Raw genomic sequence first — 56,413 nt, 5'->3', positions numbered from 1 at the left:
CAGCCGCGTGCGATCGACCATGTGGAACATGGTCAACCAGCACACTTCCGCCGAACTCGGCATCACCAGCACGCAGGCGAGCATGGTGTTCATGCTCGCCGCCGGAAAAAGCCTGACGGCCGCCGATCTCGCCCGCGAATACGGCATCGATGCGAGCGCCGTCACGCGGCTCATCGACCGGCTGGAAAAGCGCGACCTCCTGTCGCGCGTGCGCAGCGACGAGGACCGCCGCGTCGTCCGGCTCGCGCTCACGCCCGAAGGCTACGCGCTCGCCGAGAAGATTCCCGCAATCTTCACGCGCGTGCTCGACAAGCTTTTGATGGGCTTCTCGCCCGAAGAAGTCGGCTTCCTGAAGAGCCTGCTGCGACGCATTCTCGCCAATTCCTGCGATCCGAGCTGCACCGCGCTCGCGAGCGCCGCGGCCGACAAAACCGCCGGCTCACCATTGCGCTGACAACAAACTTTCGTCATGAATCTGAAAGAAATTGATTGCAATGTCCACCATCCGTCAAACCGTATGAGCCGAGCGATGAAACGCATCTCCTCGTCCGCGCCCTGCGCTTCGCGTGGCGCGCTTGCCGTGGCGGTCGCGGCGCTCGCGCTCGCCGGCTGTGCAAATTACTCCGGTATCAGCAGCGACAAGCAGCTCACCGCGCCTGAATCGCTCGAAAGCACGCAAAGCCTGCCCGCGCAAGGCGGCCAGTGGCCGTCGTTCGACTGGGCGACGCAGTTCGGCGATCCGCAATTGCCGCAACTGATCGACGAGGCGCTCGCCGGCAGCCCCTCGATTGCCCAGGCGCAGGCGCGGATTGGAAAGGCGTCGTCGTATATCGAGAGTTCGCGTTCGAGTCTCTATCCGAAGGTGACCGGCCAGTATTCGTGGACCCGCGAGCTCTATTCGGCCAACGCCCTCTTCCCGCCGCCCTACGGCGGCACGTGGTACAGCGAGAACAACGCGCTCGTCAGCGCGACCTGGGAGCTCGACCTTTGGGGCAAGAACCGCGCGCGCCTGAACATGGCGGTGTCGCAGGAAAAATCCGCCGAGGCCGACATGCAGCAGGCGCGCGTGACGCTCGCCGCGTCGGTGGCGCGCACCTATAACCAGCTCGCGCTGCTCTACGCGCTGCGCGACGTCGCCCAGCGCGAGATCGCCAACCGCGACAACGTCGGACGCATCACGAACGGGCGCGTCACGGCGGGCCTCGACACCAACGTCGAACGCCGCACGGCCGAGGGCAATATCGCGACGAGCCAGTCGAACCTGACCGAACTCGACGGCCAGATCACGACCGTGCGCTACCAGCTGGGCGCGCTGCTCGGCAAGGGGCCGGATCGCGGACTGCAGATTGCCAAGCCGGTCGTGAATCCGCAGATCGTCATCTCGTTGCCGGACAACGTGCCCGCCGACCTCGTGTCGCGCCGCCCGGACATCGTCGCCGCGCGCTGGCAGGTCGAAGCCGCGACGCAAAACGTGAAGGAAGCGAAGGCCGAGTTCTTCCCGGACATCAATCTCGCGGCCGCGTTCGGCTTCGATGCGTTCGGCTGGAGCAAATTCCTGACCGCCAGCAGCCGTCAGATCCAGGCGGGCCCGGCCATCCACCTGCCGATTTTCGACGCCGGCTATCTGCGCTCGCAACTGAAGGGCCGCTACGCCGATTTCGACCTCGACATCGCGAACTACAACCAGACGCTCATCAACGCGCTGAACGACGTCGCGACGCAGGTGGCCGCGATCCGCTCGCTCGATCGCCAGATGGGCGACGCCGAACGCGCGCTCGATGCCGCGACGCATGCCTACGACCTCGCCGTGATCCGCTACAAGGCAGGCCTGTCGCCGCAGTTGCAGGTGCTCTCCGCCGACGAAAACCGTCTCGCGAACGAGCAGACCGTGACGAACCTGAAGATGAGGCGCCGCGACCTGCAAATCGGCCTCATCAAGGCGCTCGGCGGCGGCTTCGATGCGACGGGCACGAATTTCGCCATCGACGGCAGCGGCCAGACGCAGGCGGCGAACGCCGCGCCTGCCAAGTAAACCCGCGGCAGACCAAAGAACATCGCATCACCGAACAGCATAAAGAACGGAGCCATCCATGAGCGACCCTCAACAAACCGCCGCCGCACCGGCGCCGAAGACGAACAACACGAAGCGCCGCACGCTGATGACGCTGATCGTGCTCGTCATCATCATCGCGGCCGTCGCGTACGGGCTGTACTACTTCCTCGTCGCGCGCTTCCATGAAGCGACCGACGACGCCTACGTGAACGGCAACGTCGTGCAGATCACGCCGCAAGTGGTCGGCACGGTCGTCTCGGTGAACGCCGACGACACACAGACGGTCAAGATCGGCGACCCGCTCGTCGCACTCGATCCGGCCGACTCCAAGGTCGCGCTCGATCAGGCCGAGGCAAATCTCGCGCAGACGGTGCGCCAGGTCCGCACGCTGTTCGTCAACGACAACCAGTACGAAGCGCAAGTCGCGCTGCGCAAGTCGGACCTGTCGCGCGCGCAGGACGACCTGCGCCGCCGCATGACGGTCGCGCAGACGGGCGCCGTGTCGCAGGAAGAAATCTCGCACGCCCGCGACGCCGTGCGCGGCGCCCAGGCCGCGCTCGACTCCGCCCAGCAGGAACTGGCGTCGAACCGTTCGCTCACGTCGAACACGACGATCGCGAGCCACCCGAACGTGCTCGCCGCTGCCGCGAAAGTCCGCGATTCGTATATCAACTACGCGCGCAACACGCTGCCGGCGCCGGTCACGGGCTATGTCGCGAAGCGCTCGGTGCAGGTCGGCCAGCGCGTGTCGCCGGGCAATCCGCTGATGGCGATCGTGCCGCTCAACGCCGTCTGGGTCGATGCCAACTTCAAGGAAGTGCAGCTGAAGCACATGCGCATCGGCCAGCCGGTCGAACTGACCGCCGACCTCTACGGCTCGAGCGTCGTCTATCACGGCAAGGTGATCGGCTTCTCGGCCGGCACCGGCTCCGCGTTCTCGCTGCTGCCCGCGCAAAACGCCACCGGCAACTGGATCAAGGTCGTTCAACGCCTGCCGGTGCGGATCGCGCTCGATCCGAAGGAACTGGAACAGCATCCGCTGCGCATCGGCCTCTCGATGAATGCCGACGTGACCATCAAGAACGAGGGCGGCGGCCAGCTCGGCACCGCGCCGAACACCGTCTACCAGACGAATGTCTTCGACAAATACGGCGATCAGGCGGACGCGGAAATCGCCCGCATCATCCAGGAGAACGCCGGCTCGGGACACGGCGCGCCAGGCGCGGCGGCTTCGGCTGCTCGCCCGTCGAAGTCGGCTCAGGCTTCGAAGCTGATGTAAGCAACCCGCACAAGGCTCCGTTACATGTCTCAGCAAAACGTCGTTCATCCGCCGCTCGAAGGCGCGAAGCTCGTGATCGGCACGATCGCGGTTTCGCTCGCGGTGTTCATGAACGTCCTCGACACGTCGATTGCGAACGTCTCGATTCCGTCGATCTCGGGCGACCTCGGTGTGGCGTCCGACCAGGGAACGTGGGTCATCACGTCCTTCGCGGTCGCCAACGCCATCTCGGTACCGCTCACCGGCTGGCTCACGCAGCGCTTCGGACAAGTCCGGCTGTTCCTTTCGTCGATCGTGCTGTTCGTGATCGCGTCGTGGCTCTGCGGGCTCGCGCCGACGCTGCCGTTCCTGCTGGCCGCACGCGTGTTCCAGGGCGCCGTCGCGGGCCCGATGATCCCGCTTTCGCAAACCCTGCTGCTCGCGAGCTATCCACGCTCGAAGGCGCCGATCGCCTTGTCGATGTGGTCGATGACCACGCTGATCGCGCCTGTCGCCGGCCCGATTCTCGGCGGCTGGATCTCGGACAACATTTCCTGGCCGTGGATCTTCTACGTCAACATTCCGGTCGGCATCGCGGCCGCACTCGCGACGTTCGCGATCTTCCGCGACCGCGATTCGGCGATCCGCAAGGCGCCGATCGACACCGTGGGCCTCGCGCTGCTGGTGATCTGGGTCGGCTCGCTGCAGGTCATGCTCGACAAGGGCAAGGACCTCGACTGGTTCAATTCCACCACGATCGTCGTGCTGACGCTGATCGCCGTGATCGCGCTCGCTTTCTTCATCGTATGGGAGTTGACGGCGGAGCATCCGGTGGTCGATCTGTCGCTCTTCAAGCTGCGCAACTTCACCGGCGGGACGATCGCGCTGTCGATCGGCTATGGGCTCTACTTCGGCAACCTGGTGCTGTTGCCTCTGTGGCTGCAAACCGATATCGGCTATACGGCGACCGACGCCGGGCTCGTGATGGCGCCGGTCGGCGTGTTCGCGATTCTCCTGTCGCCGGTGACGGGCAAATTCCTGCCACGCACCGATCCGCGCAAGATCGCGACGGCCGCGTTCCTCGTGTTTGCGCTCTGCTTCTGGATGCGCTCGCGCTACACGACGGGCGTCGACACGTTCTCGCTGATGATGCCGACGCTGATTCAGGGCATCGGCATGGCCGGGTTCTTCATCCCGCTCGTGTCGATCACGCTGTCCGGGCTGCCGGGGCACCGGATTCCGGCAGCGTCGGGTCTGTCGAACTTCGTGCGGATCATGTGCGGCGGCATCGGCACGTCGATTTTTTCGACGGCGTGGGAGCATCGGTCGATCGTGCATCACGCGCAGCTCGTCGAGCAAGCGAACGCGTACAACCCGACGTTCGCCAGTTCGGTCGGGCAGATGATGGGCGCGGCCGGGCTCGACCAGTCGCAGGCCTATGGGCTCTACAACAGCATGGCGACGCAACAGGCCGCGCAACTCGGCGTCAACGACCTGTTCTATCTGTCGGCGGGGATTTTCGTCGCGCTGATCGCGCTGATCTGGATCACCAAGCCCGAGCGGGCCGGCGGCGGAGATTCGGCTGCGGCGGCTTCGGCGGCACATTGACCCGCTTCGCCTCGCGCGGATGTGAAAAAGCCCGGATTCGCTCCGGGCTTTTGCTTTACTGCGCTCGACTCAGTCCGACGTCGCGCTGACCACCAGCCGCTCGGGCGCCAGCACGCCCTCGCCCGCCTTCGCGACGCCGAGCAGCCTCGCGCCCTCGACCGTGTAGACACGCACGCGGCCGTCTTCGAGCGGTTCCGCCGACACCTCTGACAGCCTCAACCGCTGGCCGTGCAGGAAGCGGCGCGCCGCATCGGCATCGAGATGGACAGACGGAAACGTCGAGAGCAGCGCATCGACCGGCTGCAACCAGCGATCGCGCTCCGCCTGCTCCGCATCCGACAACGCGTCGAGCGTCGCCGCGTGTTCGAGCGTCAGCGCGCCGACGCCGGTGCGCCGCAACGCCACGAGATGCGCGCCGCAACCGAGCGTCTCGCCGATATCCTCCGCGAGCGTGCGCACATACGTACCTTTGCTGCACGTCACGCGAAACGTCACCATCGGCAGCGCACAGGAGATCAGTTCCAGCGCGTGAATCGTCACCTGACGGCCCTCGCGTTCCACCGTCTGCCCGGCACGTGCGTATTCGTAAAGCGGCTTGCCGTCGCGTTTGAGCGCCGAATACATCGGCGGGACTTGCGTGATCTCACCGCGAAACTTTTCCATCGCCGCCAGGACCGCCGGTTCGTCGCACGTCACCTCGCGCGTTTCGAGCGCTTCGCCTTCCGCATCGCCCGTCGTCGTGCGGATGCCGAGGCGCATCGTCGCCTCGTACGTCTTGTCGGCTTCGAGCAGATCCTGCGAAAACTTCGTCGCCTCGCCGAAACAAAGCGGCAGAAGACCGGTCGCGAGCGGATCGAGCGTGCCTGTATGCCCCGCCTTCTTCGCCAGATAGAGACGCTTCGCGCGGATCAGCGCATCGTTGCTCGACAGGCCGAGCGGCTTGTCGAGCAGCAACACGCCGTCGAGCGCACGGCGCGGAATCTTCGGACGCGCCGGACCATTCGAACCCTTCATCGGTCAGGCACCTTCCTCGTCGTCCTTCGCGCGCGTGGCGTTGGCCTCGTCGATCAGCTTCGACATTTCGACCGCGCGCTCGATCGTCTGGTCATAGTGGAAATGCAGCGTCGGGACCGTGTGGATATGCAGGCGCTTGAAAAGAAGGTTGTGCAGGTGCCCGGCCGCGTGATTCAGGCCGTCCTGCGTCTGCTGCGGATCGCCCGTCAGCGTCGTGAAATAGACCTTCGCGTGCGCATAATCCGGCGTCAGTTCGACGCTCTGGATCGTCACCATTCCGACGCGCGGGTCCTTCACCTCGCGCATCAACTCGGACAGATCGCGCTGGATCTGATCCGCGATCTGCACGTTGCGATTCGGTGAGGTACGTTTCTTGGCCATGATGTTTCCCTTATTGTCGTGCCGTGTTGCCGTGCCGCGCCCATAAAAAAAACGGAGCGGACCTAGAGGCCCGCTCCGCCTTGATTTACGGCGGGCAATCTTACAGCGTACGAGCCACTTCGGTGACTTCGAACACTTCGAACTGGTCGCCTTCGACGATGTCGTTGAAGTTCTTGATCGACATGCCGCACTCGAAGCCCTGACGGACTTCCTTCACGTCATCCTTGAAGCGCTTGAGCGAATCGAGTTCGCCGGTATGGATCACGACGTTGTTGCGGATCACGCGCACCGACGAGCTGCGCTTGACGACGCCGTCCGTGACCATACAACCCGCGATCAGGCCGACCTTCGGCACGCGGATCACCTGGCGCACTTCGACCATGCCGGTCACGACTTCGCGCTTCTCCGGCGACAGCATGCCGGACATCGCTGCCTTCACCTCATCCACAGCGTCATAGATGATGTTGTAGTAGCGAATATCGATGCCGTTCGACTCGGCCACCTTGCGCGCCTGTGCATCCGCACGGGTGTTGAAGCCGATGATGACCGCCTTCGACGCCGTCGCGAGGTTGACGTCCGATTCGCTGATCGCGCCGACCGCGCTGTGCACGATCTGCACGCGCACTTCGTTGGTCGACAGCTTTTGCAGCGATTGCACCAGCGCTTCCTGCGAACCCTGCACGTCGGCCTTGACGATGAGCGGCAGATTCTGCACTTCGCCTTCGCCCATCTGCTCGAGCATGTTTTCGAGCTTCGCGGCCTGCTGCTTCGCGAGCTTGACGTCGCGGAACTTGCCTTGACGGAACAGCGCGATTTCGCGCGCCTTGCGCTCGTCCGGCAGCACGATGACTTCCTCGCCCGCACCCGGCACTTCCGACAGACCCTGGATCTCGACCGGAATCGACGGACCCGCCGACTTCGTCGGCTTGCCGGTTTCGTCGAGCATCGCGCGCACGCGACCGTAGGCGCTGCCTGCCAGCACGACGTCGCCGCGATTGAGCGTGCCCGACTGGACCAGGATCGTTGCAACCGGACCCTTGCCCTTGTCGAGCTTCGCTTCGATCACGAGGCCCTTCGCCGGCGCTTCGATCGGCGCCGTCAGTTCCAGCACTTCGGCCTGCAGCGAGACGTTTTCCAGCAGGTCGTCGATGCCCTGACCTGTCTTCGCCGACACTTCGACGAACGGCGAATCGCCACCGTACTCTTCCGGCACGACGCCTTCCGCGACGAGTTCCTGCTTCACGCGCTCGGAATGCGCATCCGGCTTGTCGATCTTGTTGATCGCGACGACGATCGGCACGCCGCCCGCTTTCGCGTGGGCGATCGCTTCCTTCGTCTGCGGCATCACGCCGTCGTCGGCTGCTACTACGAGAATCACGATGTCAGTTGCCTTCGCACCGCGCGCACGCATGGCCGTGAAGGCCTCGTGACCCGGCGTGTCGAGGAACGTGATGACTCCGCGCGGCGTTTCGACGTGGTATGCGCCGATATGCTGCGTGATCCCGCCCGCTTCGCCCGCCGCCACTTTCGCGCGACGGATGTAATCGAGCAGCGACGTCTTGCCGTGGTCGACGTGACCCATGACCGTGACGACCGGCGGGCGCGGCAGGCGTTCGCCTGCTTCTTCCGTCGTTTCGCCTTCGGTGAGCAGCGCTTCCGGATCGTCCAGCTTTGCCGCGACCGCACGGTGACCCAGTTCCTCGACGACGATCATCGCCGTTTCCTGGTCGAGCACCTGGTTGATCGTGACCATCTGGCCGAGCTTCATCATCACCTTGATGACTTCCGAAGCCTTCACCGACATCTTGTGCGCCAGATCGGCAACCGAAATGGTTTCCGGCACGTGCACTTCGCGCACGATCGGTTCGGTCGGCGCCTGGAACGTCGTCTGATCCTGATGCTTGCCGCGTCCCTTCGGACCGCCGCGCCAGCCGCGATCGACGCCGCCGCTGGTGTCGCCGCGGGTCTTGATGCCACGGCGCTTGGCTGCGTCGTCCTGCCAGCCGCCCTTGCCGCCGGCCTTCTTCTTGTCCGGCGACGACGGTGCGGTCGTGGCCGGCGCGCCTGCCGCCGGCTTCTTGGCCGCGGCCGGACGTGCAGACACTGAGCCTTCCGGCTTCGCCGGCTTGTGCAGCGTGCCCTTCGCCTCGACGGCCTTCGCCGCTTCGGCCGGCTTGGCGACAGGCGCCGGCTCGGCCGGCTTCGCCTGCTGCGCCTTGCGCGGCGTGTTCATCATTTCGCGGATCGCGCGCGCTTCGGCTTCGGCCGCGGCACGGCGCTTTGCGATTTGTTCCTGCTCGGCGCGCGCCTTTTCGGTCGCGGCGCGTGCGGCGTCCTCCGCCTTCTTGGCGGCTTCGCGCTGAGCGGCACGCTCGGCGGCGGCCTTCTCTTCGTTCTGCTGCGCGGCTGCGTCCGGCTTGGCGGGTTCCTCGGCTTGCTTCTCAGCCTGCTTGTCGGCCTTGGCTTCCGCGCGCACTTCCTGACGCGCGGCGGCCGCCGCCTTCGAGACTTCGGCCGCTTCCTTCATCGCGGCAGCGCGCTTCGCCGCTTCTTCCTCGGCACGGCGACGCTCGGCTTCGGCCGCTTCCTCATGCGCACGGCGCTCCGCCTCTTCGCGCTCGAGGCGCTCCTGGCGTTCTTTCAGCTCCTGCGCTTCCTTCTCGAGCAGCTCCGCCGCATGCCGCGCTTCTTCCTCGCGACGCTGCAATTCAGCTTCGTCGACTTCGTCCTCGACGTGATTCTGTGCCTCGACGACTTGCTCGGCGCCTTGTTCGTCGCGCTTCACGAAGACACGCTTCTTGCGCACCTCGACCTGAATGGTGCGAGCTTTACCCGTAGAGTCGGATTGCTTGATCTCCGACGTATGCCGGCGGGTCAGAGTGATCTTGCGCTTGTCGGCGTCGGCGGAACCGTGCGACTTGCGCAAATGATCGAGCAGACGCGCCTTGTCCATTTCGGACAGGTCGTCGTCAGCGCTCGCTTTCTGAACGCCAGCCGCCTGCAGTTGCTCCAGCAACACGCCTGCAGGCATTTTGAGTTCCGCGGCAAATTGGGCTACGTTGTTACTCGCCATTCATTCCTCTTGATGCAAGGACAGATTCCTTGCTGTTAGATCGGGGTCATGCGGCCGAACTGGCCGCGATATGTCAGTGCGCCATGGTCATTTCTCACTGGAACCAGTGTTCACGTGCTTTCATGATCAACGCCTTAGCGGCATCCTCTTCCATGCCGGTCATTTCGACCAGCTCATCCACAGCCAGCTCGGCGAGTTCGTCGCGCGTCTGGACCTGGTGTTCTGCAAGCTTCGAGAGCAGTTCATTGTCCATGCCCTCGAGGCTCTTCAAATCGAGTGCGGCACCTTCGACTTTCTCTTCGTTGGCGATCGCCATCGTGAGCAGCGCGTCACGCGAGCGGTTGCGCAGTTCATGCACCGTGTCTTCATCGAAGGCTTCGATTTCGAGCATTTCGTTGAGCGGCACATACGCGATCTCTTCGAGGCTCGTGAAGCCCTCGTCGATCAGGATGTCCGCCACTTCCTCGTCGACGTCGAGACGCGCCATGAACAGGTCGCGCAGCGTGCCGCGTTCCTCGTTCTGCTTCAGCGCGGATTCATCCGGCGTCATGATGTTGATCTGCCAGCCGGTGAGTTCGCTGGCGAGCCGGACGTTCTGGCCACTGCGGCCGATCGCGACCGCGAGTTCGTTCTCGTCGACGACGACGTCCATCGAATGCTTTTCTTCATCGACGACGATCGACTGTACGGCAGCCGGCGCAAGGGCGCCGATCACGAACTGGGCGGGGTCTTCCGACCATAGCACGATGTCGACGTTCTCGCCACCGAGCTCGTTTCGCACCGCCTGGACGCGCGAACCGCGAATGCCGACGCAGGTGCCGATCGGGTCGATGCGCTTGTCGTACGCGATCACCCCGATTTTCGCACGCACGCCAGGATCGCGCGCGGCCGCCTTGATTTCGAGCAGACCCTGCTCGATTTCCGGCACTTCCATTTCGAACAGCTTCATCAGGAACTCGGGCGCCGTGCGCGAGAGTTCGATCTGCGGGCCGCGCGCGGTGCGGTCGACCTTCGCGATATAGGCGCGGACGCGGTCGCCGACGCGCAGGTTTTCCTTCGGAATCAGCTGGTCGCGGCGCAGCAGCGCTTCGACACGGCCCGACTCGACGATGAAATTACCCTTGTCCAGACGCTTGACCGAGCCGGTCATGATCTTTTCGCCGCGCTCGAGGAAGTCGTTCAGGATCTGCTCGCGCTCCGCGTCCCGAACCTTCTGAAGAATGACCTGCTTTGCAGCCTGCGCACCGATACGGCCGAATTCGATCGACGGGATCGGCTGCTCGATATAGTCGTCCACTTCGGCGTCGGGCTTGTCTTCCTTCGCTTCGAACAGCAGGATTTCCTGGTCCGGCTCCTGCAGGCCCGCCTCGTCCGGCACGACGCGCCAGCGGCGGAAAGTTTCATGCTCGCCGCTCTCACGATCGATCGCGACGCGAATATCGACATCTTCCTCGAACAGCTTTTTCGTTGCCGAAGCCAGCGCGGCTTCCAGCGCTGCGTACACCACGTCCTTGTTGACGTTTTTTTCGCGCGCCAGCGCATCCGCCAGCATCAAAACTTCGCGACTCATTGTTTGCGGCTCCTAAAGTCAACCTTGGGGACGAGACGTGCTTTATCGAGGTCTGCGAGCGTGAAATCGAGCATCGCGGCGCCGTCCTTCCCTTCAAATTCCAAACCAATCGTTTCGCCGTTCGGCGCATGCACGATGCCCCGGTACGACTTGCGCCCGTCCAGCGGCTTTTTCAATGTGATGACCACCTCGCTGCCCGCGAAGCGTTCGAAGTCCGCCAGCTTCTTGAGCGGCCGATCGAGACCCGGCGAAGAGACTTCGAGCCGGTCGTAATCGATGTTTTCGACTTCGAGCAGATACTGAAGCTGACGCGTGACTTTCTCGCAGTCTTCGATGGCGATTCCGGCGGGCTGGTCGATGTACACGCGCAACATGCCGCCTCCCGAGCGCTCGAGATCGACAAGCTCGTAGCCCAGGCCCGAGACTGTGGTTTCAATCAATTCCGTCAGTTGCACAATGACTCCAAGGTGTTCACGCGCGCTCCACGCTGAGAACACCTGCGGGCCGCGCCTTAAGCCGGCGCGCACCCTCGTTGCCCCAAGATGCCGAACCGAATGGCCAAAAAAAAATGGGCGCAACGCCCAATTTCTTTTTAAACCGAGGTCGCATCCGGGCGGCTATTACTAGCTCCACGAAACTGCATGCCCAGCGACTTTGTGATTTTAGCCATTTTTCGGGATAAAGGCAACCAAACCCGGCGCGTTTGCGACGCATTCGCAGCCGATTCGGCGCCGTTTCAGCGCGATCTGCTGCTAAAACGCGCAAGGTTTCCCGATGTCCTTCCGGACGGCAGCTAATGCAAAGGGGCACGCTGGCGTGCCCCTTCGTGATTACGCCGATCGACAAAAACCTGAGCGTTCCAGATGCGGCCGGACGCGCCCCGCTTCCAGGTCGATCGAGCGCGCGTTGCTCAGCGACCGCGCGTGCGGTTGCGCGGCGTGGCCGGACGCGGACCGCGTCCCGCACCGCCCGAATTGCCCGGCTTGCCCTGTCCGCCGCCTTGCGGCCCCTGACGCCCGCCGGCACGCGGACCCGCCGATCCGGCGCGCTTGCCCGCGCCGCCGGCCGCCGGCCCTTGCGGACCGCCCTGCGTACGATTGCCTCGCGGACCGGCGCCGCTACGGCCGCCCGGCGTGCGATTGCCATTCGGCTCGCCGCCAGCGCGATTGCCGTTCGCTTCGCGACCGCCTCGGCCGCCGCCGACGCCACCGAACCCGCCAGTACCGCCGGTGCCGCCGAAACCGCCCGTCGAATTACCGAAGCCACCCGGCGCGCCGCGCCGACCGCCGCCGCCAGCGCCACCGCGCGTCGGCGTCTGTGCCATGCGCGAGTGCGAGCTGAGTACCGGCTCGCGTGTGATGAATCCCATCGACGTCTGCATCGGGTCCGGCTGCACGCGCGGTGCCGCGTTGCGTCCGCCCTTTTCCTCCAGCGGCGCCTTGAGCCCGACCGACTCCATGAGGCTGCGCACCTGGTTGTCTTCGAGTTCTTCCCAGCGGCCGCGCTTCAGTCCCTTCGGCAGCGCGATCGGGCCGTGACGCGTGCGGATCAGCCGGCTCACCATCAGGCCGGCCGCCTCGAACATGCGACGCACCTCGCGGTTGCGTCCTTCCGCCAGCGCGACGTGATACCAGTGATTCGTGCCTTCGCCGCCACCGTCGCGGATACGCAGGAAGTTGGCCGGACCGTCGTCGAGCTCAACGCCCTTCAGGAGCTTCTGGCGCATTCCCTCTGACAGCTCGCCGACCACCCGCACCGCATACTCGCGCTCGACGCTGTAGCGCGGATGCATGAAGCGGTTCGCCAGATCGCCCGAAGTCGTGAGAAGCAGCAGGCCTTCGGTATTGAAGTCGAGCCGGCCGACGGCGAGCCACTTGGCCGTCTTCATCGACGGCAGCTTGTCGAACACCGACGGACGGCCTTCCGGATCGGCGTGGCTCACGATCTCGCCGGTCGGCTTGTGATACAGCAGGATGCGCGGCGGCTTGTTCGCGAGCTTGCGCTTCACCGGCTTGCCGTTGATGCGGACCTGGTCAGTCGGCATGATTCGCTGGCCGATGTGCGCCGGCTCGCCGTTCACCGACACGCGGCCCGCAATGATCAGCTCTTCCATGTCGCGACGCGAACCCATGCCCGCTTCGGCGAGCACCTTGTGGAGCTTCGGCGCGTCGTCGTCGGGTTCCAGCACGCGCTTTTGCGGTGCATTGCGGCCGCGGCGCAGCATCGGCGCGCGCACGCCGCCCGCGCCGTTGTCGGCGTCGAACGCAGGCGACGTGACGTAGGCGAACACGTCGTCGACGGCTGCCGCCGCCGGGCTCTGCACCGGTGCGTCCGCGTCGTCGCGCTTGACGCGCTTCTTCTGCGCGCCCGGCTGCCTACGGCCCCCTTCGCGCTGCCCTTCTCTCGGTTCCTTACCCGCCGCTTCACGACCCGCGCCGCCTTCGCGCTTGGCCGCGTCCTTGCGCGGCGCGCGCGCGCCTGCATCCTTGCGCGGCATGCGAACCTGCGCGACGACGACGCCATCCGGCGGCGCTTCAGCCACCACGCCGGTCGCCGGGACGCCTTCCTCGGCGCCCTTCGTCTTCGCGACGGCGCGGCGCCGGGCGATCAGGCTGCGCGGTCCGCGACGCAAGCCACGACGCGGGCGGTCGTCGCCCTCGGCGGAATCGTCGGCGCGCGCGCGGTCGTCGCGGTCGTCGTTCGAGGACGGGCCTTGTGCGTCCGTGGCACGAACGGGGCGCTCGGATTCGGGCGAATCGCTGTCGTGGGAGTGTGTCAAAACAACCTCAAATGTGTCGAGTCGCGCGCCCGTCGCGGGCGCGTCAAAAAAATCCGCTGATCGTTCGGCTGATCGTGTGAACTGATCTTTATGGACAGCCGGATCAGGGTCCGTGCAATTGCATCAGGCGCGGCGTGCTTCCCGTTCGTCGGTATCGTCGTCGGTGAGCGGGTTGTCGTCCGGCGTGGCGGCGTCGCGTTCTTCTGGTTCGCTCTCGCTTGCCTGCACCGGTTCCGCTCCGGTCGCGCTCACGATGGTGTCGTGCTGCGCCGGGTCGGTCGGGGGTACTGCGTGTTGCTGTTCGTCGGCTTGCGTGGGCGCGGCTTGCTGCGCCGGTTCGCGCGGCACGTCGGCTTCGACGGCCGTATCAGCAGCAGCGGGCGTGCCCGCTTCGGCGAGCGCTTCGTCGGCGGGCATGCCTTCCTGCGATGCCCCTTCCTCGTGGACTGCCCGCTGCGCGCCGTGTTCCCCTGCCGCGTCAAAATGGACCGCATCCTGCGGCGAAATCGGCTCTCCGGCATCGGTGGCCGCCGTGTCGACCTCTGGGAAGTCGATCGAATGCTGTGCCATCAGCGCCGCCTCGAACTGCGCGGACGGATTGTCCAGTGCGGGCAGTTCGTCGAGCGCGGTGAGTCCGAGGTCGTCGAGAAACTGTTTGGTCGTCGCATAGAGCGCCGGGCGTCCCGGCACGTCGCGATGACCGATCACCTCGATCCAGCTGCGGTCCTCGAGCTGCTTCACGACCTGCGTGTTCACGGTCACGCCGCGAATTTCCTCGATGTCGCCCCGCGTCACCGGCTGCCGATAGGCGATGATCGCGAGCGTTTCGAGAACGGCTCGCGAGTACTTGGGCGGCTTTTCCGGGTGCAGCCGATCGAGATAACCCCGCATTGCGGGCTTGCTTTGAAAGCGCCATCCGGACGCCAGCGCCACCAGTTCCACGCCGCGGCCGGACCAGTCTTCTTTCAGGCCTTCGAGCAGCGTGCGGACGGTGTCAGCCGAAATATCGTCGGCGAAGAGCTTGCGCAACTCTCCGAGTTTCAGCGGTTCCTGCGCGCAAATCAAAGCAGTCTCGAGGACGATCTTCGCCTCTTGGGTATTCATGCAGCTAGGTCAGACCCTGTGTGGTCAATGAACCGGATCAAACGGATTCGAGCGGGCCAGTGCGTCCGGGCCGATGCTGCGGACGATGAAACTGGACACGGAATTTCTAGACGCGCTCGCCCGATTTTGGTCGGTCATATTGATTGGGAGCACGCACCGGGGGGAGCCGGACCGGGCGACCGGCCAGTGCGAATCAGAAAATTCGCGGACCAACTGGCGGGTCACCGAGCCATCCCAGCCGGACGGAGTAGCGCATTGACTGGCGCCAAGCGCGTGACTGAGCGCCATATTACGCAAAAAGAACCAGTGCGTAAAGGTGAAACATTTCGCCTCGCAAACACTCACGTCGGATGTCAAATTACGCGCGAAAAGCGCCTTTCGAGCCCGACAACGGGTCAGGAACCCGTTCTGGACGCGAGAAACTCGCGCAGACGCGCGACGCCCCGATCGAGCCGCGCAGGGTCGCACGCGTAGCACCAGCGCACGAATCCCTCGCCCTCTGCGCCGAACGCGCTGCCGGGCGCAAGTCCCAGATGCGCCTCGCGCACGAGCGCCTTGCACAGTTCGAAACTGCGTCCGGCGCCGGGCAGCGAGAAAAACAGGTACATCGCGCCGAGCGGCGCACGCACGTCGACGCCCGGGATCGTCTGCAGCGCGCCGACGAGATGATCCCGGCTCGCGCGCAAGTCGGCGACGAGCGACTCGGTGAACCGTTCGCCCTCCTGCACCGCGACGACGCCCGCCTGCTGAACGAACGACGGCGCGCACGAAGTGTTGTATTCGACGAGCTTGCCGAGATCGTCCATCAGCGCAGCGGGGGCGACCAGCCAGCCGAGGCGCCAGCCGGTCATGAGCCACGCCTTCGAAAACGAATTCACCGCGATCACGCGTTCGTCGCGCGTCGCGAGATCGAGGAACGACGGCGCGACGCGCCCTTCCGCACCGTAATAGAGCCGCTCGTAGACTTCATCTGCGACGATCCAGATGCCGTGCCGCCGGCAATGGTCGAGCACCGTGCGCTGCTCGTCGCGCGTCATCGTCCAGCCGGTCGGATTGTTCGGCGAGTTGATCATCAGCATCCGCGTGCCGGGCGTGAGCGCGGCCAGCAGGCGTTCGAGATCGAGCGTCCAGCCGTCGGCCCCGTAGGTCAGCGACACCGTCTCGACGTGCGCGCCCAGAATCTTCGGAATTTCGACCAGATTCGGCCACAGGGGCGTGACCGCGACGACCCGGTCGCCCGCGCCCGCCACGAGCTGCGCGGCCAGCATCAGCGCATTTACGCCCGCGCTCGTGACGGCGACGTGGCCTAGCGTCGTCGTGCCGTGCAGCGCGCTCACGTAGCCGGCGAGCGCGTCGCGCAGCGGCGCGATGCCGAGATTGTGCGTGTAGAAGGTGGCGCCGTCTGCGAGCGCGCGGCTCGCGGCGTCGCGGATGAACTGCGGCGTCACGCGATCCGATTCGCCGAACCAGAACGGCAGCACGTCCGGCACGCCGAAACCAGCGTTTGCGACCTCGCGGATCTGCGACGGACGCAAATCGCGCACGGCATCGCGTGCGTTCGGCGCGTGGCCACCATGCTCGCCGCTCAACGCGCCCAGTTCCGCCGATACCGCTCCCGCCGATTCGCTCATCTTCCCGCCCCGTCGATTGAAAATGAAAGTCTACCGCGCCGGCGTCGGTCGATTGACGCCGGCCGCGCTCAACCGAGTTCGTCCGCACGCCCCGGCGACGCCGCGATCAGCGCCCAGACCGACTCCGCCGCCGGCGAAAGCGACCGGTCGCGCCTCCTCACGAGTTCGACGGTGCGTTCGGCACGCGGCACGAGCGGCAGCGCTACGAGTGACGACTGCGCCGGCAGCGGTAGCGCGAGCCGCGGCAGCACGCTGATGCCGACGCCCGCCTCGACGAGCCCGAACACCGTCGCCGGGTGGCCGAGCTCCTGCACCACTTCGGCGCTCACGCCGTGCTCGCGCATCGCGGCATCGATGATCGGGCGGCTGCCCGACGCGTAATCGAGCATCACAAGCCGCTCGCCCGCGAGCGCCTTCCACGCGACTTCGCGCTCGCGGCCGAGCGGATGATCGCACCGCACGACCACGCAGAACGAATCGGTCATGACCATCTGACCGCAGAGGTCGTCGGACGCGAACGGACCGATGACGACACCGAAATCCGCTTCGCCCGACTTCACCTGGCGCAGAACGTCGCTTTGTACGTCGTCGCGCAGGCTGAGCGCGATCAGCGGATAGCGCACGGAACACGCCGCGATCACTTGAGGCATCAGGCGGCACGCCACCGTCGGGCTTGCGGCGACGATCACCCGCCCGCGCCGCTGTTCGCCCAGATCGCGAATTTCGCGCAGCGCTGCGTCGAGGTCGGTCAGAAGACGCGACACGCTGCCGACCAGATTCGCGCCGACGTCGGTGAGTTGCACTTCGCGCGTGGTCCGGTCGACCAGTTTCAGGCCGATTTCGCCCTCCAGTTCGCGCACGCACCGGCTGACCGCCGACTGCGTCAGGCCGACTTCGTTGCCCGCGCGGCTGAAACTGCGCAGGCGCGCCACTGCGATGAACACGCGCAACTGTCGCAGCGTCACGTTGAGCGTCGGGCTCATTCCTATTCCTCATCAATCACGCTGATCAATGAGCATTATAGAGGGAACGATCGTTAGAAATGAGGTTCGCTGCGGTGCAACAAAACGACGCAAACGCACGCAGTAAGGGCCTGTTGCACTGGATTGGTGATTGTCCCGATTTCGCGAACACCCCGTTTCGGGTCTCATAGCGGCCATGCTGGCATCGCGCCAGCCTACTGCCATGTGGGTTTCCCGGTATTTGCTGCTCACATGGCACGGTTCTCGCATTTCATTGCGCACAGGGTCGGCGTCGTCAGCGGTCATAAGCAAATCGTCCGCCGCAGCCGGTTTCCGACCTGCCTGGGTATTCGTTCTTCGAATTCCGACCAGAGTGCGCGGCGCGGGGCAGCGCACCGGGGTTAGCTTCGCTGAGGTGAAACATGACGCTGTTCGACGATTTGAGAGATAACGAGTGGGCGCTGGTCGAGGCGCTATTCTGTTCGGAACCTGCACGCAGTGAGCGCCGCGGCCGTCCGCGCGTCGAAGCGCGCGCGGTGGTCAACGCGGTGCTATGGGTGCTTTCGACCGGTGAAGGCTGGTCGAAGCTGCCGGGGCGCTATCCGTCGCCGCCGACCTGCCGTCGCCGGTTCGACGAATGGCAGGCCGATGGCACCCTCGCCGAAATTGTGAAGCGACTCGGCAACAACGGCCGGGAAGTATCGCTGCGCGGCCGCATCGGTTCGACTGCTGCCAAGCCGCCCGCACCGCCGAGCCGCGATCGTCTGCGCGGCGCGTTCTGGACCAATCCGGAATCGTGGCGCGCGCCGGCCAAAATGGCCTGAGCGATCGACTGACTGCATCTTCGCATGAACAAAAAGCGTCAAAATCTTTTTGCGCTTTTCCCTCGCGAGGTTTCGCCTTCTTCCAGGCGAAACCTCGATCGACTCCCTTCCGCGTGAGATCGCGCTCGGCGAGCGCAGCTTTGACGCGCCCGCCTTCCGGCCATTTCCAGCGCCGAAACAACTCTTTACCATTTTTTACAGTGCCGGAGCGCGCGCTGGCATAAGTTGGTGTGCTATCGAACGGGCTTTCGTAGTGGCCTGAAGGGGGCTCACCATGAAACCAATGTCACGGCTCGCGTGCGGCATTGTAGTTTCAGTTTTATATGGAGTGGCGATCGCGCAGGCGCAGTTGCAACCCGAAGATCTCAGCGTCCAGGCAAGCGCACGAGCGGCGGTGCCGGGTCAGCAGGATGTCGCGCGTGCCAGGGACTTCAGTCCGCCCGCGCCGAGAGGCGATCTGCGCGGCGATATTGCGAGCAATGTCCGGGTGCGTCCGGACGACGAGCATGAAGAACGTCCACGTCGGCATTGACGCGACGCATCGGCAGAACGACGTTTGGGATGATGTCGAAGCGATCCGGATTCGTTCCGATGCATCGTCGGGGAACCACTGACGGCTCGATGAGTCCCATCCAATGCCATGAGCACAGCGTGGCAGCAGTAAGATCCGGTACGCCCGTATCCTCGCGATACGGGCTTTTTTTTGGCCTGCCCTTGTGGCCGGCCTCAAGCCGCCGCAGCGACTGGCGCGCCGACACTTCGCCCCGGCGCTTCCCCGCCCTGATCTCATTCGCTCGAATCGTCGCGTGTCCTGCGTCCCGCTTTCGAGCCGTGCTGTCCTAGACCCGGGCCTCGAGAACCGGTTCGTGCGTGGCGAGCGTGTAGCGCTCGGCGCGATGCAGATCCCAGTCCATCGAACGCTCGTCGCGTGCGAGGCGGTTGAATTCGAGCTTGCCCCGCTCGGTCACTACGGCGATATCGACGGGCGCGTGAAATCCGGGTGCCGGCGCCACCGTACGTTGACGCACGAGCTCCAGCAAACCGAGCGCACGCAATTGATCGAACACGGGAGGGCGTTTCGCCCACGGGACCTGGCGATACTGAGCTCGCCGGAGCGCTTCGAGTACTGCTTCGTTAGAATACGTGGTCATTTCGTTCTTTCTTCCTGTGCAGCCATGACGGCACCGCGTGCGAGCAGTCAAACGACCCCCGCGGTACCGACTAAAGGCGGCATGCCCTATCCGCTCCGTACGCCGCTTCGCGGCCCAGGACCGGAATCGCAGCCGCCGCTTGCGCTAGGTGCTGCTTGTTATTTCAAGCCCCCGTTCCAGGCGTGCTGATCGCACGCTTCACCCGCCAATCGTCGGCATATTCCGTAGAATGCGACGGCGCAGCGGATTGTCTCGAAAACCATACGTTACCCCAATCAAATTGGTTCTATTCACTTTATTGCTGCTTTTTTTTGCGCTATTTGCGCTTTGGCGACGAAAGCGCGCCGTAATTGCAATCACCTGCTGCATCGTCTTCTGGGCGTTCGGTGCGGGCTGGCTCTCGCGCCCGGCGCTCGACTACGTTCAGCGCGGCTATGAACGTGCGCTTGCACCTGAATTCGCGCCGCGCACGACAATCATCCTGCTCGGCGGCGGCACCGATCGGCACGGCGATTCCCGCCTCGTACCCAAGCGCGATTCGATCCTGCGCATCCGCGTAACGGCCGAGCTGTATCGCGAATGCAGGGACCATGGCGCCGCGTGCCGGGTCATCGTGAGCGGCGGCGATCCGCAGCGACACGGCGAGGCCGAAGCCGACAACTACGCGCCCTACCTGCTCGCGCGCGGCGTGAACGGCACCGACCTCACGCGCGAGAACCAGAGCCTCAACACATACCAGAATGCGCGCAACGTCGCCGCCATTCTGCGGCCCGAACATGACGAAACGCTGATCGTCGTCACTTCTTCGTATCACATGCAGCGCGCGATGCTCGCTTTCGAGGCTTTCGGTCTGACGCCGCAGCCTGTCGTGTCGAACGTGCGGTTCGCGCGCGCGACCTTCTTTCCGACCATCGAAGGATTCGTCACGGCCGAGATCGCATGGCACGAACTCATCGGAATCGCGCGCTTTCATGTGTATCGCGAGCTGCATCTCTACTGATCCGCTTTCGATCCGCTCCATCGCAACGCGATTGCCACATTCGACGCGCACAATCATCTCGAATTAATAAGGACTAGAAAACGCCGTGGGCCGACGGTATCATCGCCGCGCTCAGTCTTCGACTGGCTGGAGCCGGGCATCCGATATCGATACCGCCGAGTTTCCTCATTCGCTCATGATCCGACTGCCTGACTATGCGCTTTCAATTCTGTCGGGCGATTGGATGCAACATCGACTCGCATTGTTGCGCGAGCGCCCGCAGGAGCGGTTTTTGCTCAGACGTAAGGCGATGTCCAAGCATCGGACAGGCGATTCCCGGGTTCAACTACTACTAGGAGGTAACAATGAAGAAAGTGTCCCTGGCTGTTCTGTTGTCCCTTGGCGCGGTCGCATCGAGTGCGTATGCGCAGGGTGATCAAGGCGTGACGATGAGCACCGATCCCGCCAAGATTTCCGATATCGAAATGCGTGCGCAGAATTTGCAAGCGAGCCAGGATAGTATGCAAAACATGCCCGCCCAGGCGCCGGCCCACAAGGGCCACCACAAGAAATCCGGGTCGAAGAAAATGGCACCGGACGCCGGGCAGTAAGCCGGCTGCTTCCGCGGGAAACATAAAGCCGGAAACCGCGCTTCGCGCGCGGTTTCCGGCTTTATTCATTGGTCGCGAGGGATCGCGAGCCATCGATTTCCGACGGCGTGCACGGGTCAATCGCGTGGGCGGTATGCTACATTGCGCATCGACATTTTTTGCCCCTTTTCCCGTTGAACCCGCTAACGCACGCAGGTGCGGAGGACAGCATGAGCAATATCCAGCTCGATATCGAATGGACCGAAGCCGCGTCTCGCAAGATTGAAAAACTGATGCCGCGCAGCGCCAACAAGGACGCCTATCTCGCGCTTCCGCCGGTGGAATGCCTGCCGATGGAAGGCGATGTCCTGTTTCTCGGCCCGGACGGCAAGCAGCAGCCGTTCATCGTCGCCGAGCGCCAATATCATCACGACGGCGACGCCGACTGGACCATCATCCTCATCCTCGACGTCCCGCACGAAACGCATTGAACGTGCGATGCGGCGCGCTCGCGGCGAGCGTCAGAGCTTCGCCACGACGTGAATCTCGCCATGCTCGACGAGAGCCGGCGCATTGAGCCGATGTGCCTGGATATGCGGCGAGCGGCCGTGTTCCTCGAGCGCGGCTTCGCTTGTCCAGCGCTCGAAGAACACGAAGCGCCGCGGCTCCTTCAGATCGCGATGCAAGTCGTATTGCAGGGCGCCGCGCTCCTTGAGTGTCGGCTCGACGAGTCCCTGCAACGCTTCCTTCAGCTTCTCTTCCTGCCCGGGTTTCGCAACGAACGTAGCAACAACGGCAATTTCCGACATGGGCGGTTTCCTCGAATGAAAGAAGCACAAGGATAACTGCGCGGCGGATTGTTCGCCCGCTCGCCGGCGCCGGCTTTCGCGGTATGGACGAAAAAAGAAAAACCCGCGTCTCATCGAAACGCGGGTAAAAACCGTCGCCCTACGAGGATAGGCGACGGGGCCACCGGCGGCCGCGCGCACGCGCGAGGCCTGTATTCGGACAAAAGAAGCAATGCGGCGCCCGTCGTCGGACGCGTCGTCTGGCCCGCACCGCAGACGCGTAAAAATCCGCGGTTGGATCGCATGCCGTGTGTGCACTGTACCCGGCAGGCGATTGATTCTTATAAGCTTTCCCGCACATAACCTTACCGAAAGATTGCACGCTGCCGTCGACGCGAAAGCGAGCCTGATCCGGGGCGCGTCCGCCCGTGCATGCATAAAAAAACCGCCTCGATATCGAGGCGGTTTTGCGTTCGGCGAAACGGCTGGATGCCGCAATCAGCTGATCTGATCCGCGAGCAATGCCATGATCTGGCGAGCCTGCGGTGAGGAATCCACTTGGCCCTTGTCGTCGACGATCGACACGCGGGTTTGCTGTTCCGTGATCGCCCGCACGTTGACTTCGTATTGCTTCGCGACTTTCTCCTTTCTGCCGTGGAACACCTGGCTCCAGAAGCCCTGCTCCGCCGACGTCATGTCTTTCGGATCGACATAGCGAACGAAGTAGACGCCCTTCCCGCGGTCACGGTCGTCGACCGTGAAGTTGCTGCGGTCCAGCGCGATGCCGACGCGCAACCACGCACGGTCGTAGGGCTCAGGCAGCATCAGTTCCGCGGACGACGCCTCGGGCACCGTGTCGTTGCGCACCGCCGTCTGGCTGGAGAGCTGGACGTTCTGCGCCGCGGTCGCCGTCGCGGCCGAATTGCCGCCCTTCGCAGCGGCTCCGGTCGTTGCCGAGGTGCCGAGCGTCGACGCATCCGATCCGCCCGCCATGCGCGAGTCCGTCATCGCGAGCGTCGCCATCAAACGCTTCAGATATTCGTTTTCGAGCGCCGGATCGTTCGGACGAGCCTGCCACTGGCTCGAATCGTTGTTGACGCCCGTCAGCGCCTCGCGCATGCCCTTCTGGCTCACGAACACGTAGGTTCCGCCATTGGGCGCCACTTCGAGACGCGTGCGGTATTTGTTCCGCTCGGCGGTCACATAGGAATTGCCGGTCGCCTTCGACAGCGTATTGCGAATCAAACCGTCGGAAATTTGCGGATGGGTTTCGTTCCAGTCAGTTTCCATCACGCCCTTGTCGCGGGCATCGACAACGAGCAAAAAGCCCTGCTCCTGCCAGAAACGTCGAACTTGCGGCCAGACCTGGTCCGGCGATTTGTTGTCGATGACGAGCCAGCGCTCCGTGCCATCGCGCTGGATACGCATGCCCGATACGGGCGGAACCACGGTCGGAGCAGTCGGGGCGGTCTTCTGGACTTGCTGCAGGTCGGACAGCGTCGCCTGGCCGCCTTGAGGCGGCAACGAACGCTGGTCGGACGCTTCATCGAGCAAATTCGGCGGAACTGCGAGCGACGCCTGCTTCGAGCGTTGATCGCTCTTGTAGTTGATCGCGGTGGGGGACGACGTACCACATCCGGCCACGAACCCAGCCGCCATCAAGAGTGCTGCCAACCGCTTGGTCACACGAAAATCTGTCATGTTTGGGAAGTCCTTCCGCTACGCCACGGGGTTTTCCGTGGATCAACCCAGTATTTTACCGGTGCCGCGCGTCGCCGTGCAAAAACAGCATTGCTGCGGCGCCATTTTTCGGCGTGTGCTGACTTCGGGCGCTCGAAAAGTGGTGGCGGGGTATGCGGCAAATGAGCCTGAGCGTGGTGATTGTCACGGACCGTAAGTTGGCTTCGTTGACTGCCAGTCCACTAGTCCTCGCCAGCCGCGCCCTTCATCTCGAAATCATTCGCCGGCACGGATCGTTTGACAAATATTGACATTCACCCATTGGATCCGACGCACCATCGAGAATCTCAACCTTTTGATTAATAAGCATTATTAACATTTTAACTTCGCATCTTAATAACCCTTCTCAGCGGCATCCTATCGCGTCGTGTTGTTGACGTCCCATCCTAAAATTTCATCTCAAAAATGAACTCCATTGGATCGGATATCGCAATGACGACCTCTCGCTTCAGAACTCCTTATTATTCAATCGTAGCCGCGATCGCCTGTTCAACGATGACCGGTGCGCCCGCCCACGCACAACTAGGATCGACGATTGACACGAATTCCGGTTCGTCGTCCGCCAGGGTCATGCAACACGCGAAGGGCGGCCAGTTGTCCTTCAACGAAACGACCGATTCGAACGGCATCACGGTGCGCCAGTACGTCGACTCCGCCGGCGCGGTCTATGCCGTCACCTGGCGCGGCGCCGCGATGCCCGACCTCCAGACGCTGCTCGGCGGCCACTTCGCGAAATACCGGAGTGCGGCGGCGGCCGGCTCGCCGATCAACCATGGGCTGCATGCATCGCTTGTTTCGAAAGACGATCTCATGGTCGAGAGCGCCGTGCGCTTGCGTCAATTCGTCGGCCGTGCGTGGCTCGACAGCGCACGGCCGGCTGGCGTCACAGCCGCAGACATCGAATAGGAGTCGACGCAATGCCATCCAATCGATATGTACTGCTTGTGGCGACGTTCGTCGCAATCATTGCGACCGGCGCGCTTTACGGTTGCGGCGGCGGTGGCGGCGACAGTTCGTCCGCGGCAGGCGGTTCGACCCCTGCCAATCCCGCTGCCGCTCCCGCTTCCGATGCCGTGGCGCCGAATCCTGCAACGTCTACGTCCGCCAATGTCGTACCGCAGTCGACCACGCCGAACGTCCAGCCGATCAGCGTGTCGCGCGTCGACACCGGTACCCGCAACCTGCTGCAGACGAGTGTCACGATCTGCGTGCCCGGCACCGACAACTGTCAGACCATCGACAACATTCAGGTCGACACAGGCTCGCAGGGCCTGCGCATACTCGCCTCGGCGCTCTCCCCCTCGCTCGCATTGCCGGCCGTCGCGACCGGCACTGGCGCAAACGCCGCGCAATGCACCGTGTTCGGCTCCGGTTACACCTGGGGCGCAGTGCGGACCGCCGACATCCGCCTCGCTGGCCACGTTGCCGCCGCGACGTCGATTCAGGTGATCGCCGATCCATCCGTGCCCGCCGCCGCCGACGATTGCTCCAAGTCAGGCCTGCCGATGCTCACCGCCGCCCGCCTGCGCAGCAACGGCATCCTCGGTGTCGGGCCGTTCAGCGCGGATTGCGGCAGCGGTTGCGCGAACACGCCGCTGCCGCGCTGGTATTACGCGTGCACGCCGGGCTCCACCGGCACATGCACGGCAAGCACGTTCGCCGTCGCGCAGCAGGTGACGAACCCGGTCGCGCGCTTTCCGGCCGACAACAATGGCGTGATGATCGAGCTTCCGGCCGTGCCGAACGCCGGCGCGTCGTCGGTTGCGGGCACGATGACGTTCGGCATCGGCTCGCAGTCCAACAACCTGCTCGGCGATGCCACAGTCCTTCGTGGCAGCACGTTATCCGGTTTCGTCCTTACCGACTTCGGCGGCAGCACGTTCTCGACGAGCTTTATCGACAGCGGTTCGAACGGACTCTTTTCCCCCTCGAATACGCTGGCCGTATGCGGGCTCTGGTATTGCCCGCCGACGCCTCAGAGCCTCACGGCGACCGTTCGCTCGACGACCGGCGCGGCGCGCGACGTGAGCTTTTCCGTGGCGACATCGACGACGCTCTTCGCGAGCAGCAACAAGGCGTTCTCGAACCTGGCCGGTCCAGTTGGCAATTACTTCGACTGGGGCCTGCCGTTCTTCTTCGGGCGACGCGTCTTCACGGCGCTCGAAGGCCGTGCGACACCCACGGGCAATGGGCCGTACTACGCGTTCTAGCACGTCGAGCGCGACCTGCTATATCGCAGAAAATGCAGCCGGGCCGCCCCGGTCAGCTGGGGCGGCATTGTCACCGCTTTCGTATCGAACGGATTATTCGCCGAGCGAAAGCGTCTCGCCGCGACGCGCGAACCGCAACTCGACACGCCGGTCGCCGGCAAGGCAATCGACGAGCGCGCGGCGGTTGCTCATCGCGCACTGTGCACCCGGCGATGCGGGTCCATATCCATGAGCCTGAGTGGGCACCGTGACGCCCTGGCCCTGCAGATACTGCTGAACGCTCTTTGCGCGCCGTTGCGACAACGCACGGTTATAGGCCACGCTGCCGAGCCGGTCGGTATAGCCGGAAACCACGACCCCCGACACGTCGCCGGCACGCTTCACGTCGGCGATTACCGAATCGAGCTTCGACCTGCCGTTCGCCGTGATCGACTCGATGTCGCCGCGATCGAACGCGAAGAGCGCATCGGCCGATAGCGTGATTTTCGGCGGAAGCGGCGCAGCGGCAACCGGAGGCCGCGGCACCGCACAGCCGTCGAGATGTGCGCGCGCTTCCCTCATCACGCGCTCGACCGCATCGACTTTTTCCTGCGCGGCGTCGAAATTGCGCGCCCACGCGTCGTGCCCGGCGTGCATGAGCTTGACTTCCATGCACGCGACTTCCCGTTGCGCCTGCGGACAGTACGCAAAGCGGGAATCGCTGCGCATGACGCCGAGCGACGCGGCGAGGTCGAGCCGCAGCGGGGCGACGGTGCGTAGCGACGGATTGTCGAGCGAGGTGGCTCGGCCGGCCTCCAGTTCGGTCGTCAGGCGGGCAGATTCGCCCAATGCCTCCTCGACGAACCCCCAGCCGTTCTGCAACGCGATCTCTTCATTGGCGGCATCGAGCCAGCATTGATCCTTGTATCCGAAGTAGTTTTCTTTCCCTGAACCGAGCCCGTCGAGCCTCGATTGCAGCGACGCTCTCACTTCCCGCGGCGCCTTGATTTGTCCATAGACGTCGGTCCATTGGCGAACCGCGGCGCCCGCGCTTTCGCTTTGCTCGGTGGAGAAGCCCCTTTGCAGGACGGTCGGGTCCTGGATCGCGAGCTTGTCGCGAACGGCCGTCGAGCAGCCCGCAAGCCAGAGCGCGCAAGCTGGCGCAATGATGGTGTGTTTCATGTGTGTAGCCCGTGTCGGAACCACGACGCGCCTCGCGCCGTGGCTGTGATGTCGCACCGTCGAACGACGGAAATGTTGGTGATCAGCTGCCGAACACGTAGCCGATGCCCGCGCGAACGATGGTGCTGTTGCCGCCCGACGACGACACTCCCGCGTTGAAGTTCAGGTTGCCTTTCTCGTTCCAGCGCGACACACCGATGCCGAGCGCTGCCTGTCCGCGATAGGCTGCGACGCCTGCGTTGAGCGCGGTGCGGCCCGGCAGATACGGCGTCACCACGTTGAGCGCCGATGCCGCCGCGATGCCCTTGCGCGTGTTGCGGTCGAGATCGCGAATCTGCTGGTCGGCGTTGTTAAAGCGCTGGTCCGTGTAATTGTTCGCTTGGGCGAGCGAGTTGCCCGACGCGCGATTCAACTGGTCGAAGTTGACTGCATCCGTGGCCGACGTGCCCGCAGCGACATTCGTGATCTGCCGCTCCGCGCCCGCCGCCCCGACCGACACGCTGTTCTTGCGATCGGCAATAGAGTTCGCGCCGAGCGCGACCGAATTGTCGGCACTCGCGGTCGCGCCGGCGCCGGTGGACACGGCGTTCACGCCGCTCGCGAGCGCATTTGCGCCGAGTGCGAGGGAGTGCGTACCGCTCGACACCGCCGCTTCTGTCGCCCCGTTGCCATCCGCGCTGAAGAGCGCCATGGTCGTGGCCGTGAAGTTGCTGACCTTGCCGATCGCATCGTTCAACTGGCCGACGTTGACCCCGTCGGTGACGAGCGCGCCAGCCGCGACGTTGTGCAGCGTCGTACCGCCCGCCATGCTGTTGCCAAGCGTCACGTTCGCGTAGTCCGTGGCGCCGCTCGCCGTCCTGTCGTAGGTGAGCGCTGCGACGGTGTTGCCCTTGCTGTCGATCAGACCCGAGCTCTTCAGTTGCGAGACGTTCACGGCATCCGTGTCTGCGGTGCCCGCCTTGACGTTCGTGATCTGCCGCTCATGCCCGACGGCGCCGACTGAAACGGTGTCGGCGCGGTCGGCGACTGAATTCGAGCCCAGCGCGACGGCGTTCTTCCCGCTCGCCTGCGCATTGCCGCCGATCGCGAGCGCGTCCGCGCCGGAGGCCTGCGCGGCGACGAGGGACGAGTTCGTTGTGAAATATTTGAAAGAGCCGCCGTTCTGGAGGCTATCGACCATCTGCCTGGTCTGGAGCAGCTGGTCGCCGTTGACAGCGTCCGTGCTGCCGCCCACGACCCGGCCAGCCGCGACGTTGCGCAGCGCGACGGGCGCGGATGCCGACGCGCCGCCGAGCGTCACCTGGCCGCGATTGACGCTGCCATCCGGATTGGTATCGTAGACGACCGCTGCCAGCGTATTGCCGTCGGGATCGACGAGGCCCGAATGCTTCAACTGGGCGACGTTGACTGCGTCCTGATCGGCGACGCCGGCCTTCACGTTGGAGATGGTCGTACCGTCACTGCCGCCGAGCGTGATCCTGCCCTTACCGGCGTCGTCGTAGGCGACAAATGCATTCACTGCGTTACCGCTCGGATCGATGGTGAGACCCGCGTCCTTCAGTTGTTTCAGGTTGACGGCGTCGGTGTCTCCCGCGCCTTTTGCCACGTTCGACAGGACCGTGCCCGCCGTGCCGCCGAGCGTGATCCTGCCCTTGCCGGTGTCGTCGTAGGCGACGAACGCATTCACGGCGTTGCCGCTCGGATCGATGGTGAGGCCAGCGTCCTTCAGTTGTTTCACGTTGACGGCGTCAGTGTCTCCCGTGCCTTTTGCCACATTCGACAGGACCGTGCCCGCCGTGCCGCCGAGCGTGATTTTGCCCTTGCCGGTGTCGTCGTAGGCGACGAATGCGTTGACCACGTGACCGCTCTCGTCGACGGTCAGGCCCGCGTCCTTTAGCTGCTTCAGGTGACGGCGTCCATGTCGGCCGTGCCGGTCGCGACGTTCGACACGACCGTCCCGCCTTTGCCGCCGAGCGTTACCTTCGTTTTGGCAGAATCGCTATAGGCGACGAATGCGTTCGCCGCGTTGCCGTTCGAATCGATCGTGAGCCCTGCATCCTTCAACTGCTTCAGATTGACGGCGTCCGTGTCCTTGGTGCCCTTCGCCAGATTGGACACGACCGTCCCCGCTGCGCCCGCCAGCGTGACCCGGCCCTTGACCGTGTCGTCGTAGGTAACCAGCGCATTCGTGGGGCTGCCATCGGAGTCTGTCGCGAGGCCGGCTTTTTTGAGTTGCGACAAGTTCACGGCGTCCGTATCCGCCTTGCCGGCCAGCACGTTGTGAACCTGCACGCCAGCCTTGCCATCGCCGAGGCTGACTGATGTCCTGGCCGCGCTGTCATACCGGACCGCGTCCGTCGATGCACCGACACCCGCGCTCGCCGCCGCTTCGATCGCGCCGCCGACGTCCGCGTACGCCTTGCCGCCCACGGTGAACGATGGCGAACTGATCTTTCCGTCGGACCCGAGCGTCGCTCCGCCGCCAAGCGCCGCTGCCGTGCTCGACGCCACCCTGTGCAATTGCGATGCGTTGACGGCATCCGTGCTGGCCGCGCTCAGCAGGCCCGGCGCAACGTTCACGATGCGTCGTTCCGCGCCCTTCGCCCCAATCGATACGACGTTGCTTTGCGAACCGTCGCTACCACTGCCGAGAACCACGCTGTTGGTGCCCGACACGGAGACATCGTTTCCGAGCACCATCGAGTTCGTGGCGCTCACGGTCAGCTGGTTGCCGAGCGCAACGGAATTGGCACCGGAAACGACATTGTTCGACCGGACCGAGATAGACTTGTCGGTCATCGTATTGCCCGTATCGCCGACGATCGAGTTGTTGCCGATCGTGATGCTGTCGGTCGAGCCTGCCTGCGCGAAGTTGCCGATGGCGAGGGCACGTGCGCCGTTGGTGGCCTGAGCGTTGACCCCGATCGCCGTCGAGCCGACGCCGCTCGAGATCGCCGAATTGCCGATGGCGACTGCACCTTCGTTGCCCGAACTCGTGTTCGTGCCGATCGCGACCGCTTGCAGACCGTTGGCGTGCGTGTTCAGCCCGATAGCAATCGAATCCGAGCCAAGCGCTTCGATCTGCTGCTGTATGTCGGTCGGTCCGGACTTGATCAGTTGTTCCGGCGGCAGCGTCGGATCGGTCAGCAGGATCAACTCGCGCGACTGGATTGCGGCAAGCGCGGAGGGCGCTGACTGAGCGCCGATATTGCGCTGACTCGACGTCAGGGCCCCGAGCGCGCGGGTGACCTGCGTTGCATACATGACGCTTGTATCCGCTGATGCGGACGCAAGTTGTCCAGCCTCCGCGGCATGAGCCATGTGCGGCAGACCGAACAAGGTGAGCGTAGCCAGGGCGGCACGCCGCCTCGACCCGTTGGACGCAATCGCACGCGCGCGTGCAAGCGCACGCGAAAGCGCCTCAGAATCCGGATTCAAAGCCTGATTCGTCGATGCGACATCTTGATTCTTCTTCATTTTTATTCGATCACTCTCAGTATTAAAGACGCGTAGAACGCGCCCCGTAATTGTTGACTTTACACAGCTATCCTAAATATTTTGGATGCACCGATTTGAGCATGGGTCCAGGCGTTCGAGCACGCGTGCCGGTAATTAACCCGGTCCTTCTACAACACTGAATTGGATTACTTGCTTCGAATGCCTAATCAATATCGCGACACTTGGACGCAACATCGATATCCCTTACCCGCTAGAAAGCAACCAAACTCGCGCAAGATTCTGACAAACGAGTAAATTTTCAACCACACGAAAAATCCTAAAGACCCTCTAAATAGCTGAACGGACTACCTTTTCCATTGGCATCTCAGGCCGTTCGGCATAGCCCGATCAGTTGATTCGCGACAGATTGCCACCGAACGCGCGGACAAAACAAAAGGCCGCCCCGGCGCAAACCGGAACGGCCTTCTCATTCAGCTTCGGCAAACGACGCTTTACCCGCGCGCCGCTCCCGACCTGATCACCCCGGTGGCAACGCCTTGTCGTCCTCGTCGAAGATCTTCTGCGCCAGATGGAACGCCGAGTTCGCCGCGGGCACGCCGCAATAGATCGCGGTCTGCATCAGGATCTCCTTGATCTCGTCGCGCGACACGCCATTGTTCTTCGCCGCCCGCAAATGCAGCGCCAGTTCCTCGTTGCGGTTGAGCGCGACCATCATCGCGATGGTCACGAGGCTGCGCGTGTGGCGCGGCAAGCCCGGCCGCGTCCAGATCTCGCCCCATGCATAGCGCGTGATCAGGTTCTGAAACTCCGTCGTGAGATCGGTGCGATTGGCGAGCGACCGGTCCACATGCGCGTCGCCGAGCACCGCGCGGCGCACGCCGAGGCCCGCATCGTAACGTTCGTCTTCGGTCATTGTTGTTCTCCCAGGAACTCCAGCACGTGGCGGGTGTATTCCGCCGATTTTTCGATGTTCGACAGATGCGCCGCGTCGAGTTCGACGTAGCGCGCCCCTTCTATATAGCCGGCAAGTTCACGGCCCTGCTCGGCCGGCGTCGACATGTCGTGCGTGCCGGCGATCACCAGCACCGGTGCCTTGATGGTCTTCGCTTCGCCGCGCAGGTCGGCGTCGCGGATCGCTTCGCAATTCGACGCGTAGCCGTCGCCCGAGGTATGGCGGAACACGTCGCGGATCGGCGCGAGCACGAGCGGCTCGCGCTCGATGAAGCCCGCCGTGAACCAGCGCGGAATCACTGCATCGGTGAGACCGATCATGCCACCGACCTCGCGCGCCTTCGCCGCGCGCGGCGTCCAGACGGCGTCCGAACCGATCAGCGCCGCCGTATTCGACAGCACCACGCGCTCGAAGCGCTCCGGGTGGCGCGCGGCGAGGCCGACGCCGGTCAGCCCGCCCATCGACAGGCCGCAGTAGTGCGCACGCTTGATGTGCAGCGTGTCCATCAGGCCGATCACGTCGCCGATCAGCTGGTCGATCGTGTAAGGGCCCTGCGGCGCGTCCGAGTGGCCGTGGCCGCGCGTGTCGTAGCGCAGCACGCGGAACTTCTTCGCGAACGCCTCGGCCTGCGGCGCCCACATCGACATGTCGCTGCCGAGCGAATTGGACAGCACGAGCCACGGGGCGGTCTCGCCCGCGTCGGCATCGATGCGATAGTAAAGCTGGATACCGTTGACGGCGACGTGAGGCATTTTGCGTTTGGCTCCTGGGTTTCGTTCCTGACGGATCACGCGTTGGCGTGATGAAGCTCGAGCGCAGCATCGATGAATGCCTGCGCCTCGCCGGCGTAATTCGCCGGGTCGAGCAACTGTTTCAACTGATCGGTCGAGAGATGCTGCATGACGGTGGCGTCCGCGCCGAGCACGTCGAAGAGCGTGCGGCCGCTCGCGACCGCCTCCTTCGACGCGCGCTCGACCAGCTTGTGCGCATCGAGCCGGCCGATCCGGTCGCCGAGCGCGAGCATCACCGCTTCGCCGAGCACGAGGCCGCGCGTCGCGGCTAGATTCGCCGCGAGCCGCTCGGTGTTCACTTCGATGTCCGCGACGATTGTCTTCATTTGCGCGAGCGCGCCCCCCGCGAGGCGAGCAAGTTCCGGCAGCGCTTCCCACTCGGCCTGCCAGCCGCCGAGCGCGCGCTCGTGCTCCTGCACCATTCCCGCGAAAATCGTCGCGACGAGACCCGGCGAGCGCGTCGCCGCGGTCAATACGGCAGCGCAACCGACCGGATTGCGCTTGTGCGGCATCGTCGACGAACCGCCCTTGCCCGCTGCAGCCGGTTCCGCAAGTTCGCCGACCTCGGTCTGCATCGACAGCGAAATATCGCGCGCCATCTTGCCGAGCGTGCCGATCAGCATGCCGAAGCACGAAGCGGTTTCCGCGATGCGGTCGCGCTCGGTATGCCACGGCAGCGCGGGCAGCGCGAGGCCGAGTTCGTCGGCGAGCGTCTGCGCGACCGGCTGCGCCTTGTCGCGCAGGCTCGCGAGCGTGCCCGCCGCGCCGCCGAACTGCAGTGCGAGCGCGCGTGAGCGCAGCGCTGAAAAGCGCTCGCGGTGACGCGTCAGCGCGTCGAGCCATTGCGCGAACTTGAGGCCGAGCGTGATCGGGAGCGCCTGTTGCAGCCAGGTGCGGCCGATCATCGGCGTCGTGCGGTATTTCCTTGCCTGGTCGGCAAGCGCAGCGCACAGGTCGCGCAGGTCGGCATCGACGATGTCGAGCGCCGCGCGCAACTGGAGCACCGTGCCGGTGTCGATAATGTCCTGACTCGTCGCGCCCCAGTGGACGTACTTGGCGGCTTCGGCGTCGGCGTCTTTCACGACGGCCGTCAGAAGCTTCACGAGCGGAATCGCCAGATTGCCGCCCGCCGCCGCGCCGGTCATGAGCGCGCGCGCGTCGATCGCGTCCGCGCGGCACGCGGCTTCGATCGCGCCGACCGCGCTCGACGGAATCACGCCATGCGCCGCCGAAGCACGCGCGAGCGCGGCTTCGACGTCGAGCATCGCCTGGACGGTCGCGTGCGGCGACCAGACCGCGTTCATCGCATCGGTGCCGCAGATGAGGTCGGTCAGCCGTCCGGTAGCCGCGAACATGGCGTCAGACACGTTCGATCGCAATCGCGATGCCCTGACCCACGCCGATGCACATCGTGCACAGTGCGAAGCGGCCGCCGGTGCGATGCAACTGGTAGCTCGCGGTCGTGACGAGGCGCGCGCCGCTCATGCCGAGCGGGTGGCCGAGCGCGATCGCGCCGCCGTTCGGGTTGACGCGGGGATCGTCGTCGGCGATGCCGAGCATGCGCAGCACGGCGAGGCCTTGCGACGCGAACGCTTCATTCAGTTCGATCACGTCGAACTGGTCGATGGTCATGTTCAGGCGCTTGAGCAGCTTTTGCGTCGCCGGAGCCGGGCCGATGCCCATCACGCGCGGCGCGACGCCCGCGGTCGCGAGGCCGAGAATGCGCGCGCGCGGCACGAGGCCGAAACGCTTCGCGCTGTCTTCGTCGGCGATGATGAGCGCAGCCGCGCCGTCGTTCACGCCCGACGCGTTGCCCGCCGTAACGCTGCCGTCCGGGCGCACGACGCCCTTCAGCTTTGCGAGCGCCTCGATGCTCGTCTCGCGCGGATGCTCGTCCTGCGACACGACAATCGGATCGCCCTTCTTCTGCGCGATCGTCACCGGGACGATTTCCTGCGCGAGCGTGCCGTCCTTCTGCGCGCGCGCCGCCTTTTGCTGGCTGCGCACGGCGAACGCGTCCTGGTCGGCGCGGCTCACCTTGTAGTCGTCGGCGACGTTTTCCGCCGTTTCCGGCATCGAATCGACGCCGTATTGCTTCTTCATCAGCGGATTGACGAAGCGCCAGCCAATCGTCGTATCGTAGATGTCGGCCTGACGCGAGAACGCCGAGGTCGCCTTGCCCTGCACGAACGGCGCGCGGCTCATGCTCTCGACGCCGCCCGCGATCAGGAAGCTCGCCTCGCCCGACTTGATCGCGCGCGCGGCGATGCCGATCGCGTCCATGCCCGAGCCGCACAAGCGGTTCACGGTCGTGCCCGCGATGCCTTCGGGGAGACCTGCCAGCAGCGTCGACATGCGCGCGACGTTACGATTGTCCTCGCCCGCCTGGTTCGCGCAGCCGTAGATCACTTCTTCGACGGCGTTCCAGTCCACGTCCTTGTTGCGCTCCATCAGCGCGCGCAGCGGCACCGCGCCGAGGTCGTCGGCACGCACCGACGAAAGCGCGCCGGCATAGCGGCCAATCGGGGTACGAATCGCGTCACACAAAAATGCTTCTTTCATCAATGTCTCCGGATTAATCGGTACAGGCAGCGTTACAGGCAGCGGTTCAGGCGGCTTCGGTCAGCGGCGCGTATTGCAGCGGCACCTTGGCGAGTTCCTGGAGCTCTTCGAACGACAAGCCATCGACGATTTCGCGCACGACGAAGCCTTCCGGCGTCACGTCGAACACGGCGAGATCGGTGTACACGCGATCGACGCAGTCCACACCCGTCACCGGGTACGAGCACTCCGCGACCAGCTTGCTTTCGCCCTGCTTCGTCAGCAATTCCATCATCACGTAGACCTGCTTCGCGCCGATCGCGAGGTCCATCGCGCCTCCGACCGCCGGAATCGCGTCGGGCGCGCCGGTATGCCAGTTCGCGAGATCGCCCTTCGCCGACACCTGGAACGCGCCGAGCACGCAGAAATCGAGGTGGCCGCCGCGCATCATCGCGAACGAATCGGCGTGGTGGAAATACGCGCCGCCCGTGAGCAGCGTCACGTGCTGCTTGCCGGCGTTGATGAGTTCGTCGTCTTCCTCGCCCTTGGCCGGCGCCGGTCCCATGCCGAGCAGGCCGTTTTCGCTGTGCAGGAAGATTTCGCGGTCCGCCGCGAGATGGTTGGCGACGAGCGTCGGCACGCCGATGCCGAGGTTCACGTAGGCGCCTTCGGGAATGTCGGCGGCGACGCGCTTCGCCATTTCGTCACGAGTCAGTTTTTTCATGGCTGTTCCTTTCTGCTTAGGCCGCGAGTTCGGCTTGGTGGACGGCTTGCGGCACTTCCACGACGCGCTGCACGAAAATGCCCGGCGTGATGATGTTTTCCGGATCGAGCGCGCCGAGTTCGACGACCTGCGACACCTGCACGATCGCGGTCTTCGCCGCGCTCGCCATGATCGGCCCGAAGTTGCGCGCAGTTTTACGATAGACCAGATTGCCCCAGCGGTCGCCCTTATATGCCTTCACGAGCGCGAAATCGGCGTGCAGCGGCGCTTCGAGCACGTAGTGCTTGCCGTCGATCAAGCGCGTTTCCTTGCCTTTCGCGAGCTTGGTGCCGAAGCCGGTCGGCGTGAAAAAGCCGCCGATGCCCGCGCCTGCTGCGCGGATGCGCTCCGCGAGATTGCCCTGCGGCACGAGTTCGAGTTCGATTTCGCCCGCGCGGTAGAGCGCGTCGAAGACCTGCGAGTCGGTCTGGCGCGGAAACGAGCAGATGATCTTGCGCACGCGCTTCGCCTTGAGGAGCGCGGCGAGGCCCGTCTCGCCGTTGCCGGCGTTGTTGTTGACGATCGTGAGCTCGCGCGCGCCCTGCTCGATTAGTGCGTCGATCAGTTCCGACGGCATGCCCGCCGTGCCGAAACCACCGATCATGATGGTCGCTCCGTCGTGCACATCCGCCACCGCCGACGCGAGCGAATCGAAAATCTTGTTGATCATGCCGTTCTTCTCCTGCGAGTGGCCCGGCGGCTTTGCGAAGCGCTCGACGCGAACACGATATGCCGGACCGGACTCGGGGTTAACCTGCTTGTTCAAAACACTTGATCCGAATTGTTCGACATGCGAACATCGATTCGATTAGCGAACATCGCGATGTTATTCCGGCGTTCGTTGTCGTGTCAACGAACTAGGGGTTTTTACCGACGGACGGCCCCGCTCTCACTTTCGCTCCATGAATAACGATCTGCAGCAAGCTCCCGCCGCCGACGAGCCGGAAGCATCCAGGCCCGGCGATTCGTATGTCCAGTCGTTCGCGCGCGGACTGGCCGTAATCCGCTCGTTCGATTCGAGCCGCCCCGCGCAGACGCTGACCGAAGTGGCCGCCGCCTCAGGCCTCACGCGCGCGGGCGCGCGCCGCATCCTGCTGACACTGCAGGCGCTCGGCTACGTCGAGGCCGACGGGCGCCGCTTCCAGCTTACGCCGAAGATCCTGGACCTGGGTTTCGCCTATCTCACGTCGATGCCGTTCTGGAATCTCGCCGAGCCGGTGATGGAGGAACTCGTCGAGCAGGTGCACGAAAGCTGCTCGGCCGCCGTGCTGAACGGCACGGACATCGTCTACGTGCTGCGCGTGCCGACCCACAAGATCATCACGCAGAACCTCTCGATCGGCAGCCGTCTGCCGGCGTTCTGCACGTCGATGGGCCGCGTGCTCCTCGCCGCGCTCGACGACGCGCAACTCGATGCCGTGCTCGACGCGAGCGAACTCGTCGTCCGCACGCCGCGCACGCTCATCGACAAGGCCACGCTCGCAGTTGCGATCCGTGTCGTGCGCCGCCAGGGCTGGGCGATCGTCGATCAGGAACTGGAGGAAGGGCTGATTTCGATGTCCGCGCCGATCCGCGACCGGCAGGGCCGCGTGATCGCGGCGCTCAATATCAGCGGGAACGCGCAGCGAAAGAGCGCGAAGCAGATGGTGAAGGCGTTTCTCGAGCCGCTGCAGGACGCGGCACAGCGCGTCTCGGAGATGGTCGCGCGGCGCGGATAGGCACAAGCTCCACTATTCGAAAAGGCGAAAGAGAAGTTACCCTCTATCTCGCCAGCCGATAACCGCGTAGAAAACGCCGCCGCATGAACGACCTCGATCTGAACCTCATCCCGTATCTCGTCGCGATCGAGGAGACGCGCAACGTGAGCCGCGCCGCCGAGCGGCTCGGCGTGAGCCAGCCGCGCGTGAGCACGGCGCTCGGCCGGCTGCGCGAGTACTTCAACGATCCGCTGTTCGTGCGGACTTCGCGCGGGATGGAGCCGACACCGCGTGCGCTCTCGCTCGTGCCCGCCGCTCGCGAGGCGCTCGGGCGCATAGAACGAGGCCTCCTCGACACCCAGCATTTCGATCCCGCCACCACGACCGACACGTTTTCGATCGCCCTGTCCGACGTCGGCGAGATCGTATTCCTGCCGCGCCTTCTGCAAGCGCTTGCCGTCGAGGCGCCGCATGCGAACCTGCGCTCCGTGTCGCTCGCGCACGGCGAAGTCGAACGCGGGCTGGAAGCCGGCGACATCGATCTCGCGGTCGGCTATTTCCCGGACCTTGGCGGCAACAACTTCTTTCAGCAGCGGCTCTTCTCGCATCGCTTCATCTGCCTGATGCGGCGCGATCATCCGTTCGCGCGCGGGCCTTTCACGCTCGAGCAGTTCATCGAATGTGGACACGCCGTCGTGCGCGCCGAAGGACGCAGCCAGGAAATCCTTGAGAATTTTCTCGACAAACAACGTATTCGCCGGCGCGCAGTGCTCGAAACGCCGCACTTCATGAGCCTGCCGTTCATTCTTTCGCGCACGGATCTGATCGCGACCGTTCCGCACGCGATCGGCTTCGCCTATGTCGCCGAACATGCGTCGATCACGCTCACCGAGCCGCCACTGCCCCTGCCGCGCTTTGATCTCCGGCAGCATTGGCATCGCAAGTTCCACAACGACGCGCGCACGATGTGGCTGCGCGGCGTCGTCGCGTCGTTGTTCAACGATGCGCTGGATGAATGGCCGAAGTGACGGCGCCCCACGATCACCCGGCTAGAATGGGAGTTTTGTTTCCTGCCGGGAAATGATCGATGGATGCGCTGACCAGCTTGCGGGTGTTTCGGGAAGTCGTCGAAGCGGGAAGTTTCGTGAAGGCCGCCGAGCGCCTCGACATCTCGACCGCGATGACGAGCAAGCATGTCGCGAATCTCGAACGCCAGCTCGGCGTGCGCCTGCTCAACCGCACGACGCGCCATCTGAGCCTGACCGAAGCCGGCAGCGTCTATTTCGAGCAGTGCAGCGAGGCGCTCGACATCCTGGAGGCCGCCGAAGCGGCCGTCGGCGCGCAGACGGCGCATCCGCAAGGCGTGTTGAAGGTGACGGCGCCCGGCTGGTTCGCGACGCGCAAGTTCGCCGACATCCTGGTGGCCTACTGCGAACGTTATCCCGAGGTACTGATCGACCTTCGCCTGGAGAACCGTTTCGTCGATCTCGTCGAGGAAGGCTACGACCTGGCGCTCCGTGCGACGTCAGAGCCGTCGCCTTCGCTGATCGTGCGGCCGCTGTGCAAGGTGCCGTTCATCCTCACGGGCGAGCCGGCGTATCTCGAACGCAAAGGCACGCCGCGCCGCCCTGACGATCTGGACCGGCATCGCGTGATCCTGCCGACCTACACCAACATCGAGACGGTCGAACTGAGCGGGCCGGACGGCACCTTCACCGTGAAGAATCAGGCGGTGTTCAAGACCAACGACACGTCGATGTCGCTTCAGCTCGTACGCGCCGGGCTCGGACTCGCGTACTTCCCGGAGTGGATCGTGGCGCCCGAACTCGCGGCGGGCCATCTCGTGCGCGTGCTGCCGGACTATGCCGCGTTCGCGCCTTCGGTGTACGCGGTCTATACGAGTCGCAAGTACATGACGACGAAGGTGCGTACGTTCATCGATTTCCTGTCCGAGTCGCTGGGCTGACTGGGGGGCGTTGCTGGCCCGGACGCTGACCGAAGGCCTTAGTCATTTAGGATAACTCGTATTCAAGCCCACCGGCCGCTGTGTGAAGATCCCGCCCGATTTTGGTCTCTCGCCCAGTTCCCTTCGAGCCGCGTGGCGAGCGACGAACGAGCCTTCCCACTCCTACTGCGATCGGATCCGCGATGAACTTCCCGTGGTTTCAACTGTTCCTCAACTTCATGCTGCTCGGAGCGGCCGTGTTCATCTGCAACACGATCAACGCGAGCCTGCGCGTGGCACGGTGGAAAGGCGCGTTGATCTTCGTCGGCTTCTGCCTGCTCGCCATGGCGCTCGACTTCGTGCTCATTCACGTGTTCGCTTCGGCAACGTCGGCAGAGCGGACAAGCTATGTGAACCTGGCGTCGATATCGGCCTGGACGGAACGTGTCGTCGCGTATGTGATTTGTGCCGTGGGTATCGTGCTCGCGCTTCGCTTCCGGCAGCGCTCACGCAGCCGGGGCCGGAGGCCGGTCATCATCCAGACGTCGGAGTATACGCAGTCGGAGTTGGCGGGTTGAGGTTGTCGCGATTGCACGCGCGCATAGTGAGTGGATTTGCGAAGCGTCGTCGGCAAAGGCTTTCCAAGGGTTCTCAATACGAAACCCGTCTGATATACTTTTCCTCTTTCGGGGCGTAGCGCAGCCTGGTAGCGTACCTGCATGGGGTGCAGGTGGTCGGAGGTTCAAATCCTCTCGCCCCGACCAAGGAAATCAAGGACTTAGCCTTCACCGGCTAGGTCCTTTTTCTTTTCTGCTTCAATGTCCTTCACAGACACGCGACACTCGCCGTTCATACCCGAGCAGTTCTGAAGAGCATGGCCGACTGGCCATTCGATGTGGATCGCATCCCGCTCGCCGGTAATCTCAGCGGATCTTGAGCTTGCTCCATCCGCCATCTGCCGCGAAGAGTGCGGTAGACTTCCGGCGACATTTTTCAGGATCGATATGAGAACCATTGCTTCGCGCGTGATGCTCGCCGGCCTCGCGTGTGTTCTTGCTGCATGCACAACGGGCTACCAAAACGGCCAGCAGTGCAAGCAGAAGATGATCGCCACCTACCCGACTGCCGACGTGCCGTTGGCCGTCGAGGCGACGAAAATCGCGCATCGCGGATCGCGCGTCGTGGTCGAGGGCAGCTACAAGAGTGTGTCGCGCACGCTCGTGACGACGCAGATCAAGGGCGGCCAGACCAGCACCGTCAAGGTGGCGACCGTCAATGTTCCCGCGGCGGTCGAATGCACGTTCCAGGAAGAAACGATGACAAGTTTCAGATGGCTCACCCCGCTGAAATTTGCGTGGGTCTACGAACCCGTCGTCGAAGCCGAGCACGAGTAGTATCTCGAGGCCCGCGCGCGTATTGGCCGATCATTCGCCAGGCACGCGGAGCGAACCGGCTCGTTGCTTGACCATCGTCCCTGCCGATCTGCGAGGCTTCAAAACGAAAACGCCGCGACTCTCGTCGCGGCGCTTCAATTCAACTCGATTCGAAAAGCTGGCTTACCCGCCAAGCAGATCGATCACCTGCAGGATTTCCTTCCTCAACTGCTCCACATCGACCGCAACCTGAGCCGCCGATTGCGCGCCGATCTCGGCTTCGTCGCCATCGTCGCCGTTCACGCGGCCATGCGAATCGAGCCGGTTCCGCGCCCCGTTGATCGTGAAGCCTTGTTCGTAAAGCAGTTCGCGGATACGCCGGATCAGCAGCACTTCATGATGCTGATAATACCGACGATTCCCGCGCCGCTTGACCGGCCTCAACTGCGTGAACTCCTGTTCCCAGTAGCGCAGCACATGCGGTTTCACGCCGCATAGTTCGCTGACTTCACCAATCGTGAAGTAGCGCTTGGCCGGGATCGGAGGCAAGACGACTTTTTCCATCGTCGATCAACCTTCGTGGGTGGATATCGCAGAGGCGCTGGCCAATATGCAAATTCAAACGCGAGGCAGCGCGGTTTCGTCCGTCAGCGGCCGAAGCTGGTTTCCGCGCCGGTCTCGACCAGCGCCTTCAGTTTCTGGCTCGCGTGAAACGTGACTACGCGACGCGCGGCGATCGGAATCGCTTCGCCCGTCTTCGGATTGCGTCCCGGCCGCTGCGGTTTGTCGCGCAACTGGAAATTGCCGAAGCCGGACAGCTTGACGCTGTCGCCGCTTTCGAGCGCATCGCGAATGACTTCGAAGAAGGCTTCGACCATGTCTTTCGCTTCGCGCTTGTTGAGTCCGACGTGGTCGAACAGCATCTCGGCCAGTTCGGCTTTCGTGAGCGTCGGCGTCTCGTTGGACGCCGCGCCGTTCGAAGTCGGGATATCTCGGATCATGGCGCTGCGTTGCGCCGAAAGAAGGGCTTCGAAATCACTCGAGTTCATTTGGTTCATATCATAAAAATGGCGTGACGATGAAGACGGAGGGGCCAACCAAAGGCTATCCGCGCAACCGCGCGCCATGTACTCGAGCCAAGCGATCCACCAGCGTTTTGATGGCCGTTTCGACCGTTTCGTCCTGAAGCGTCCCGCCAGTATCTTGCAACGTCACACGGAAGGCAAGGCTTTTCTCGTGCGCCCCCAACCCACCGGAAGTGCTTGATTTTGGACGAAATTCGTCGAACAGGGCAACCCTCGTGACGTGCTTGCACGCGGGTTCGGAACGGGCGTTTTCGAGCTCGTCAATGAGCGCCTGAACCTCAACTTTCTGGTCGACGACGATCGCAATATCGCGCTTCACCGGCGGGAATTTCGACACTTCCGACGGCACCGGCAGCGACCGTTCCATCAGCGCTTCCGCTTCGATTTCGAAAAGAATCGGCGCCAGCGGGAGGTCATACTTTTGCAGCCAGCGCGGATGCAGTTCGCCGATCCAGCCCACCTTCCGGCCATCGATTTCGATACGCGCGCTGCGTCCCGGATGCAGCGCCGGATGCTCGGCCGTAGCGAAGCACGGCACGACGGGCGCGAACAGCGCCTCGACGTCGCCCTTCACATCGAAGAAGTCGACGGTGCGCGACGGCGCGCCCCACTGCTCGTCCAGCGCCGGCCCGTACGCGAGGCCGCCGATCATCTTCGGTTGCGCGAAACCTTCGACGGCGAGTTCGCCAGCCTTGATCGATGGATCGTGCAGGAACACGCGGCCCGCCTCGAACACGCGGATGCGCTCCGCGCGACGGTTCAGGTTGTAGCGCAGCACATTGATCAGGCTGCCAAAGAGCGTCGTGCGCATGACCGAGAGCTGGCTCGCGATCGGATTGAGCAGCTTGACCGGATTGTCGTTGCCCGCGAAGTCCTGCTCCCACTCGGCATCGACGAAGCTGAAGTTCACCGTCTCGGCGTAGTCGCGCGCGGCGACCGCGTGGCGGATCACGTGGATCGAGCGCTTCGTCTCGTTGGTCGGACGCATTTCGCTCTTGGCGACGGGCGGCCGCGCCGGAATCTTCTCAAAGCCGTAAATGCGCGCAACTTCCTCGATCAGATCCTCTTCGATCTCGATGTCGAAGCGATACGGCGGCGGCGTCACCGAGAAGGTGTCGCCATCGCGCTCGAACGCGAGACCGAGCCGCGTGAAAATCTGAGCGATCTCTTCGCCGCCGATCTCGATGCCGATGATGCGGTGTGCACGCGCGACGCGCATCGTCACCGGCGCGCGCTTCGGCAGGTTGACGACCTGATCGTCGACCGGGCCGGCCGCGCCGCCGCAAATATCCAGGATGAGTTGCGTGATGCGCTCGATGTGCTCGACGGTCGTCGAGTAGTCGACACCGCGTTCAAAGCGATGGGCCGCGTCGGTCGAGAAGTTGTACTTGCGCGCGCGGCCGCGAATAGCGTCCGGCCACCAGAAAGCGGCTTCGAGATAGATGTTCGTCGTTTCGAGCGTCACCGCCGTGCTGTCGCCACCCATGATGCCCGCGAGGCTTTCTACCTGATGGTCGTCGGCGATCACGCCGACGGTCTCATCGAGTTCGACGGTGTTGCCGTTCAGGAGCTTGAGCGACTCGCCCTTCTTCGCCCAGCGCACTTCGATACCGCCGTGGATCTTGTCGAGATCGAACACGTGCGTCGGACGGCCGAGTTCGAGCATCACGTAATTCGAGATGTCGACGAGCGCCGAAATGCTGCGCTGGCCGGAGCGCTCCAGCCGTTCGACCATCCATTGCGGCGCCTTTGCATGCGCGTTCACGCCGCGAATCACGCGGCCGGAGAAACGGCCGCACAGGTCGGGCGCGAGGACCTTGACCGGCAGCTTTTCGTCGAGCGTCGCGTTGACCGGCGGCATGTCGAGCGTCGCGAGCGGCGCGCCGGTGATCGCGGCCGTCTCGCGCGCGACGCCGAACACCGACAGACAATCCGCCTTGTTCGGCGTCAGCTTGATTTCGAACACCGTGTCGTCGAGATTGAGCGTCTCGCGGATGTCCTGGCCGATGGGCGTATCGGCGGGAAGAATCAGCAAGCCGCTGTGATCTTCCGAGAGCTTGAGTTCCCGCGCCGAACACAGCATGCCCTGGCTCTCGACGCCGCGCAGTTTCGACAGCTTGATCGCGAACGGCGCGCCGCCTGCTTCGGCCGGCGGCAGTTCGGCGCCGACCAGCGCGACCGGCACCTTGATGCCGGGCGACACGTTCGGCGCACCGCACACGATGTTGAGCGTCTCGCCCGTGCCGGCATCGACCTGGCAGACGTTCAGCTTGTCCGCGTTCGGGTGCCTCGCCACTTCCAGCACCTGCCCGACGACGATCTTCGTGGTCGGCGGCGCGACCGGCTGCAAGCCTTCGACTTCGAGACCGGCCATCGTCAGCGCGTGCGACAGTTCGTCGGTGGTCAGTTTCGGATCGACAAAGCTTCTAAGCCAGGATTCAGGGAATTGCATGTGTGTCTACGTTCGAAATGAGTGGTGTCTGCGCCCGGTCTGACGTCGTCTCAAATTCATGACGCGCCGGGCATCGTGGGCGAGCGGCGCTTTACGCGAACTGCCGCAGGAAACGCAGATCGTTTTCGAAGAAAAGGCGCAGGTCCTGCACGCCATAGCGCAGCATCGTCAGGCGCTCCAGGCCGCTGCCGAACGCAAAGCCGATATAGCGCTCCGGGTCGAGGCCCATGTTGCGGATGACGGTCGGATGGACCTGACCGGAACCCGAAATCTCGAGCCATTTGCCGGCGTTCTTGCCGTGTTCGAACATCATGTCGATCTCGGCGGACGGTTCGGTGAACGGAAAGTACGACGGGCGAAAGCGCACGAGAATGTCGTCGCGTTCGAAGAATTTTTTCAGGAAGTCGGTATAGACGCCCTTCAGGTCCGCAAAGCTGATGTTCTCTTCGATCCACAGGCCTTCGACCTGGTTGAACATCGGCGAGTGCGTGGCGTCGCTGTCCACGCGATAGGTACGGCCCGGCACGATCACCTTGATCGGCGGCTTGTTCATGCGCGCGTAGCGCACCTGCATCGGGCTCGTGTGCGTGCGAAGGAGCAGCGGCCGGCCGTCGGCATCGTTGCCGTCGACATAGAACGTATCCTGCATCGAACGCGCCGGATGATTTTCCGGGCTGTTCAGCGCCGTGAAGTTGTACCAGTCGGTCTCGATTTCGGGGCCGTCGGCCACATCGAAACCGATCGTCGCGAAGATCTGTTCGACCCGCTCCCACGTGCGCATCACCGGATGCAGCGTGCCGGCGCCGAGACCGCGCCCGGGCAGCGTCACGTCGATGGCTTCCGCCGCGAGCCGCTGATTCAGGAGCGCGTCGGCGAGCGCCTGGCGCCGCGCGGTAAGCAGAGCTTCGACCTTCGCCTTGACGACGTTGATGCGCGCGCCTTCGGTCTTGCGCGATTCCGGATCGAGCTTGCCAAGGCCCTTCAGCAGCTCGGTGAGCGCACCCGACTTGCCGAGAAAGCGCGCCTTCTCGTTTTCGAGCGTGGCGGCATCGGAGGCGTTTTCAAAGGCGCTTTGCGCGTCGGCGACAATCTGGTCCAGGTCCATTGATCCCATCATTTCAACGTCGAAGTTCAACTGCTCAACCGAACGGGCAAGCCACATGTGCAATTCCGCTCGACCAACGAAAACGGGGCTCGAAAGCCCCGTTTTCTGTCGCTGCGGCACCGAAACTACCGGATCTTCGCGGCGACGAACCACGCAGTACTAATTTCGCAATTAGGCTGCAACGGCGGCTTTCACCTGCTTGACGATCGCAGCAAAAGCAGCCTTGTCGAACACAGCCATGTCAGCCAGAACCTTGCGGTCGAGTTCGATCTGAGCCTTCTTCAGGCCGTTGATGAACACGCTGTAGGTCATGTCGTGCTGACGCACCGCTGCATTGATACGCGTGATCCACAGTGCGCGGAACACACGCTTCTTGTTGCGGCGATCGCGATAGGCGTATTGCCCGGCGCGCATGACCGCCTGCTTGGCGATGCGATAGACGTTATTGCGACGGCCGCGGTAACCCTTGGCCAGCTTGATGACTTTCTTGTGACGGGCCCGTGCGGTAACCCCACGTTTTACTCGAGGCATGTTGCGCTCCTATGAGTTTCGGTTAAGGGTTAGGCGAACGGCAGCATTGCGCGCACGGAGTTCAGATCGGAATCATGAACAGCCGTGGAGCCACGCAGATGGCGTTTGTTCTTGGTGGTTTTCTTGGTAAGAATGTGGCGCTTGAAGGCCTGACCGCGCTTGACGGTACCGCCCGGACGCACCACGAAGCGCTTTGCAGCACTCTTCTTGGTCTTCATCTTCGGCATGAAACTACTCCAGTTTATTAGATGGACATGGGTGTGCGGTTGATCCATCGATCCTTTCCCGCCCTTCGAAACCCACGTGCCACTTGTGTGCAAGCGGTTGTGACAACCGCCGCATTTTCATGAGCGTCGCCGATTGCCCGGCGTCACCCTGAAACTTCCTTCGATGCCGCGCCAAAGCGGCGCGATCCATCGATTACTTCTTTTTCTTTGGCGCCAGCACCATGATCATCTGGCGGCCTTCCATCTTCGGCATCTGTTCGACTTGCGCGTGTTCGTCGAGATCCGCCTTCAGGCGTTCCAGCATGCGCATGCCGATTTCCTGGTGGGCCATTTCACGCCCACGGAAACGCAACGTGATTTTCGTCTTGTCGCCGTCTTCGAGGAAACGCGTGAGGTTGCGCAGTTTCACGTTGTAGTCACCGTCGTCGGTGCCCGGCCGGAACTTGACTTCCTTGACCTGAACGATCTTCTGCTTGAGTTTCGCCTCGTGCTGCTTCTTCGCTTCCGAGTACTTGAACTTGCCGTAATCCATCAAACGGCAGACAGGCGGCACGGCCTGCGGCGCGATTTCGACGAGATCCACGTCCAGCTGTTCCGACTGGCGGAAAGCTTCGGCGAGTTTCACGATTCCGAGCGGCTCGTTGTCCACTCCGACCAAGCGCACCTCAGGTGCAGTAATTTCACCGTTGATGCGATGTGACGACTTGTCAGTAGCGATGTTACGTTTCCTCTAAAAATTAAAAAACAAGCCGCGCTGCGGGTGACTTACTTGAACGTCTGCACGTCCTGCTGCAGGCGTTCGAGGAATGCGTCGACCGGCATGGAACCCAGATCGACACCGCCACGAGCACGCACGGCTACGGTTTTCGCCTCACGCTCCTTGTCGCCGACGACCAGCAAATACGGGACCTTCTGCAGCGTGTGCTCCCGTATTTTATAGCTAATCTTCTCATTGCGCAAATCGCTCTCAACTCTAAGCCCTTGTTTTTGCAACGATTGGGCCAGATCGCGAGCGTATTCCGCCTGATTTTCCGCGATATTCAGGACGACCGCCTGCACTGGCGCGAGCCAGGCGGGCATCGCACCAGCGTGGTGCTCGATCAGAATGCCGAGAAATCGCTCCATCGACCCGACGATCGCACGGTGCAGCATGACCGGCCGCTTGCGGCTGTTGTCATCCGTCACGTATTCCGCACCCAGGCGCTCCGGAAGCACCATGTCGAGCTGCAGCGTGCCGCATTGCCAGGAGCGGCCGAGCGCGTCCTTGATGTGGTATTCGATCTTCGGACCGTAAAACGCGCCCTCGCCCGGCAATTCTTCCCATTGCAGGTCACAGGCGGTCAGCGCGTCGCGCAGGCCTTGCTCGGCGCGATCCCAGATTTCGTCGGTGCCCGCGCGCTGGTCGGGACGAAGCGCGAGCTTGATGCCGATGTTGTCGAAGCCGAAGTCCTTGTAGACGCTCATGGCGAGCGTGTTGAACGCGATCGATTCCGAGATGAACTGGTCTTCCGTGCAGAAGATGTGCGCATCGTCCTGCACGAAACCGCGCACGCGCATAAGCCCATGCAGCGAACCCGACGGCTCGTTGCGATGGCACGAGCCGAACTCGGCGTAGCGCAGCGGCAGATCGCGATAAGAACGCAGGCCGTGATTGAACACCTGCACGTGGCCCGGGCAGTTCATCGGCTTGATGGCGTAGTCGCGCTTCTCCGATTCGGTCGTGAACATGTTTTCACGATAATTCTGCCAGTGGCCCGAGGCTTCCCAGAGCGAGCGGTCCATGACCATCGGCGTCTTGATCTCGAGATAGCCGGCATCGTTCACGCGACGGCGCATGTACTGCTCGACCTGCTGCCACAGCGACCAGCCCTTCGGATGCCAGAACACCATGCCGGGCGCCTCGTCCTGCAGATGGAAGAAGTCGAGCTGCTTGCCGAGCTTGCGGTGATCGCGCTTCTCGGCCTCTTCCAGCATGTGCAGGTACGCTTCCTGGTCTTCCCTCCTGGTCCACGCAGTGCCGTAGATGCGCTGAAGCATCTCGTTCTTCGAGTCGCCGCGCCAGTACGCGCCCGCGACCTTCATCAGCTTGAACACTTTCAGCTTGCCGGTGGACGGAACGTGCGGCCCACGGCACAGGTCGGTGAAACCGCCGTGCGAGTAGAGCTTGATTTCGTCGCTTGCCGGAATCGACTCGATGATCTCTGCCTTGTACTTCTCGCCGATGCTCTTGAAGTAATCGACGGCTTCATCGCGCGAGACGACGCGGCGCGACACCGGCTCGTCCTTCTTCGCGAGTTCCTGCATGCGCTTTTCGATCTTCTCGAGATCTTCGGGCGTGAAGGGACGGCTGTAGGCGAAGTCGTAGTAGAAACCGTTGTCGATGACCGGGCCGATCGTGACCTGCGCTTCCGGATACAGGTCCTTCACCGCGTAGGCGAGCAAGTGCGCGGCCGAGTGGCGAACGATGTTGAGACCGTCCGCGTCCTTCTCGGTAACGATGGCGAGCGAGGCGTCATGGTCGATCAGCGCCGACGTATCGACGAGTTCGCCATCCACCCGGCCGCCGAGCGCGGCCTTGGCGAGACCCGCGCCGATCGAGGCCGCGACTTCGGCGACCGTCACGGGGTGGTCGTACTGTCGGACGGAGCCGTCAGGCAAGCGTATCGAAACCATTTCGTTCTCCAAGACGCCGGCACACGGCGATCAAGTTCAAATCAGCAAGGCCCTGTTGACTTCAAGGGCAGCAGCAGGCAATTCAAACGGGCAAAAAAAATGCGGCCCCACATTCGAGGGGCCGCATTCACTTTCTCACACACCACAAGGGCGAAAGAGGTCCTCGACTAGCGTCGCTCCGAAGATGTTTCGGTCAACGTTCGCGGTGCCATCTTTTTCTTCGCCTTTAGCGCCGGAGCGCTTCCTGCGGTTTTGAAATCCCGGCGAACCGGGATTTCGTTTTCGTTGGTAGGCTCGATTGGACTCGAACCAACGACCCCCACCATGTCAAGGTGGTGCTCTAACCAGCTGAGCTACGAGCCTGAAGAAACGAAATTATATGGACCGTTTTGAATCTTGGCAAGTGTTTTTATGCAGTGACTGTGAAAATATTCGCCGATACGTTTAACTTCCTGCCAAATACGCTTCCAATTCAATACCTTAGATCAACACTCAGACGCGGCGTGAAGCACGAATCACGCCCTGCACTTCGCCGAGCAGCGTGCAGGCGCGCTGGATCTGCGCGGCATTCGACACCTCGACCGTGAACTGCATGTACGCGATATTGCGTCGGCTCTGGCTCTTCACGCCGATTACGTTGATCTTCTCCCGCGCGAACACTTCGGAGATATCGCGCAGCAAGCCCTGCCGGTCGCTCGATTCGACGGCCAGATCGACCGGATACACCGACTGCCCGCGCCCGCCCATCACGTCAGCCGACCAGGTCGTGTGCAGCACGCGCTCGAGCGAGCGCTCCGCCATCCGCTTGAACGTCGCGCAGTCGCTGCGATGGATCGACATGCCCTTGCCGCGCGTGACGAAACCCGCGATCGGGTCCGGCGGCGCCGGGCGGCAGCAACGCGCGAGCTGTGTGAGCAACGCATCGACACCGACGACCAGCACGCCCGCCGACGCCCCCGCCGCCACGCTCTGCCCGCTGCTGCGCTTTTCGAACTGCTCGGGCGCCTCCGGTTCGGGCTCGGGCGGCGGCGTGTCGGAGAGCGCCTGCTCGATATTGCGCAGGCTGAATTCTTCCTTCGCGACGAGCGCGTAGAGTTCCTCGGGCGTCTTGAAACCGAGCTTGCCGGCAAGCTGGTCCAGATTCACCGACGTCCGGCCTTCGCGCTGCAACGTCTTTTCGACGATCGCGCGGCCCGCCGCGATGTTCTCTTCTGCCTCGACCGCGTTGAACCACGCGCGCACCTTCTGCTTCGCGCGCGAGCTGTGCAGATAGCCAAGTTGCGGATTGAGCCAGTCTCGCGACGGCCCGCCCTCCTTCACGGCGACGATCTCCACCGTCTCGCCATTTTGCAGCGGTGTATTGAGCGGAACCATTGCGCCGTCGACGCGCGCGCCGCGGCACCGGTGCCCGAGTTCGCTATGCAGGTGATAGGCGAAATCGACGGCCGTCGCGCCCTGCGGCAGCGCGATCACGCGCGCCTGCGGCGTGAGCACGTAGATATGGTCGTCGTCGAGCGTGGCGTCGCGCAACTGCTGCCAGCCGGGCCCGGGCCGTTCAGCGTCGGACACGTCGTCCTTCCACGCGAGCAGCTGCCGCAGCCACGCGATTTTCTCGTCGTATTTCTCGCTCGCCGTCACCTGGCCCGCGTAACCGCGCGTGCCGGCTTCCTTGTAGCGCCAGTGCGCGGCCACGCCGTATTCAGCGAAGCGATGCATCTCGTGCGTGCGGATCTGCACTTCGAACGCGCGGCCGTCGTCGCCGATCACGACCGTGTGCAGCGACTTGTAGCCGTTCGGCTTCGGCCGCGAGATGTAGTCGTCGAATTCCTTCGGCACCGGCTGCCACAGGTTGTGCACGATGCCGAGCACCGTGTAGCAATCCTTGATGTCGTCGACGATCACGCGAAACGCGCGCACGTCGTTCAGTTCGGCAAAGTCGAGCTCCTTGCCGCGCATCTTCTTCCAGATGCTGTAGATATGCTTCGGCCGCCCGCTCACCTCGGCCTTGATGTGCGCAGTCGCAAGCTCGGTCTGCAGCCGCGCGATGGCGCTCGTCACATACGATTCGCGCTCGACCCGCCGCTCGTCGAGCAGCTTCGCGATGCGCTTGTAGGTGACGGGGTCCTCGAAGCGGAACGCGAGGTCTTCGAGTTCCCACTTCAGTTGCCAGATTCCGAGCCGGTTCGCGAGCGGCGCGTAGATTTCGAGCGTCTCGCGCGGCACGTCCGACGGCGGTTCGCTCTTGTGCGCCGCGTGGTAGCGCAGCGACTGCACGCGCGACGCGAGCCGGATCAGCACCACGCGGATGTCCTGCGCGAACGCGAGGAACATCTTGCGCAGCGCCTCGACCTGCGCCCGGCGCGCGGCCTGCGCATCGCGCCCGCTTTCGGGCAATACCGCCTGCGTCGCGCGCGAACTGACCGAGCCTAAGCGCGCGAGCTTGCGCACGTCCGAGACGAGCGCCTCCACTTCCGGTCCGAAGCGCTCGCCGATCGCATGCGACGGATCGTCGAGATGCGGCGCCAGCGTGAAGAGCGCCGCTGCCGCGACCGCGTGCGAGTCGATGTTGAGCGACTGCACGATGCGCGCCGTTCCCAGCGCGTGCTCGACGAGCGGCTCGCCGCTCACGAGCCGCGCGTCGCCTGCGTGCTCGCGCACGAACGCGAGCGCGTCGTCGAAGGACGGCTCGGGCAACAGTTCGGGGGAGACGACGGTATCGGTCATGCAATCAAAGCTACAGCGAAAGGCTTAACTACGCTGCGCCGCCACCACGACGACTTCGACGAGGCACGCCGGATTCGCGAGCTTGGCTTCGACCGTAGCGCGCGGCGGCGTGTTGCCGGCTGCGACCCACGTGTCCCACACGGCGTTCATCGCGGGGAAATTGGCCATGTCGGAGACATAGATCTGCACCGACAGCAGGTGCGACTTGTCGCTGTTCGCTTCTTCGAGCAGACGGTCGATGTGTCCGAGCACTTCGCGGGTCTGGCCGCTGATGTCCTGTTCCGTGTCTTCGGCGATCTGGCCTGCCAGGTAGACCGTGCCGTTGTGAATCGCGATTTCGGAAAGACGCGCGCCGACGTGATGACGAGTAACTGCCATGGGTGTCCCTTTTGTGTGCGCGCGCCCGGGATGAGCGCGCCGCCGAGCCCATTATTATGCCCCGTCCGCCCTTTTTTCGAGAAAGAAGCGCCGCGCGACCTCGATCTGGTCCGGCGCGAGAAACGCGGGCGCGTGCCCCGCGCCCACAATCTCGCAACTCTCGACTGCCCGGCCTCGCGCGACCATTTGCTCGACTGTTTCGCGCGACAGCAGGTCGGACGTTTCGCCGCGCACGACGAGCACCGGCGACTTTATCGAGACAAACGAGTGCCACAGGAACGCCTCGCCGGCGGCATTGGTTTCGTCCGTCGCGGCGGCGAACGGCAACGCGATGCCCGGGTCGTAGCGAAAGCCCCAGCGACCTTCGCGCTCGCGCAGGAGCGGCGTGTTGATCGCGGCCCATTCTTCGTCCGTCAACGACCCGAACGAAGCCGCGAGCGTGGCCGCGTGGACGATGCCTTCGTCGAGCGTCGCGAAATCGGCGGGCTTGCCGAGATACTGGCCGATGCGCTGCAGCGCCACCGGCTCGATGTGCGGTCCGACGTCGTTCAGGAGCATCTTGCGGATCGGCGTGTTCGGCAGGCCCGCGAGCGCCATGCCGATCAGCCCGCCCATCGACGTGCCGAACCAGTCCACCGTCTCGACGTTCAGCCGCGCGACGAGCGTGACCATGTCGGCGACGTATTGCGCCACGCCGTAGTACTTCGGATCGGCGAGCCAGTCCGACAGACCGCGCCCGGCGACGTCCGGGCACACCACGCGATACTCGCGGCAAAGCACGCGTGCGAGCGCGTCGAAGTCGCGGCCCGAGCGCGTGAGCCCGTGCACGCAGAGCAGCACCCGCGGATTCGCCGGATCGCCCCACTCCGTGTACGCAACGCGATGCAACCCCACCGGACTCGCGCATTGCACGTAGCGCTGGCGCGGCTCGGCTTCGGTGAACTTCGTTGACGTAGCGGCTTCGACGATGGGCGTGGACATGGGCTTTCCTCGATGAGAGTCGAATCGATTGTAAACAGTTTGGCCGCGGGGTTTGCGCGCCGCAGGCAACGCTGGCCAAACGGACAACAGCGGATACGGCCAGTGTGCACAAGCAAAAAAGCTGCCCAAAAAGAAAACGGGCGAAGCCTTACGCTTCGCCCGTTCTTTTACCTGCAGACCGCGTCGTTTATTTCACGCCGCTCACGTCCAGCGGCGCGCCGGTCTTCTGCTGAATCTCTTCGGCTGTGACGCCCGATGCCAGCTCGACCAGCTTCAGCCCGTTCTCGGTGACGTCGATCACGCCCAGATCCGTGATGATCCGGTTCACGACGCCCACGCCCGTCAGCGGAAGCGTGCATTCTTCGAGGATCTTGTGCTGGTCGCCCTTCGCCACATGCTCCATCAGCACGACCACGCGCTTGACGCCCGCGACGAGGTCCATCGCGCCGCCCATGCCCTTGATCATCTTGCCCGGGATCATCCAGTTGGCCAGGTCGCCCTTCTTGCTGATCTGCATCGCGCCGAGGATGGCGAGGTTGATGTGCCCGCCGCGAATCATCGCGAACGAATCCGCTGACGAAAAGATCGACGAACCCGGCAGCGTCGTCACCGTCTGCTTGCCGGCGTTGATGAGGTCGGCGTCGACTTCTTCTTCCGTCGGCGACGGCCCGATGCCGAGCAGCCCGTTTTCCGACTGCAGCCACACCTCGACGCCCGGCGGCACGTGGTTGGCGACGAGCGTCGGCAAGCCGATGCCGAGGTTCACGTAGAAGCCGTCCTGCAGTTCCTGCGCCGCGCGCGCGGCCATTTGATCACGAGTCCATGCCATGGTCATTCTCCTTTCGCGCGGACGATGCGTTGTTCGATTCGCTTTTCGGGATTCGCGTTCAGCACGATGCGCTGCACGAAGATGCCCGGCGTATGGATCGCGTCCGGATCGAGTTCGCCGGTTTCGACGATTTCTTCCACCTCCACGACCGTGATCTTGCCGGCCATCGCGCACATCGGGTTGAAGTTGCGCGCCGTGCGGCGGTAGATCAGGTTGCCGGACTTGTCCGCTTTCCACGCCTTGACGATCGCGACATCGGCGGTCAGGGAATGTTCAAGCACGTAGTGGTTTTCACCGAACTGGCGCGTTTCCTTGCCGTCCGCGATGATCGTGCCGAAGCCCGTGTTCGTGAAGAACGCCGGGATGCCCGAGCCGCCCGCACGCAGCTTTTCGGCGAGCGTGCCCTGCGGCGTGAATTCGAGTTCGAGTTCGCCGGCGAGATATTGCCGCTCGAATTCCTTGTTTTCGCCGACGTACGACGAAATCATCTTCTTGATCTGGCGCGTCTCCAGCAAAAGACCGAGACCGAAGCCATCGACACCCGCGTTGTTGCTGATGCAGGTGATGCCCTTCACGCCCGAATCGCGCAGCGCCGCGATGAGCGCCTCCGGGATGCCGCACAGCCCGAAGCCGCCGACGGCGAATGTCTGACCGTCCTTGACGATGCCATCGAGCGCCTCTTTCGCGCCGGGATAGACCTTGTTCATCTGTTTGTCCCTTCCATGTTGTGAACCAACTGAAAATCGGCTTATTGTGCCGCTGCGAGTCGCAATTTCACTGCGCTTTACGACTCTCGGCGGCGTTTTAGCGTGACGAAAGAGTACGACGGCAAGTCGATCCGGCACAATACGCAAAAATACATAAGCAGTCGCCGCACTGTTGCGCAGCGCGGCGCGCCCGACACCACTCGACATGCCCGAACTGGATTACCAAACCGCGTTTCATCTTGCACCCATCGGACTGGTTTTGTCCCGGGAAAGAATCATCGAGGATTGCAACGAGGCGCTGTGCGCGATCTTCGGCGCGCCGCGCACGGCGCTGATCGGACAGTCGTTCGAGGTGCTGTACCCGTCGCCGGACGAATTCGCGCGAATCGGCGAGCGGATCGCAGCGCTGATGGCGGCGCAAGGGAGCTACGCCGACGACCGCATCATGAAGCGCGCGAACGGGGAACTCTTCTGGTGCCACGTGACCGGTCGTTCGCTGGATCTGTCGGCGCCGCACGCGGCGGGCATCTGGACCTTCGAGGACCTGAGCGCGACGCGGCGCGTCGCGATCGAACTGACGCCGCGCGAGCGGGAGATCGCCGCGCAGCTCGTGATGGGGAAAACCAGCAAGCAGATCGGCCGCGTGCTCGAGATCAGCCCGCGCACGGTCGACATCTATCGCGCGCGGCTGATGCGAAAGTACGATACCGGCAACGCGACCGAGCTGCTGCAGCGGCTTCTCGGGACCTAAGGCGCGACGACCGGCACCGCTGTCTCGATGGTATGGCGCAGCAGGTCGGGAACCGGCACCGACTTGCCCGCCGCATAGTCGATCCAGACGCACTTCGCGGCGCCCTTCGCATAGAGGGTCGCGGGATCGTCGGCGCGATAGAGTTCGAAACGCGTGTCGAAACTGCTGCGTCCCGGCTTGCCGACCGACATCCGGCCGATCACGTCGCCAGGATAATGAAGCTGCTTGAGAAACTCCATCGACGCATTGACGATCACCGGGCCCTGCCCCTCGCCATTGCCGCCGGCGATGCCCAGGTGCTCGAACCAGGAAATGCGCACCTGCTCCATGTAGCGGAAATAGACGGTGTTGTTGACGTGCCCGAAGGCGTCCATGTCGCCCCAGCGGATCGGCATGGACATCTCAAAAACAGGGTGGAAGTCGCTTTCGATGCTCATTACTGCGTCCAGAAACGGGATTAAAGGTTGAAGCCGTCGTCGGCGGAGATGATCGAGCCGTTGATGAACTGCGATTCGTCCGCGGCGAGCAGCAGAAGCAGACCGTCGAGGTCCTCGGGCTTGCCGACGCGCCGGCGCGGCAGTATCGACATCAGTTTCTGGCCCTGTTCGGTCTTCCAGTGATGGTGGTTGATCTCAGTGTCGATGTAGCCCGGGCAGATCGCATTCACGTTGATGCCGTGGCGGCCCCATTCCTGGGCCATCGCGCGGGTCATCTGGACGACGGCAGCCTTGCTCATCGCGTAGAGGCCGATCTGCGGAAACGTGCGCAGCCCCGCCACCGACGCGATGTTGATGATCCGGTAACCCGGCTTCGACGCGCTGTTGCCGCGCATGATCATGCGTTTCGCCACTTCCTGCGCGACGAAGAAGGCGCCGCGCGTGTTGGTGTTGAAGACGAAATCGAAGTCGTCGGGTGTGACGTCCGTCAGCTTTTGCGTCGTGGAGACGCCCGAGTTGTTGACGAGGATATCGATGGTGCCAGCTTCCGTCTCTGCGTGCGCGACCGCCGACTTGATGCTCTGCGAATCGGTGACGTCCAGCGCGACGACATGCGCCGCGCCGCCCGACGCCTCGATCTCGGCGCGCAGTTCCTTCAGACGCTCGGTGCGCCGGCTCGCGAGGACGACCTTGGCGCCCGCCTGCGACAGCACCTGCGCGAAACGCTTGCCGAGTCCGCTGGAGGCGCCCGTGATCAGCGCGACCTTGCCTTCCAGATTGATCGAACGGCCCATTGTGGTTCCTTGTTGTTCGGTTGATCCAGCCGCGCCGGCATGGTCACGGCAACACGGCGATTCCTTGGTGCGTCGGTTTCGCGCCCGCGTCTGCCGCGTGCGCTCGTATTCGGATTCGGGTCACGTCGTTACGCTATCACATAAATAGTACGATCGTGCTAATTGATGTATGGTCGGTTGCACCCCACCAGACGTTTCGCTGACAATACGCGATCCCCGAAAAAAGCATTCTAACGGTACATAGGAGCATTGGATGACCCAGGAGAGTCTCATCGAGCAGTACGGCCCCCGCGAGTCGATGGAATATGACGTCGTGGTCGTCGGCGGCGGCCCCGCCGGACT

Annotated in this window: 55 protein-coding genes and 2 tRNA genes (1 of these 57 cut by a window edge); 18 read left to right on the top strand and 39 right to left on the bottom strand. The window is 63.7% G+C overall.

Annotation, left to right across the window (positions count from 1 at the left end; all coding sequences use genetic code 11):
- The 4 genes from AWB81_RS17300 to AWB81_RS17285 form a co-directional block, all read left to right on the top strand.
- On the top strand, positions 1-454 hold the 3' portion of the coding sequence (locus tag AWB81_RS17300; RefSeq protein WP_062637499.1) for a MarR family winged helix-turn-helix transcriptional regulator. It extends 71 nt beyond the left edge of the window; the window shows 454 of its 525 coding nt (coding positions 72-525); the start codon falls outside the window, past its left edge; the stop codon is at positions 452-454.
- A gap of 75 nt (positions 455-529) precedes the next feature.
- Positions 530-2,032 carry an efflux transporter outer membrane subunit gene (locus AWB81_RS17295; protein WP_062637497.1) on the top strand — a complete coding sequence of 501 codons (1,503 nt, stop codon included), beginning with the start codon at positions 530-532 and terminating at the stop codon, positions 2,030-2,032.
- Positions 2,033-2,090: 58 nt separating this feature from the next.
- Positions 2,091-3,332, top strand: a complete 1,242-nt coding sequence (locus AWB81_RS17290) for an HlyD family secretion protein (RefSeq protein WP_062637495.1) — start codon at positions 2,091-2,093, stop codon at positions 3,330-3,332.
- Between the two features lie 24 nt (positions 3,333-3,356).
- A complete protein-coding gene (locus tag AWB81_RS17285; RefSeq protein ID WP_062637493.1) occupies positions 3,357-4,919 on the top strand; it encodes a DHA2 family efflux MFS transporter permease subunit in 1,563 nt (520 codons plus the stop codon).
- 69 nt (positions 4,920-4,988) lie between these two features.
- On the opposite strand, the gene truB is transcribed toward AWB81_RS17285, so the two are convergent.
- The 5 genes from truB to rimP form a co-directional block, all read right to left on the bottom strand.
- Positions 4,989-5,933 (bottom strand): tRNA pseudouridine(55) synthase TruB, encoded by a 945-nt coding sequence (truB, locus tag AWB81_RS17280; protein WP_062637491.1) that lies wholly within the window; start codon positions 5,931-5,933, stop codon positions 4,989-4,991.
- A 3-nt stretch (positions 5,934-5,936) separates the two neighbouring features.
- Positions 5,937-6,314, bottom strand: a complete 378-nt coding sequence (gene rbfA, locus AWB81_RS17275) for a 30S ribosome-binding factor RbfA (RefSeq protein WP_062637490.1) — start codon at positions 6,312-6,314, stop codon at positions 5,937-5,939.
- Positions 6,315-6,414: 100 nt separating this feature from the next.
- Positions 6,415-9,387, bottom strand: a complete 2,973-nt coding sequence (gene infB / locus AWB81_RS17270) for a translation initiation factor IF-2 (RefSeq protein ID WP_062637489.1) — start codon at positions 9,385-9,387, stop codon at positions 6,415-6,417.
- A gap of 94 nt (positions 9,388-9,481) precedes the next feature.
- Positions 9,482-10,957: a transcription termination factor NusA gene (gene nusA, locus AWB81_RS17265; RefSeq protein WP_062637488.1), complete on the bottom strand. Its 1,476-nt coding sequence runs from the start codon at positions 10,955-10,957 to the stop codon at positions 9,482-9,484.
- Positions 10,954-11,412 carry a ribosome maturation factor RimP gene (gene rimP / locus AWB81_RS17260; RefSeq protein WP_062637487.1) on the bottom strand — a complete coding sequence of 153 codons (459 nt, stop codon included), beginning with the start codon at positions 11,410-11,412 and terminating at the stop codon, positions 10,954-10,956. The genes nusA and rimP overlap by 4 nt, the downstream gene beginning before the upstream one ends.
- Positions 11,413-11,598: 186 nt before the next feature.
- Here rimP and AWB81_RS45735 point away from each other — a divergent pair, with 186 nt between their 5' ends.
- Complete coding sequence (locus AWB81_RS45735) at positions 11,599-11,754, top strand: hypothetical protein (protein ID WP_159938909.1); 156 nt, start codon at positions 11,599-11,601, stop codon at positions 11,752-11,754.
- A gap of 113 nt (positions 11,755-11,867) precedes the next feature.
- On the opposite strand, the gene rluB is transcribed toward AWB81_RS45735, so the two are convergent.
- The 4 genes from rluB to AWB81_RS17235 all read right to left on the bottom strand — a co-directional run bounded on the left by rluB (position 11,868) and on the right by AWB81_RS17235 (position 17,454).
- Positions 11,868-13,736, bottom strand: coding sequence for a 23S rRNA pseudouridine(2605) synthase RluB (gene rluB, locus AWB81_RS17255; RefSeq protein WP_062637485.1), 1,869 nt, complete (start codon positions 13,734-13,736; stop codon positions 11,868-11,870).
- 123 nt (positions 13,737-13,859) lie between these two features.
- Positions 13,860-14,840, bottom strand: coding sequence for an SMC-Scp complex subunit ScpB (scpB, locus tag AWB81_RS17250; RefSeq protein ID WP_062637483.1), 981 nt, complete (start codon positions 14,838-14,840; stop codon positions 13,860-13,862).
- Between the two features lie 395 nt (positions 14,841-15,235).
- Positions 15,236-16,471 (bottom strand): pyridoxal phosphate-dependent aminotransferase, encoded by a 1,236-nt coding sequence (locus AWB81_RS17240; RefSeq protein WP_087135034.1) that lies wholly within the window; start codon positions 16,469-16,471, stop codon positions 15,236-15,238.
- 68 nt (positions 16,472-16,539) lie between these two features.
- Entirely contained in the window at positions 16,540-17,454 is a 915-nt protein-coding gene (locus AWB81_RS17235) for a LysR family transcriptional regulator (RefSeq protein ID WP_062637479.1), read from the bottom strand.
- A 401-nt stretch (positions 17,455-17,855) separates the two neighbouring features.
- Here AWB81_RS17235 and AWB81_RS17230 point away from each other — a divergent pair, with 401 nt between their 5' ends.
- Positions 17,856-18,257, top strand: coding sequence for a transposase (locus AWB81_RS17230; protein WP_062637477.1), 402 nt, complete (start codon positions 17,856-17,858; stop codon positions 18,255-18,257).
- Positions 18,258-18,576: 319 nt separating this feature from the next.
- Here AWB81_RS17230 and AWB81_RS48495 read toward each other — a convergent pair whose 3' ends face one another.
- Both AWB81_RS48495 and AWB81_RS17220 read right to left on the bottom strand, forming a co-directional pair.
- Positions 18,577-18,786, bottom strand: a complete 210-nt coding sequence (locus AWB81_RS48495; RefSeq protein ID WP_159938908.1) for a hypothetical protein — start codon at positions 18,784-18,786, stop codon at positions 18,577-18,579.
- Between the two features lie 310 nt (positions 18,787-19,096).
- Positions 19,097-19,408 carry a hypothetical protein gene (locus tag AWB81_RS17220; RefSeq protein WP_062637473.1) on the bottom strand — a complete coding sequence of 104 codons (312 nt, stop codon included), beginning with the start codon at positions 19,406-19,408 and terminating at the stop codon, positions 19,097-19,099.
- A 298-nt stretch (positions 19,409-19,706) separates the two neighbouring features.
- Between AWB81_RS17220 and AWB81_RS17215 the strand changes: the two genes are divergently transcribed.
- From AWB81_RS17215 to AWB81_RS17205, 3 genes are all read left to right on the top strand, one after another.
- Positions 19,707-20,408: a YdcF family protein gene (locus AWB81_RS17215; RefSeq protein ID WP_087135040.1), complete on the top strand. Its 702-nt coding sequence runs from the start codon at positions 19,707-19,709 to the stop codon at positions 20,406-20,408.
- A gap of 344 nt (positions 20,409-20,752) precedes the next feature.
- The gene (locus AWB81_RS17210) at positions 20,753-20,998 is read left to right on the top strand and encodes a hypothetical protein (protein ID WP_062637469.1); all 246 of its coding nucleotides are present in this window, start codon (positions 20,753-20,755) and stop codon (positions 20,996-20,998) included.
- A gap of 209 nt (positions 20,999-21,207) precedes the next feature.
- Positions 21,208-21,468, top strand: a complete 261-nt coding sequence (locus AWB81_RS17205; RefSeq protein WP_062637467.1) for a hypothetical protein — start codon at positions 21,208-21,210, stop codon at positions 21,466-21,468.
- A 30-nt stretch (positions 21,469-21,498) separates the two neighbouring features.
- Here the strand turns inward: AWB81_RS17205 and AWB81_RS17200 are convergent, their stop codons facing one another.
- Both AWB81_RS17200 and bamC read right to left on the bottom strand, forming a co-directional pair.
- Positions 21,499-21,786, bottom strand: a complete 288-nt coding sequence (locus AWB81_RS17200) for a putative quinol monooxygenase (protein WP_062637465.1) — start codon at positions 21,784-21,786, stop codon at positions 21,499-21,501.
- A gap of 477 nt (positions 21,787-22,263) precedes the next feature.
- Complete coding sequence (gene bamC / locus AWB81_RS17195) at positions 22,264-23,466, bottom strand: NlpB/DapX family lipoprotein (RefSeq protein WP_062637463.1); 1,203 nt, start codon at positions 23,464-23,466, stop codon at positions 22,264-22,266.
- Positions 23,467-24,000: 534 nt separating this feature from the next.
- On the opposite strand from bamC, the gene AWB81_RS17190 reads away from it, so the two are divergent.
- A complete protein-coding gene (locus AWB81_RS17190; RefSeq protein WP_062637460.1) occupies positions 24,001-24,411 on the top strand; it encodes a DUF2844 domain-containing protein in 411 nt (136 codons plus the stop codon).
- Between the two features lie 11 nt (positions 24,412-24,422).
- Positions 24,423-25,715, top strand: a complete 1,293-nt coding sequence (locus AWB81_RS17185) for a DUF3443 domain-containing protein (RefSeq protein ID WP_062637459.1) — start codon at positions 24,423-24,425, stop codon at positions 25,713-25,715.
- 93 nt (positions 25,716-25,808) lie between these two features.
- On the opposite strand, the gene AWB81_RS17180 is transcribed toward AWB81_RS17185, so the two are convergent.
- From AWB81_RS17180 to AWB81_RS17140, 9 genes are all read right to left on the bottom strand, one after another.
- Positions 25,809-26,876, bottom strand: a complete 1,068-nt coding sequence (locus tag AWB81_RS17180; protein WP_062637458.1) for an OmpA family protein — start codon at positions 26,874-26,876, stop codon at positions 25,809-25,811.
- A gap of 82 nt (positions 26,877-26,958) precedes the next feature.
- Complete coding sequence (locus tag AWB81_RS17175; RefSeq protein WP_062637457.1) at positions 26,959-28,734, bottom strand: YadA family autotransporter adhesin; 1,776 nt, start codon at positions 28,732-28,734, stop codon at positions 26,959-26,961.
- A gap of 44 nt (positions 28,735-28,778) precedes the next feature.
- On the bottom strand, positions 28,779-30,353 hold the full coding sequence (locus AWB81_RS17170; protein ID WP_062637456.1) for a hypothetical protein: 1,575 nt from the start codon (positions 30,351-30,353) through the stop codon (positions 28,779-28,781).
- 499 nt (positions 30,354-30,852) lie between these two features.
- Complete coding sequence (gene pcaC / locus AWB81_RS17165; RefSeq protein WP_062637455.1) at positions 30,853-31,248, bottom strand: 4-carboxymuconolactone decarboxylase; 396 nt, start codon at positions 31,246-31,248, stop codon at positions 30,853-30,855.
- Positions 31,245-32,039 carry a 3-oxoadipate enol-lactonase gene (gene pcaD / locus AWB81_RS17160; protein WP_062637454.1) on the bottom strand — a complete coding sequence of 265 codons (795 nt, stop codon included), beginning with the start codon at positions 32,037-32,039 and terminating at the stop codon, positions 31,245-31,247. The genes pcaC and pcaD overlap by 4 nt, the downstream gene beginning before the upstream one ends.
- A gap of 35 nt (positions 32,040-32,074) precedes the next feature.
- Entirely contained in the window at positions 32,075-33,433 is a 1,359-nt protein-coding gene (locus tag AWB81_RS17155) for a 3-carboxy-cis,cis-muconate cycloisomerase (protein WP_062637453.1), read from the bottom strand.
- A 4-nt stretch (positions 33,434-33,437) separates the two neighbouring features.
- Positions 33,438-34,640: a 3-oxoadipyl-CoA thiolase gene (pcaF, locus tag AWB81_RS17150; protein ID WP_062637452.1), complete on the bottom strand. Its 1,203-nt coding sequence runs from the start codon at positions 34,638-34,640 to the stop codon at positions 33,438-33,440.
- Positions 34,641-34,686: 46 nt separating this feature from the next.
- The gene (locus AWB81_RS17145) at positions 34,687-35,343 is read right to left on the bottom strand and encodes a 3-oxoacid CoA-transferase subunit B (protein ID WP_062637451.1); all 657 of its coding nucleotides are present in this window, start codon (positions 35,341-35,343) and stop codon (positions 34,687-34,689) included.
- Positions 35,344-35,359: 16 nt separating this feature from the next.
- Positions 35,360-36,052 (bottom strand): 3-oxoacid CoA-transferase subunit A, encoded by a 693-nt coding sequence (locus AWB81_RS17140; protein ID WP_062637551.1) that lies wholly within the window; start codon positions 36,050-36,052, stop codon positions 35,360-35,362.
- Between the two features lie 232 nt (positions 36,053-36,284).
- Between AWB81_RS17140 and AWB81_RS17135 the strand changes: the two genes are divergently transcribed.
- The 5 genes from AWB81_RS17135 (at position 36,285) to AWB81_RS17115 (ending at position 39,788) form a co-directional block, all read left to right on the top strand.
- The gene (locus AWB81_RS17135) at positions 36,285-37,100 is read left to right on the top strand and encodes an IclR family transcriptional regulator (protein ID WP_062637450.1); all 816 of its coding nucleotides are present in this window, start codon (positions 36,285-36,287) and stop codon (positions 37,098-37,100) included.
- A gap of 83 nt (positions 37,101-37,183) precedes the next feature.
- Positions 37,184-38,107, top strand: a complete 924-nt coding sequence (locus AWB81_RS17130) for a LysR family transcriptional regulator (protein WP_062637449.1) — start codon at positions 37,184-37,186, stop codon at positions 38,105-38,107.
- Between the two features lie 59 nt (positions 38,108-38,166).
- Entirely contained in the window at positions 38,167-39,045 is an 879-nt protein-coding gene (locus AWB81_RS17125) for a LysR family transcriptional regulator (protein WP_062637447.1), read from the top strand.
- A 182-nt stretch (positions 39,046-39,227) separates the two neighbouring features.
- On the top strand, positions 39,228-39,602 hold the full coding sequence (locus AWB81_RS17120) for a hypothetical protein (RefSeq protein WP_062637445.1): 375 nt from the start codon (positions 39,228-39,230) through the stop codon (positions 39,600-39,602).
- 109 nt (positions 39,603-39,711) lie between these two features.
- Positions 39,712-39,788, top strand: a tRNA-Pro gene (locus AWB81_RS17115).
- A 14-nt stretch (positions 39,789-39,802) separates the two neighbouring features.
- Here AWB81_RS17115 and AWB81_RS17110 read toward each other — a convergent pair.
- Positions 39,803-40,039 carry a hypothetical protein gene (locus tag AWB81_RS17110; protein ID WP_062637443.1) on the bottom strand — a complete coding sequence of 79 codons (237 nt, stop codon included), beginning with the start codon at positions 40,037-40,039 and terminating at the stop codon, positions 39,803-39,805.
- On the opposite strand from AWB81_RS17110, the gene AWB81_RS17105 reads away from it, so the two are divergent.
- On the top strand, positions 40,029-40,418 hold the full coding sequence (locus AWB81_RS17105; RefSeq protein WP_097190316.1) for a hypothetical protein: 390 nt from the start codon (positions 40,029-40,031) through the stop codon (positions 40,416-40,418). The two genes, AWB81_RS17110 and AWB81_RS17105, sit on opposite strands and share 11 nt — an antisense overlap.
- A gap of 162 nt (positions 40,419-40,580) precedes the next feature.
- Here AWB81_RS17105 and AWB81_RS17100 read toward each other — a convergent pair whose 3' ends face one another.
- The 14 genes from AWB81_RS17100 to AWB81_RS17035 all read right to left on the bottom strand — a co-directional run bounded on the left by AWB81_RS17100 (position 40,581) and on the right by AWB81_RS17035 (position 54,089).
- Positions 40,581-40,961 (bottom strand): MerR family transcriptional regulator, encoded by a 381-nt coding sequence (locus AWB81_RS17100; RefSeq protein WP_062637439.1) that lies wholly within the window; start codon positions 40,959-40,961, stop codon positions 40,581-40,583.
- An 83-nt stretch (positions 40,962-41,044) separates the two neighbouring features.
- Positions 41,045-41,455, bottom strand: coding sequence for an integration host factor subunit alpha (locus AWB81_RS17095; protein ID WP_062637437.1), 411 nt, complete (start codon positions 41,453-41,455; stop codon positions 41,045-41,047).
- A gap of 46 nt (positions 41,456-41,501) precedes the next feature.
- Positions 41,502-43,934 (bottom strand): phenylalanine--tRNA ligase subunit beta, encoded by a 2,433-nt coding sequence (gene pheT, locus AWB81_RS17090; protein ID WP_062637435.1) that lies wholly within the window; start codon positions 43,932-43,934, stop codon positions 41,502-41,504.
- Between the two features lie 91 nt (positions 43,935-44,025).
- Positions 44,026-45,039, bottom strand: coding sequence for a phenylalanine--tRNA ligase subunit alpha (gene pheS / locus AWB81_RS17085; protein WP_062637550.1), 1,014 nt, complete (start codon positions 45,037-45,039; stop codon positions 44,026-44,028).
- Positions 45,040-45,210: 171 nt separating this feature from the next.
- Positions 45,211-45,570 (bottom strand): 50S ribosomal protein L20, encoded by a 360-nt coding sequence (gene rplT, locus AWB81_RS17080; RefSeq protein ID WP_062637433.1) that lies wholly within the window; start codon positions 45,568-45,570, stop codon positions 45,211-45,213.
- Between the two features lie 29 nt (positions 45,571-45,599).
- The gene (gene rpmI, locus AWB81_RS17075) at positions 45,600-45,797 is read right to left on the bottom strand and encodes a 50S ribosomal protein L35 (RefSeq protein WP_006052501.1); all 198 of its coding nucleotides are present in this window, start codon (positions 45,795-45,797) and stop codon (positions 45,600-45,602) included.
- A gap of 193 nt (positions 45,798-45,990) precedes the next feature.
- On the bottom strand, positions 45,991-46,515 hold the full coding sequence (gene infC, locus AWB81_RS17070) for a translation initiation factor IF-3 (RefSeq protein ID WP_087135031.1): 525 nt from the start codon (positions 46,513-46,515) through the stop codon (positions 45,991-45,993).
- Positions 46,516-46,562: 47 nt separating this feature from the next.
- Positions 46,563-48,470 carry a threonine--tRNA ligase gene (gene thrS / locus AWB81_RS17065; RefSeq protein WP_062637428.1) on the bottom strand — a complete coding sequence of 636 codons (1,908 nt, stop codon included), beginning with the start codon at positions 48,468-48,470 and terminating at the stop codon, positions 46,563-46,565.
- Between the two features lie 286 nt (positions 48,471-48,756).
- Positions 48,757-48,833, bottom strand: a tRNA-Val gene (locus AWB81_RS17060).
- Between the two features lie 129 nt (positions 48,834-48,962).
- On the bottom strand, positions 48,963-51,194 hold the full coding sequence (locus AWB81_RS17055) for a RelA/SpoT family protein (RefSeq protein ID WP_062637426.1): 2,232 nt from the start codon (positions 51,192-51,194) through the stop codon (positions 48,963-48,965).
- 24 nt (positions 51,195-51,218) lie between these two features.
- Complete coding sequence (locus AWB81_RS17050; RefSeq protein ID WP_062637424.1) at positions 51,219-51,572, bottom strand: RidA family protein; 354 nt, start codon at positions 51,570-51,572, stop codon at positions 51,219-51,221.
- Between the two features lie 54 nt (positions 51,573-51,626).
- On the bottom strand, positions 51,627-52,553 hold the full coding sequence (locus AWB81_RS17045) for an alpha/beta fold hydrolase (RefSeq protein WP_062637422.1): 927 nt from the start codon (positions 52,551-52,553) through the stop codon (positions 51,627-51,629).
- Positions 52,554-52,740: 187 nt separating this feature from the next.
- Positions 52,741-53,382: a CoA transferase subunit B gene (locus tag AWB81_RS17040; protein WP_062637420.1), complete on the bottom strand. Its 642-nt coding sequence runs from the start codon at positions 53,380-53,382 to the stop codon at positions 52,741-52,743.
- 2 nt (positions 53,383-53,384) lie between these two features.
- On the bottom strand, positions 53,385-54,089 hold the full coding sequence (locus AWB81_RS17035; protein WP_062637417.1) for a CoA transferase subunit A: 705 nt from the start codon (positions 54,087-54,089) through the stop codon (positions 53,385-53,387).
- 205 nt (positions 54,090-54,294) lie between these two features.
- Between AWB81_RS17035 and AWB81_RS17030 the strand changes: the two genes are divergently transcribed.
- Entirely contained in the window at positions 54,295-54,840 is a 546-nt protein-coding gene (locus AWB81_RS17030) for a PAS and helix-turn-helix domain-containing protein (RefSeq protein ID WP_062637548.1), read from the top strand.
- Here the strand turns inward: AWB81_RS17030 and AWB81_RS17025 are convergent.
- A complete protein-coding gene (locus tag AWB81_RS17025) occupies positions 54,837-55,277 on the bottom strand; it encodes an acyl-CoA thioesterase (RefSeq protein ID WP_062637415.1) in 441 nt (146 codons plus the stop codon). The genes AWB81_RS17030 and AWB81_RS17025 overlap by 4 nt on opposite strands.
- A gap of 20 nt (positions 55,278-55,297) precedes the next feature.
- Positions 55,298-56,071, bottom strand: coding sequence for an SDR family oxidoreductase (locus AWB81_RS17020; protein ID WP_062637413.1), 774 nt, complete (start codon positions 56,069-56,071; stop codon positions 55,298-55,300).
- Positions 56,072-56,413: the final 342 nt, after the last annotated feature.

The sequence above is a fragment of the Caballeronia arationis genome, from assembly GCF_001544975.2.
Classification (GTDB): domain Bacteria; phylum Pseudomonadota; class Gammaproteobacteria; order Burkholderiales; family Burkholderiaceae; genus Caballeronia; species Caballeronia arationis.
Note: the sequence above shows the minus strand (reverse complement) of the source record. Positions and strands in the feature narration are given on the sequence as shown.

Coding starts and splice junctions, on each gene's coding strand:
- nusA (WP_062637488.1), bottom strand. CDS start 10,957: ATGAGTCGCGAAGTTTTGATGCTGGCGGATGCGCTGGCGCGCGAAAAA.
- AWB81_RS17210 (WP_062637469.1), top strand. CDS start 20,753: ATGAAGAAAGTGTCCCTGGCTGTTCTGTTGTCCCTTGGCGCGGTCGCA.
- AWB81_RS17040 (WP_062637420.1), bottom strand. CDS start 53,382: ATGGCATGGACTCGTGATCAAATGGCCGCGCGCGCGGCGCAGGAACTG.
- AWB81_RS17105 (WP_097190316.1), top strand. CDS start 40,029: ATGAGAACCATTGCTTCGCGCGTGATGCTCGCCGGCCTCGCGTGTGTT.
- AWB81_RS17145 (WP_062637451.1), bottom strand. CDS start 35,343: ATGAAAAAACTGACTCGTGACGAAATGGCGAAGCGCGTCGCCGCCGAC.
- AWB81_RS17220 (WP_062637473.1), bottom strand. CDS start 19,408: ATGACCACGTATTCTAACGAAGCAGTACTCGAAGCGCTCCGGCGAGCT.
- AWB81_RS17020 (WP_062637413.1), bottom strand. CDS start 56,071: ATGGGCCGTTCGATCAATCTGGAAGGCAAGGTCGCGCTGATCACGGGC.
- rplT (WP_062637433.1), bottom strand. CDS start 45,570: ATGCCTCGAGTAAAACGTGGGGTTACCGCACGGGCCCGTCACAAGAAA.
- bamC (WP_062637463.1), bottom strand. CDS start 23,466: ATGACAGATTTTCGTGTGACCAAGCGGTTGGCAGCACTCTTGATGGCG.
- AWB81_RS17095 (WP_062637437.1), bottom strand. CDS start 41,455: ATGAACCAAATGAACTCGAGTGATTTCGAAGCCCTTCTTTCGGCGCAA.
- pcaC (WP_062637455.1), bottom strand. CDS start 31,248: ATGACCGAAGACGAACGTTACGATGCGGGCCTCGGCGTGCGCCGCGCG.
- AWB81_RS17205 (WP_062637467.1), top strand. CDS start 21,208: ATGAGCAATATCCAGCTCGATATCGAATGGACCGAAGCCGCGTCTCGC.
- AWB81_RS17125 (WP_062637447.1), top strand. CDS start 38,167: ATGGATGCGCTGACCAGCTTGCGGGTGTTTCGGGAAGTCGTCGAAGCG.
- rpmI (WP_006052501.1), bottom strand. CDS start 45,797: ATGCCGAAGATGAAGACCAAGAAGAGTGCTGCAAAGCGCTTCGTGGTG.
- pheT (WP_062637435.1), bottom strand. CDS start 43,934: ATGCAATTCCCTGAATCCTGGCTTAGAAGCTTTGTCGATCCGAAACTG.
- AWB81_RS17045 (WP_062637422.1), bottom strand. CDS start 52,553: ATGTCCACGCCCATCGTCGAAGCCGCTACGTCAACGAAGTTCACCGAA.
- pheS (WP_062637550.1), bottom strand. CDS start 45,039: ATGGACCTGGACCAGATTGTCGCCGACGCGCAAAGCGCCTTTGAAAAC.
- AWB81_RS17190 (WP_062637460.1), top strand. CDS start 24,001: ATGACCGGTGCGCCCGCCCACGCACAACTAGGATCGACGATTGACACG.
- AWB81_RS17235 (WP_062637479.1), bottom strand. CDS start 17,454: ATGAGCCCGACGCTCAACGTGACGCTGCGACAGTTGCGCGTGTTCATC.
- AWB81_RS17180 (WP_062637458.1), bottom strand. CDS start 26,876: ATGAAACACACCATCATTGCGCCAGCTTGCGCGCTCTGGCTTGCGGGC.
- AWB81_RS17035 (WP_062637417.1), bottom strand. CDS start 54,089: ATGAACAAGGTCTATCCCGGCGCGAAAGAGGCGCTCGATGGCATCGTC.
- AWB81_RS17200 (WP_062637465.1), bottom strand. CDS start 21,786: ATGTCGGAAATTGCCGTTGTTGCTACGTTCGTTGCGAAACCCGGGCAG.
- AWB81_RS48495 (WP_159938908.1), bottom strand. CDS start 18,786: ATGCCGACGTGGACGTTCTTCATGCTCGTCGTCCGGACGCACCCGGAC.
- infB (WP_062637489.1), bottom strand. CDS start 9,387: ATGGCGAGTAACAACGTAGCCCAATTTGCCGCGGAACTCAAAATGCCT.
- AWB81_RS17230 (WP_062637477.1), top strand. CDS start 17,856: ATGACGCTGTTCGACGATTTGAGAGATAACGAGTGGGCGCTGGTCGAG.
- pcaD (WP_062637454.1), bottom strand. CDS start 32,039: ATGCCTCACGTCGCCGTCAACGGTATCCAGCTTTACTATCGCATCGAT.
- AWB81_RS17290 (WP_062637495.1), top strand. CDS start 2,091: ATGAGCGACCCTCAACAAACCGCCGCCGCACCGGCGCCGAAGACGAAC.
- AWB81_RS17120 (WP_062637445.1), top strand. CDS start 39,228: ATGAACTTCCCGTGGTTTCAACTGTTCCTCAACTTCATGCTGCTCGGA.
- AWB81_RS17050 (WP_062637424.1), bottom strand. CDS start 51,572: ATGGCAGTTACTCGTCATCACGTCGGCGCGCGTCTTTCCGAAATCGCG.
- AWB81_RS17285 (WP_062637493.1), top strand. CDS start 3,357: ATGTCTCAGCAAAACGTCGTTCATCCGCCGCTCGAAGGCGCGAAGCTC.
- thrS (WP_062637428.1), bottom strand. CDS start 48,470: ATGGTTTCGATACGCTTGCCTGACGGCTCCGTCCGACAGTACGACCAC.
- AWB81_RS17240 (WP_087135034.1), bottom strand. CDS start 16,471: ATGAGCGAATCGGCGGGAGCGGTATCGGCGGAACTGGGCGCGTTGAGC.
- AWB81_RS17100 (WP_062637439.1), bottom strand. CDS start 40,961: ATGGAAAAAGTCGTCTTGCCTCCGATCCCGGCCAAGCGCTACTTCACG.
- AWB81_RS17295 (WP_062637497.1), top strand. CDS start 530: ATGAAACGCATCTCCTCGTCCGCGCCCTGCGCTTCGCGTGGCGCGCTT.
- AWB81_RS17130 (WP_062637449.1), top strand. CDS start 37,184: ATGAACGACCTCGATCTGAACCTCATCCCGTATCTCGTCGCGATCGAG.
- AWB81_RS17135 (WP_062637450.1), top strand. CDS start 36,285: ATGAATAACGATCTGCAGCAAGCTCCCGCCGCCGACGAGCCGGAAGCA.
- pcaF (WP_062637452.1), bottom strand. CDS start 34,640: ATGAAAGAAGCATTTTTGTGTGACGCGATTCGTACCCCGATTGGCCGC.
- rbfA (WP_062637490.1), bottom strand. CDS start 6,314: ATGGCCAAGAAACGTACCTCACCGAATCGCAACGTGCAGATCGCGGAT.
- AWB81_RS17185 (WP_062637459.1), top strand. CDS start 24,423: ATGCCATCCAATCGATATGTACTGCTTGTGGCGACGTTCGTCGCAATC.
- truB (WP_062637491.1), bottom strand. CDS start 5,933: ATGAAGGGTTCGAATGGTCCGGCGCGTCCGAAGATTCCGCGCCGTGCG.
- AWB81_RS17110 (WP_062637443.1), bottom strand. CDS start 40,039: ATGGTTCTCATATCGATCCTGAAAAATGTCGCCGGAAGTCTACCGCAC.
- AWB81_RS45735 (WP_159938909.1), top strand. CDS start 11,599: ATGCCCAGCGACTTTGTGATTTTAGCCATTTTTCGGGATAAAGGCAAC.
- AWB81_RS17140 (WP_062637551.1), bottom strand. CDS start 36,052: ATGATCAACAAGATTTTCGATTCGCTCGCGTCGGCGGTGGCGGATGTG.
- AWB81_RS17170 (WP_062637456.1), bottom strand. CDS start 30,353: ATGAAGAAGAATCAAGATGTCGCATCGACGAATCAGGCTTTGAATCCG.
- scpB (WP_062637483.1), bottom strand. CDS start 14,840: ATGAATACCCAAGAGGCGAAGATCGTCCTCGAGACTGCTTTGATTTGC.
- AWB81_RS17025 (WP_062637415.1), bottom strand. CDS start 55,277: ATGAGCATCGAAAGCGACTTCCACCCTGTTTTTGAGATGTCCATGCCG.
- AWB81_RS17055 (WP_062637426.1), bottom strand. CDS start 51,194: ATGACCGATACCGTCGTCTCCCCCGAACTGTTGCCCGAGCCGTCCTTC.
- AWB81_RS17155 (WP_062637453.1), bottom strand. CDS start 33,433: ATGTTCGCGGCTACCGGACGGCTGACCGACCTCATCTGCGGCACCGAT.
- AWB81_RS17030 (WP_062637548.1), top strand. CDS start 54,295: ATGCCCGAACTGGATTACCAAACCGCGTTTCATCTTGCACCCATCGGA.